General features: G+C 69.4%; 41 protein-coding genes and 1 pseudogene (2 of these 42 cut by a window edge). 25 read left to right on the forward strand and 17 right to left on the reverse strand.

The window, feature by feature from the left end:
- From OZ403_RS25745 to OZ403_RS25790, 10 genes and pseudogenes are all read right to left on the reverse strand, one after another.
- Window positions 1-398, reverse strand: the 5' portion of a protein-coding gene (locus tag OZ403_RS25745) for a hypothetical protein (protein ID WP_237077400.1). The gene continues 508 nt to the left of window position 1, outside the view; 398 of the gene's 906 nt are visible here — the first part of the coding sequence; its start codon is at window positions 396-398; its stop codon lies beyond the left edge, outside the window.
- A gap of 239 nt (window positions 399-637) precedes the next feature.
- Window positions 638-2,656 (reverse strand): adventurous gliding motility protein GltJ, encoded by a 2,019-nt coding sequence (gene gltJ, locus OZ403_RS25750; protein WP_140855946.1) that lies wholly within the window; start codon window positions 2,654-2,656, stop codon window positions 638-640.
- A gap of 134 nt (window positions 2,657-2,790) precedes the next feature.
- Window positions 2,791-15,071, reverse strand: a pseudogene (locus tag OZ403_RS25755) (tetratricopeptide repeat protein).
- A gap of 128 nt (window positions 15,072-15,199) precedes the next feature.
- Window positions 15,200-16,891: a DEAD/DEAH box helicase gene (locus tag OZ403_RS25760; protein WP_268782028.1), complete on the reverse strand. Its 1,692-nt coding sequence runs from the start codon at window positions 16,889-16,891 to the stop codon at window positions 15,200-15,202.
- Window positions 16,858-17,067 carry a hypothetical protein gene (locus OZ403_RS25765; RefSeq protein WP_174258885.1) on the reverse strand — a complete coding sequence of 70 codons (210 nt, stop codon included), beginning with the start codon at window positions 17,065-17,067 and terminating at the stop codon, window positions 16,858-16,860. Before OZ403_RS25765 ends, OZ403_RS25760 begins: the two co-directional genes overlap by 34 nt.
- Before the next feature lie 25 nt (window positions 17,068-17,092).
- Window positions 17,093-17,722, reverse strand: a complete 630-nt coding sequence (cglE, locus tag OZ403_RS25770; protein ID WP_268782029.1) for an adventurous gliding motility protein CglE — start codon at window positions 17,720-17,722, stop codon at window positions 17,093-17,095.
- Between the two features lie 106 nt (window positions 17,723-17,828).
- Window positions 17,829-19,751, reverse strand: coding sequence for an adventurous gliding motility protein GltG (gene gltG / locus OZ403_RS25775; RefSeq protein WP_140855952.1), 1,923 nt, complete (start codon window positions 19,749-19,751; stop codon window positions 17,829-17,831).
- Window positions 19,752-19,827: 76 nt separating this feature from the next.
- Window positions 19,828-20,097: an adventurous gliding motility protein CglF gene (gene cglF / locus OZ403_RS25780; RefSeq protein WP_140793883.1), complete on the reverse strand. Its 270-nt coding sequence runs from the start codon at window positions 20,095-20,097 to the stop codon at window positions 19,828-19,830.
- Window positions 20,098-20,224: 127 nt separating this feature from the next.
- Complete coding sequence (gene gltE / locus OZ403_RS25785; protein WP_268782030.1) at window positions 20,225-21,664, reverse strand: adventurous gliding motility TPR repeat lipoprotein GltE; 1,440 nt, start codon at window positions 21,662-21,664, stop codon at window positions 20,225-20,227.
- Window positions 21,664-25,242, reverse strand: a complete 3,579-nt coding sequence (locus OZ403_RS25790) for a tetratricopeptide repeat protein (RefSeq protein WP_174258886.1) — start codon at window positions 25,240-25,242, stop codon at window positions 21,664-21,666. The genes gltE and OZ403_RS25790 overlap by 1 nt, the downstream gene beginning before the upstream one ends.
- Before the next feature lie 283 nt (window positions 25,243-25,525).
- On the opposite strand from OZ403_RS25790, the gene OZ403_RS25795 reads away from it, so the two are divergent.
- The 4 genes from OZ403_RS25795 to OZ403_RS25810 all read left to right on the forward strand — a co-directional run bounded on the left by OZ403_RS25795 (window position 25,526) and on the right by OZ403_RS25810 (window position 29,517).
- Window positions 25,526-26,182, forward strand: coding sequence for a hypothetical protein (locus tag OZ403_RS25795; protein WP_268782031.1), 657 nt, complete (start codon window positions 25,526-25,528; stop codon window positions 26,180-26,182).
- A 58-nt stretch (window positions 26,183-26,240) separates the two neighbouring features.
- The gene (locus OZ403_RS25800; RefSeq protein ID WP_140793891.1) at window positions 26,241-27,203 is read left to right on the forward strand and encodes an ATP-binding protein; all 963 of its coding nucleotides are present in this window, start codon (window positions 26,241-26,243) and stop codon (window positions 27,201-27,203) included.
- Window positions 27,204-27,270: 67 nt separating this feature from the next.
- Window positions 27,271-27,597, forward strand: coding sequence for a divalent-cation tolerance protein CutA (gene cutA / locus OZ403_RS25805; protein WP_140793893.1), 327 nt, complete (start codon window positions 27,271-27,273; stop codon window positions 27,595-27,597).
- Between the two features lie 270 nt (window positions 27,598-27,867).
- Window positions 27,868-29,517 carry a right-handed parallel beta-helix repeat-containing protein gene (locus tag OZ403_RS25810; protein WP_268782032.1) on the forward strand — a complete coding sequence of 550 codons (1,650 nt, stop codon included), beginning with the start codon at window positions 27,868-27,870 and terminating at the stop codon, window positions 29,515-29,517.
- On the opposite strand, the gene OZ403_RS25815 is transcribed toward OZ403_RS25810, so the two are convergent.
- Both OZ403_RS25815 and OZ403_RS25820 read right to left on the reverse strand, forming a co-directional pair.
- Window positions 29,507-32,074 (reverse strand): N,N-dimethylformamidase beta subunit family domain-containing protein, encoded by a 2,568-nt coding sequence (locus OZ403_RS25815; protein ID WP_268782033.1) that lies wholly within the window; start codon window positions 32,072-32,074, stop codon window positions 29,507-29,509. The genes OZ403_RS25810 and OZ403_RS25815 overlap by 11 nt on opposite strands.
- A gap of 127 nt (window positions 32,075-32,201) precedes the next feature.
- The gene (locus OZ403_RS25820; RefSeq protein WP_140793899.1) at window positions 32,202-33,395 is read right to left on the reverse strand and encodes an aspartate kinase; all 1,194 of its coding nucleotides are present in this window, start codon (window positions 33,393-33,395) and stop codon (window positions 32,202-32,204) included.
- A 151-nt stretch (window positions 33,396-33,546) separates the two neighbouring features.
- Here OZ403_RS25820 and OZ403_RS25825 point away from each other — a divergent pair, with 151 nt between their 5' ends.
- From OZ403_RS25825 to OZ403_RS25840, 4 genes are read left to right on the forward strand one after another with little or no spacing between them, the layout of a single operon-like run.
- Window positions 33,547-34,269 (forward strand): ABC transporter ATP-binding protein, encoded by a 723-nt coding sequence (locus OZ403_RS25825; RefSeq protein WP_011554860.1) that lies wholly within the window; start codon window positions 33,547-33,549, stop codon window positions 34,267-34,269.
- 31 nt (window positions 34,270-34,300) lie between these two features.
- Window positions 34,301-35,104, forward strand: coding sequence for an ABC transporter permease (locus OZ403_RS25830; RefSeq protein ID WP_140799338.1), 804 nt, complete (start codon window positions 34,301-34,303; stop codon window positions 35,102-35,104).
- Window position 35,105: 1 nt separating this feature from the next.
- Window positions 35,106-36,677 carry a GldG family protein gene (locus OZ403_RS25835; RefSeq protein WP_140799339.1) on the forward strand — a complete coding sequence of 524 codons (1,572 nt, stop codon included), beginning with the start codon at window positions 35,106-35,108 and terminating at the stop codon, window positions 36,675-36,677.
- Window positions 36,674-38,212, forward strand: a complete 1,539-nt coding sequence (locus OZ403_RS25840) for a DUF4340 domain-containing protein (protein ID WP_268782034.1) — start codon at window positions 36,674-36,676, stop codon at window positions 38,210-38,212. Before OZ403_RS25835 ends, OZ403_RS25840 begins: the two co-directional genes overlap by 4 nt.
- Before the next feature lie 196 nt (window positions 38,213-38,408).
- Here OZ403_RS25840 and OZ403_RS25845 read toward each other — a convergent pair whose 3' ends face one another.
- Both OZ403_RS25845 and OZ403_RS25850 read right to left on the reverse strand, forming a co-directional pair.
- A complete protein-coding gene (locus OZ403_RS25845) occupies window positions 38,409-39,113 on the reverse strand; it encodes a metallophosphoesterase family protein (protein ID WP_140799341.1) in 705 nt (234 codons plus the stop codon).
- On the reverse strand, window positions 39,097-39,954 hold the full coding sequence (locus tag OZ403_RS25850; RefSeq protein ID WP_418763962.1) for a nucleotidyltransferase: 858 nt from the start codon (window positions 39,952-39,954) through the stop codon (window positions 39,097-39,099). Before OZ403_RS25850 ends, OZ403_RS25845 begins: the two co-directional genes overlap by 17 nt.
- 206 nt (window positions 39,955-40,160) lie before the next feature.
- Between OZ403_RS25850 and OZ403_RS25855 the strand changes: the two genes are divergently transcribed.
- The 10 genes from OZ403_RS25855 to rpoZ all read left to right on the forward strand — a co-directional run bounded on the left by OZ403_RS25855 (window position 40,161) and on the right by rpoZ (window position 49,709).
- Complete coding sequence (locus OZ403_RS25855; RefSeq protein WP_140855967.1) at window positions 40,161-41,141, forward strand: hypothetical protein; 981 nt, start codon at window positions 40,161-40,163, stop codon at window positions 41,139-41,141.
- Window positions 41,142-41,163: 22 nt separating this feature from the next.
- On the forward strand, window positions 41,164-41,706 hold the full coding sequence (locus OZ403_RS25860) for an RNA polymerase sigma factor (RefSeq protein ID WP_268782035.1): 543 nt from the start codon (window positions 41,164-41,166) through the stop codon (window positions 41,704-41,706).
- Window positions 41,703-42,482 (forward strand): DUF4384 domain-containing protein, encoded by a 780-nt coding sequence (locus OZ403_RS25865; protein ID WP_268782036.1) that lies wholly within the window; start codon window positions 41,703-41,705, stop codon window positions 42,480-42,482. Before OZ403_RS25860 ends, OZ403_RS25865 begins: the two co-directional genes overlap by 4 nt.
- A complete protein-coding gene (locus OZ403_RS25870; RefSeq protein ID WP_268782037.1) occupies window positions 42,479-44,074 on the forward strand; it encodes a caspase family protein in 1,596 nt (531 codons plus the stop codon). The genes OZ403_RS25865 and OZ403_RS25870 overlap by 4 nt, the downstream gene beginning before the upstream one ends.
- Before the next feature lie 11 nt (window positions 44,075-44,085).
- Window positions 44,086-45,045, forward strand: a complete 960-nt coding sequence (locus OZ403_RS25875) for a hypothetical protein (protein WP_268782038.1) — start codon at window positions 44,086-44,088, stop codon at window positions 45,043-45,045.
- Window positions 45,046-45,132: 87 nt separating this feature from the next.
- On the forward strand, window positions 45,133-46,407 hold the full coding sequence (locus tag OZ403_RS25880) for an AmpG family muropeptide MFS transporter (RefSeq protein WP_268782039.1): 1,275 nt from the start codon (window positions 45,133-45,135) through the stop codon (window positions 46,405-46,407).
- Window positions 46,408-46,778: 371 nt separating this feature from the next.
- Window positions 46,779-47,219 (forward strand): DUF1036 domain-containing protein, encoded by a 441-nt coding sequence (locus tag OZ403_RS25885; protein ID WP_237077402.1) that lies wholly within the window; start codon window positions 46,779-46,781, stop codon window positions 47,217-47,219.
- A 148-nt stretch (window positions 47,220-47,367) separates the two neighbouring features.
- Window positions 47,368-49,005 carry a phosphoglucomutase (alpha-D-glucose-1,6-bisphosphate-dependent) gene (gene pgm / locus OZ403_RS25890; protein ID WP_268782040.1) on the forward strand — a complete coding sequence of 546 codons (1,638 nt, stop codon included), beginning with the start codon at window positions 47,368-47,370 and terminating at the stop codon, window positions 49,003-49,005.
- A gap of 5 nt (window positions 49,006-49,010) precedes the next feature.
- Entirely contained in the window at window positions 49,011-49,361 is a 351-nt protein-coding gene (locus OZ403_RS25895; RefSeq protein WP_328285463.1) for a DoxX family protein, read from the forward strand.
- A gap of 111 nt (window positions 49,362-49,472) precedes the next feature.
- The gene (gene rpoZ, locus OZ403_RS25900; protein ID WP_011554872.1) at window positions 49,473-49,709 is read left to right on the forward strand and encodes a DNA-directed RNA polymerase subunit omega; all 237 of its coding nucleotides are present in this window, start codon (window positions 49,473-49,475) and stop codon (window positions 49,707-49,709) included.
- A gap of 15 nt (window positions 49,710-49,724) precedes the next feature.
- Here the strand turns inward: rpoZ and OZ403_RS25905 are convergent, their stop codons facing one another.
- Genes OZ403_RS25905 through OZ403_RS25915 form a run of 3 tightly spaced genes read right to left on the reverse strand, consistent with a single transcriptional unit; the run spans window position 49,725 to window position 51,494 of the window.
- Window positions 49,725-50,204 (reverse strand): NUDIX hydrolase, encoded by a 480-nt coding sequence (locus OZ403_RS25905; RefSeq protein WP_140793924.1) that lies wholly within the window; start codon window positions 50,202-50,204, stop codon window positions 49,725-49,727.
- Between the two features lie 36 nt (window positions 50,205-50,240).
- Window positions 50,241-50,882: a hypothetical protein gene (locus OZ403_RS25910; protein ID WP_140793926.1), complete on the reverse strand. Its 642-nt coding sequence runs from the start codon at window positions 50,880-50,882 to the stop codon at window positions 50,241-50,243.
- Window positions 50,883-50,894: 12 nt separating this feature from the next.
- Window positions 50,895-51,494: a hypothetical protein gene (locus OZ403_RS25915; protein ID WP_174258889.1), complete on the reverse strand. Its 600-nt coding sequence runs from the start codon at window positions 51,492-51,494 to the stop codon at window positions 50,895-50,897.
- Window positions 51,495-51,906: 412 nt separating this feature from the next.
- Between OZ403_RS25915 and groES the strand changes: the two genes are divergently transcribed.
- The 7 genes from groES to OZ403_RS25950 form a co-directional block, all read left to right on the forward strand.
- Complete coding sequence (gene groES, locus OZ403_RS25920; protein WP_013941457.1) at window positions 51,907-52,197, forward strand: co-chaperone GroES; 291 nt, start codon at window positions 51,907-51,909, stop codon at window positions 52,195-52,197.
- Window positions 52,198-52,235: 38 nt separating this feature from the next.
- Entirely contained in the window at window positions 52,236-53,885 is a 1,650-nt protein-coding gene (gene groL, locus OZ403_RS25925) for a chaperonin GroEL (RefSeq protein ID WP_140793930.1), read from the forward strand.
- Between the two features lie 151 nt (window positions 53,886-54,036).
- Window positions 54,037-54,294, forward strand: a complete 258-nt coding sequence (gene grxC / locus OZ403_RS25930) for a glutaredoxin 3 (RefSeq protein ID WP_140793932.1) — start codon at window positions 54,037-54,039, stop codon at window positions 54,292-54,294.
- 97 nt (window positions 54,295-54,391) lie between these two features.
- Window positions 54,392-54,796 carry a hypothetical protein gene (locus OZ403_RS25935; protein ID WP_174258890.1) on the forward strand — a complete coding sequence of 135 codons (405 nt, stop codon included), beginning with the start codon at window positions 54,392-54,394 and terminating at the stop codon, window positions 54,794-54,796.
- 87 nt (window positions 54,797-54,883) lie between these two features.
- Entirely contained in the window at window positions 54,884-55,933 is a 1,050-nt protein-coding gene (locus tag OZ403_RS25940) for a hypothetical protein (protein WP_237080596.1), read from the forward strand.
- A gap of 71 nt (window positions 55,934-56,004) precedes the next feature.
- Entirely contained in the window at window positions 56,005-57,384 is a 1,380-nt protein-coding gene (locus OZ403_RS25945) for a sigma 54-interacting transcriptional regulator (protein WP_140793938.1), read from the forward strand.
- A gap of 41 nt (window positions 57,385-57,425) precedes the next feature.
- A protein-coding gene (locus OZ403_RS25950; RefSeq protein ID WP_140876375.1) for a hypothetical protein crosses the window boundary here: on the forward strand, window positions 57,426-57,671 show its beginning. It continues 948 nt past the right edge of the window; 246 of the gene's 1,194 nt are visible here — the first part of the coding sequence; the start codon lies at window positions 57,426-57,428; its stop codon lies off the right edge, out of view.

Below are 57,671 nucleotides of genomic sequence, written 5' to 3' on the forward strand. Positions count from 1 at the left end.
TCGCACTGGCCGGTGCTCACGTTGCAGGTCCGGTCGCCGGTGCACTCGGCGTTGGACGTGCAGGCCGTCACGCAGACGTTGTCCAGGTCGGAGCAGACCAGGCCCGTGGACTCGGAGTCCGTGCCACCGTTGCAGAGCACGTCCGTGGAGCACTGGCAGATGCTCGTGGTCGACGTGCCGCCCAGCGGGGCGCAGGTCTTCGCCGTGGAGGGGCAGTCCGAACCAGAGTTACAGGTCTGCACGCAGACTTGGGCGGTCGGGTGACAGATCTCCGACTCTCCGCACTCGTCGTTGCTGGTGCACGCGCCCGGGGACGTCGAGTCGTCACCGCAACCAGCCATGAGACCGCTCATCGCGCCAAGCGCAGTGAGCACCAACATCATCTTGCGAAGCTGCATGTTGAGATTTCCTCTTGTTTGGAACGCCGCCCGGGGGGCCTCCGGCCACTGACTACAGGCCCCAACAACCATGCGAGCAAGTGAGGCTTAGTCCCCCCCGTCCGGACGTGTCAACGAGTGTCGACGCCACCTGGACGGCTGCTCGGCCACGAAATTCACCCTTCGCGCAAGCAGACAGCGGGAGCGGAGGCCATCGCGACGTTCATGTCGCGATAGCCTCAGTGGACGCTCCCCACCTTTCAGAAGGTGAACGGGAAGTCGATGGGCTCGCCCTGCCGCTTGTGACGCGGGAAGGACCAGCTCTTGATGAGCCCGGAGATGCAGCTCGCCATGTAGGTGGTGCGGAACTCATCCGTGCGGCACGACACCGCGCTCGTCTTGCCACTCGTCTGGATGGTCCAGCGCATCACCAGCTTGCCGCTCAACGACGGGTCCTTCTTCTTCTGCTCGTTGACGCATTTCACGATGGCCGGCTTGTTGGCCAGCACCACCGCCATGATGTCCGACTGCTGCAGCCGGTCCGGAACCCCGCCCCCCGGCTCGGGAGGGACGTAGGCCGTCGGACGCGCCGAGGACGGCTTCGCCTCCGGGGCCGACTTCTTCGTGCCGAAGAGCTCGTCAAAGTCATCATCCGAATCGTTCGACGAGGGCCGCTCCGTACGCGCCGGCGCGGACGCGCGCGGCTCTGGGTCCTCCCTGCGAGAGGACGACGACGAGGTGCGTCGATTGTTGGGGCGCTCCGCCTTCGCCACCGCCGTCTCCGCGGGCTTCGGCGTTTCAACCGGAGGCGGCGTCGGCGTGGCCGCGGGCGCCGCCGCGACGGCCGGGGGCGGCGTCTCCGGCGGAGGCGTATTCACCGGCGCCGCAGCCACCTCCGTCGGAGGGGTTGGAGGCGGCGTCGCGGGATTCACGGGCGGCTGGGCGGCCGCCACGGGGGCTGTGTTCGCCGGAGGGATGCTGGGAGGCGGCGTCGGTGTGGCCACGGGCGCCGCCGCGACGACCGGGGGATTCGCCGGTGCCGCGTCCGCGCCAGACCCGCCCTTCAGGAAGAGCGCCGCGGCGCCACCACCGACCAGGAGCAGCCCCGCGGCAATGCCAGCGAAGAGCCCCGTCTTGCCCTTGCCCCCACCCTGCGGAGGATAGGCGACCGGGTAGCTCGGCTGCGGCGGGTACGGTGCGGGCATGGGCTGCGCATACTGCGGCCCGGGCTGATGCCCATACGGCATGGGCGCCGGCTGCTGATACTGCTGCACGGGCTGCTGCCCATACGCCATGGGCGCGGCCATGGGCTGCGCCATCGGCATTTCCGCGCCCCGCAGGGACGGCGAGGACACCGGCTCCGGCGGCGGCATGGGCACGTCCAGCAGTCGCGACTGCGACACCGGCTCCCGGCCCAGGGCGGGCGCGGGCGTCGGAGGCGGCTTCGACAGCGCGTCGTTCTCTTCCTTCACCAGCGAGGCCAGCACGCTGGCCGCGGACGGCTTCCAGCCCACGGCTTCCTCGGAAGCGCCCGCGGGTCCGGAATCACCACGCGCCCCCTTGCCCGCGCTGAAGGCGGACTGCACGGGGCCTGAGGACACCGTGGGCGTCGAGCCGGACACGGGCTCGGGCGCGACGATGACGGGCTTGGAGGGCCGCGGCGCCAGCACTGACGCCAACTCCGCCGTCTCCGACAATGGAATCCAATCACTGAAGCCCGAGCGCCAGCAGAGGCTGTCCGGGCCCACCTCGCCGCGGTCCCACAGGTCCTTGACCTTCTCCACGTTGAAGGGGCCGACCTGCTTCTCGTCGATGGCCACGTACCACTCGTGCGCCGCCGCGTTGCCCTTGGCTTCTTCCTTGTCCGGCTCGGCCTCCGCTTCGGCCAGCTTGCGCACGTTCTCCGCGGACGCTTCGCGCGCGGCGGCTTCGTTCGCGGCCTCGGTGGGAATCTTCTGCGTGCCGGAGCTCAGCACCTGGTCGAAGACGGCGCCAATCTCGTCCTCTTCCACGTCGGTGAAGAGACCGCCTTCGGGCGGCGTGCCCAGCGTCGCCGGCATCGTGGCGGCGGACGCGTCACTCCCCTTGCCCGCGTCAGTCGAGGCGGAAGCCTCGGAGGTCGAAGACTCAGACGCGGAGTCCTTCGCGGCCGTCGCGCCAGCGGGACGCACGGTGATGGTGTGGCCGCACTTCTTGCAACGAACCTTGACCCCCTTGGGGCCAATCTTGTCGTCGCTGATCATGTACTGCGCGCGGCAGCTGTCGCAGACGAAACGCATCGTTCCCGTAAGCCTCGGAAATGACGGGAGAAATCCCGCCTGAATCGTAGAAGTGGCAGCCGGAGGGGTCAAGGTTCGGAGCCAAGTCCGCCCGCCTGCCTTTTAACGCACGAACCCCACGTCGGGGTCTGTCCCTACCTGCGCACCTGTACCTCCACGTGCGTACCCACGGCGACGCGCAGCTCATGCAGGTCCTCGGAGGTGGCGAACACCAACAGTTCCCGCAGCTTGTTGCGCACCGGGACGCGGAAGGCGGAGCCCGTCTCGCCCTGCACCATGCGGCGCACCGGCTCCATCTCTCCCGCAGCGAGCAGACCCGCCCGCGCCGCGGTGAGCTCCGCGCCCTCCAGATACTGCCGCACGGCCTGCGGCGTCGCGGTGGGCAACCAGGCACGCGCCGCCTTCGCCAGGGCCGCGCGGTCCGGCTCGTTGAGGCTCCGCTCCAGCAGCCGACGCTCCGGCTCCACCAGGTGCTGCGCTTCCGCGATGCGCACGTTGCCAACGACGAGGCTCAACGCCGCCTGGAGGATGGCCTCCAACCGCTCGGGGGCCACGCGCTGGCTGAAGGCCAGCTCGGAGCGCGCCAGCGCCAGGGTGCGGCCCAGGAGGTAGTAGACCTCCTTCTGGCCCTGCTCCGCGAAGTACTTGCCGCCCACGCGCAGCGAGGCCGGGTGCGTCTGGAGCAGCTCCACGTTGATGAGCGGCTCGGGCGCCGGCTCGTTGGAGCGCTTCGCCATCCGCTCGCGCGTCGCCACGAGGAAGGGCGAGTACAGCTCCACCGCCTCCATGCCCAACACGCGCGCCACGTACCGGTAGTGGTGGACGTGGTACTCCGGCGCACTGGCCACGTCGATGCGGTGGCGCTTGGGCACCAGTTGGTACTGCTGGGACGGCACCGCATACAGGTGCCCCACCTTCGCGAAGAGGAGGCCCAGCAGCTCCGCCAACGGGCCGCGCGCCTTCGGGTGGAACAGGTGGTTGTGCCACAGCTGGTCGTTCAGCGGCCGCGGCTCCACCTTCTCCTTGTTCTTCGCGTAGGGCCCCAGCTTGGTGAGGATCTCCTGCTCGTCCTCCCCTGCCTCGCCCAGCAGGCCGGACACCGCCTGCGCCGCGAGCCAGGCGCCATCGTAGTTCTTGCGCAGCGCGGACAGACGCACCAGCGCGCCCACCACCTTGCGCGGGTCCGTCGTGTTCGGCAGCGCGCGGCGCAGCGCGGCGATGGCCTCGTCCTCCCGGCCCGGCATCTGTCCGGCGAGGTCCGCGAAGGCCTCCTGCACCACCGCGTCGTCGGGCAGGCCCTTGGCGGCCACGCCGTAGGCGGCCACCGCGCCTTCCGGGTGCTTGAGCACCTGGAGATACAGGTCGCCGAGCGCGCGCCACAGCGCCATGCGCGCCACGTGCGTCTCCGGCGTCTTGGGCAGCCGGCCCAGCATCTTCGTGTAGTTCTCTTCCAGTTGCTTCCACTGGCGCGCCGCGCCGAGCATCGCCTCCAGCGCGCTGAAGGCCTCCACGAAGCGCGGGTCCAGGTCCAGGGCGGCGTTGAAGGCCTCGGTGGCGCCCTCCACGTCCTTCAGGTCATCGCGACGCAGCTCACCCAGCGCGAACCAGACGCGCTTGGCCTTGTGCGGCTCCAGCCCCAGCGCGGGAAGCGCCAGCATGCGCGCCAGCACGTCCGCCGCCTTCTGGCCCTGACGCGTCTCACGCAGCAGCACGTAGAGCTGGTCCATCACCTCCGGCGCGTCCGGCTGGGACTTGAGCGCGTTGGTGAAGGCGTCAATGGCCATGTACGGGTCGTGCAGCTCGTCACGCGCGATGCGGCCCAGCTCCAGGCACACCTTCGCGCGGGCCTCGCCCTCGAGGACACCGACCAGTTGCTGCCGCAGCTCCGCGGACTTCTCGTACTGGCCCTGCTTCTCCAGCAGCGCCACCAACGCGCGCAGCGTCGGCTCGTGGCCCGGATCGATGGCCAGCGCTTTCTCGAAGTGGTTCTGCGCGCGGTCCGTCTGGCTCAGCGCGGCGTGGATGTCGCCGAGCTGCCAGTACACCTCCACCACCTCCAGGTCCGTCAGCTCCTCGCGGTGGTGGATGAGGATGGTCTGGAAGACCTTCAGCGCGCCTTCATAGCGGCGCGTCTGCACCAGCAGGTTGCCGTAGCCCTCCAGCGCGGGCAGGTACGTGGCGTCCAGCTCGTAGGCCTTCTCGTAGCAGCCCAGCGCCTTGTCACGCTTGCCCAGCTTCTCCGCCACGTAGCCCAAGCGGTAGAGCTGACGGCAGAGGTCCGCGGCGGAGACGGAGTCCTTCTCCGCCATCGCCATCTCCGCCATCTTCCGCGTGACGATGTCCAACATCCGCTCGCCGGACGCCCAGTCCTCGTGCGCGATGTACACATCCGACAGCGGGCGCGCGGCCTCCAGGCTGTCCGGGATGTGCTTCAGCGCTTCCTTCCAGTAGCCGGTGGCGGTGTCCCGGTCCTCGCGCGTCTCCGCGTGGTAGCGCGCGACGTCCAGCAGCGCGCGGCCCTTGGCGGCCGGGTCCTCGGTCTGCTCCGCCTCCTGACGAAGGGTCTGCTCGTAGCCGCTCCAGTCCTTCTCCTGCTCCTGGATGCCCTTGAGGGCGCGGATGCTGGGCAGGTGCCCGGGGTCCACCGCGAGCGCCTGCTGATAGGCGGTCCGGGCGCTGCCCGTGTCCATCAGCATGTCCTCGTTGATCTTGCCCAGGCGGTAGTACAGCTCCACCGCGTCCTTCGACTGCCCGGCGAGCTCTGCCTCCTTCGACAGCATCTCCAGCGCGAAGGGCCAGTTGCCGCTGCGCTCGTACATCGTGCCCAGCGCGTGCAACGCCGGACGGCACTCGGCGTCCACCGCGAGCGCCGCGTGGTAGTTGTTCACCGCGCGGTCCAGCGCCTTGAGCTGCTGGTACTGGACATTGCCGATGTCCACGTAGAGCTCGGCCTGCTCCTGCGGGCTGACGGCCAGCGCGAGCTGCCGCTCGTACGCCGCGATGAGGTCCTCCCACCGCGCCTGCGCCCGGCGCAGCCGGATGAGCGTCTTGATGGCCTGGACGTTCTGCGGGTCGATGGCGAGCACGCTCTCCACGCAGACGTCCGCGTTCGCCGGGTTCTGGTACTTGTCCTCCCAGATGGTCGCGCTGCGGAAGAGGACGCGAATCTTCTCGCGCCAGTCCTCGCTCAGCTCCAGCATCCGCTCGTAGATGGCGAGCAGGTCCGCCGGGTGGTCCAACCGCGTGTGGAGCCGCTCCAGCGATTCCAGCGCCTCGCGGTTGACGGGGTCCAGCTCCAGCGCTTGCCGGTACGCGGCCACCGCCGACTCGTCGTCGCCGATGTCACGCTCGTAGACGCCCGCCACCTCCACCTGGATGCGCGCGCGTTCCTCGATGCTGTCCGCCAGGTCCCGGGCCCGAAGCAACGTGGACGCCACGTCCGGCCACGACCGCTGACGGCGGTACAGCGCGGTGAGCACGCCGAGCGTCTCCGCGTCGGGCTCGAGCTCCAACGCACGCAGCAGCGCGCTGGCGGACTCGACGGGGTCTTCCAGCTGTTCGTCCCAGACGCGGGCAATCTCGCGGAGGATGCCCTTGCGCTGCTCGATGGAGCCGGCTGCCTCCAGCTTCTGCTCCAGCGCCACCACGTACTCACGCTGACGGCCGCGCCGCTGGAACACCGCGGCGAGCCCATCCAGCGCGGTCGCGTTGGTCGGGTCGAACTCGAGAATCTTCCGGAACGCGGCTTCCGCCGCCTGCGGGTCATCCAGGTGCGTGTCGTGGACGCGCGCCAGCGTCGCGTACAGCCGCTCGGCCAGGGCGCCACGCGGCAGCTCGTCGGCGACCTCCTCGTAGACGGCGGCCAGCTCCTCGTGGCTGCCCGTCTCGTCAGCCAGCCGCTCCACTTCCTCGCGCAGCGTGTCGTCCGACGCGTCCAACTGGAGCGCGCGGCACAGCGCCAGGAAGGCCACGTCCTTCTGTCCCAGCCGCGATTCCTGCACCCGGGCCAGCTCGCGCAGCGCGGCCAGCTTCTCCTCGTCCGTGACGAGGTGGGGCATGTAGCGGTCCATCACCTGGGCGTACGCACGCCAGTCGTTGTGCGTCCGGTACAGGTCGCACGCGCGCTCGTAGGCGGTGCGGTTGGCGGGGTCCAGCTCGAGCACCTTCTCCAGCGCGCCCGAGGACAGCTCGGGCTTGCCGCCCTGCCCCACCCACAGGTCCGCCACCGCGAAGTAAGCAGCGACAGCCTGCTCGCGCTCCTCCGTCAGGAGGTGCACCTGCACCTTCAGCTCCAGCGCGCGCACCGCGTCGTTCCACGCACGCAGTGAGACGAAGAGCTCGTGCACGCGATCCAGCTCGGGAACCTGGTGAGGCTCAACCTCCAGTGCGCGGCGGGCGGCGTCCAGGGACTCCTCGCGGCGGCCCATGCCGGCCAGGACTTCCGCCAGGCGCAGACGCAGCGCCTTCACGCCGTCACTGCTCTCCTGAAGCGGAATCAGCCGGCGCAGCACGCCCACCAACTCCTCACGCTGGCCCGTCTCGTCGTACAGCTCGCGCAGCGTGTCGAGCACGCCGCGGTGACGTGCATCCCGGTCCAGCGCGGCCTTGAAGAACGGCACGGCCTGTTCCGGCTGCTTCAGCAGGCGGTACACGACGCGGCCCAGGCGCTCATTGAGGCGCACGACCTCGCGGGGGTCCAGCGTCACCGCCAGCCGGCCCTCCAGCAGCTCACGCAGGTCCTGCGGCCGGTCTGCGCGCTCGTAGAGGGACTCCAGCGCGGAGAAGGCCTGCTCGTTGCGCGCGTTCTTCGCCAGCAGCTCGCGGTACAGCTCGATGGACCCGCCCAGGTCCGCCAGTCCTTCGGCGGAGACCTGCGCCATCTTCGCCAGCACGCGGTCGCGCTCGGCGCCCGACACCTTCTCCGCCTGGAGCTTCAGGATGCCGTAGAGCTTCTCCGACGCACCCGCCGACTCGTAGATGCCCTCCAGCAGCCGCGCCGACGCGAGGTGCTCCGGGTCCAACGCCAGGATGCCTTCGTAGGCCCCCGCCGCGCGGTCCGGGCTGTCCAGTCGCTCCTGGTAGAGCTGGCCCAGGCGGAACAGGTAGCCCACGCGGTCCGCGGGCTCCATCACGCCAGCGACCAGGGCCTCCAAGATGCCCGCCAGCTCCGGCCAGGCCTCCAACTGGAGGTACAGCCTGTCCAACGCCACCAGCGATGGCTCCTGCACCGTGGGGTGCAGCGTGCGCGCGCGCTCGTAGTAGGAGACGGCGCGGTCCGAGTCGCGCAGCTTCGTCTCCAGCATCTGCCCCAACCGGAGGCAGACCTGCGCGGCATCCGCGGCCTCGGCCACGCGCGGCAGGGCTTCCTCGTACGCGGACAGCAGTTCGTCATAGCTGGCGGACGCATCCGCGGCGTTCTCCAGCCGGGCACGAATCGCGGCGTCGTTCGGGTCTTCCTTGAAGGCGCGGAAGAGCGCCAGGAAGGCCAGCTCCGACTCCTCTTGGGACTCCCGCAGCGTGGCCAGCTCGCCCAGGAGCGCCTTGCGCTCGAACGCGTCGCCCGACACGCCCACGCGCGTCTCGATGACCTGCGCCAGGCGCGTGATGTCGCCGCTGGCGCGAAGGGCGCGCAGCAACGTCTCCACCGCGAGCAGGTTCTGCGGCTCACGGGCCACCAGCGCCTCCATGCGGCCCACCGCGCCCGCATGGTTGGCCTGCACGGACAGCACCTCGCCGTACAGCGCCAGCGCGCCTGTGCGGTCCAGCAGCCGCGACTCCCGCACCGTGGCCAGACGGAACTTCAGCTCCAGGCCTTCCTCCGCGGGAATCAGCGCGATGCGGCGGGCCAGTGCGTCCGCCAGCTCCGGCCAACGCTCCTGCTTCTGGCAGAGCGCTTCCATGCGCTCCAGCGTGGGCAGGTCGTCCGGCTTCAGTTCCAGCAGGCGCCGGTAGGTGGCCAGCGCGCCCAGCCCGTCCTTGAGCTGCTCTTCCTGCAGCGTGCCCATCTGGAAGAGCACCGTGGCGCGACGCGCCGGGTCCTCCGCCACCGCGAGCTGCCGGCGCAGCACCTCCAACAGCTCCGTGGGCTTGCCCTGCGATGCCACCAGCCGCACCGTGCCATCCAGCGCTTCGGTGTCCGTGGGCCGCAGCTCCAGGACGCGCTTCCACGACGCCAGCGCCTCGGAGGGCTCGCCCAGGTCCGTCTGGATGCGGGCCAGCGCGCGGTACAGCTCGGCGCGGGACGCATCCCCCGCCTTGCCCACCACCTCCGTCAAGATGGCGGCCAGCTCCTCCGGGGCCTCCGCCTTGTCCACCAGCGCGACGCACAACTCCAACGAGCGCAGGTCATCCGGCAGCTCGCGTAGCGCGCGCGTGGCGGCCAGGAAGCCCATCTCCGCGTTCTCCAGCGAGCCGGCGTAGATTTCGGCGATGCGGCGCAGCAGCGCGGCCCGCTCCTGCGGCACGGCCTCCGCCGAGGCACGGGACTCCAGCATCTCCACCTGCTTCAGGTGGTTGCCCACCGAGGCGAAGATGGGCTCCAGCGCACTGGCCGCGGCGCCACGCAGCGGGCTCTCCGAGCGCGCCATCTCCTCCAGCGCCCCCACCGCACCGGCATGCCCCGCCCGGCGCGTCAGCACGGACTGGTACAGCTCCAATGCGCCGCGCGGGTCGTCCAGACGCGACACCTTCAGCCGGCCCAGACGCACGCGCAGGTCGGACGCCTCTTCCTGGGCGCCGCGCTCGTCGGCGAGCTGGATTTCCCGCTCGATGTGCTGCGCCAGCTCCGGCCAGCGCTCCATCTCCGCGAGCACCCGCCCCAGCAGCTTCAGCGCGTTGGCGTTCTCCGGCCGCAGGCCGAGGATTTCCCGGTACGACTGCGCCGCCAGCGACTTGTCCGCCAGCGTCTCCTCGGCCAGGTGCGCCAGTTCGAAGAGCAGGTTTACCTGCGAGGAGGCATTGGACTCGGCCGACACCTGACGGCGCATGACGAGCGCCAGCTCACGGTGCGCGCCCGTACGGCGGTGGACCCGGGCGATGGCGTCCAACACCGACTTGTTCTTCGGGTCCCTGCGAGACATCTCCTCCATCGCACGGACGGCCAGGTCATAACGCTTGAGGCGGTTGTCGTAGATGCCCGCCAACCGCCGCCACAAGTCACCGGCGAGCGGCTCTTGCGCGCCGCTTTCCAGTTGGTCCTCGTAGGCCGCCGCGACTTCCTCGAACGCACCGGAGTCGGCTGCGAGCCGTTCCAGTTCGTCACGCACCGTGGCTTCCTGCGGCGCCTCGTTGAAGGCGCGCAGGCGTGCGACGAAGGCGAGCGACGTCTGCCCCAGCGCCTCGCGCAGGGTGGCGATCTCCTGGATGTGCTCGAGCCGCCGCTCGGGCGCCACGCCCGGCAGCAGCACCTCGAGCACCTCCACCAGCTTCCGGGTGTCGTTGACGCCACGGTAGACGGGCTCCAGCAGGCGCGCCGCTTCGGCACGAGGCGCGTCGTGCGCCATCAGCCGCTCCAGGCCCGCCACCACCTGGCCGTCACCGGGCGCCAGCTCCAGCAGACGCCGGTACACCGGCAGCGACTCCGCCGGCCCCACTTCCTTCTCCAGGAGCTGGGCGCGCTTCAGCAGCCAGTTGCGCCGGGCGCCTTCATCCGCGGCGCCATCCGCGAGCTGGTCCAGCACGTCCGCCTGCTCCACGAAGCGCCGAGACTTCGCGTAGAGCTTCTCCAGCGCGAGCAGTCCCTCGGGCACCTTCCGGAGCGCCAGCGCGGAGCGATACGTCTCGATGGCCTTCGCGTCTTCACCCGCGTTCGCGTGAGCCTCGCCCGCCTTGAGGAGCAGCCCCACGCGCTCCTCCGGGTCGGCGGAGAGCTGCGCCTGACGCGTGTAGACCTCGGACAGACTCTTGGCGTTCTGCCCCTTCTCGTACAGGCGCGAGAGGGCCTCCAGCGCCTGCCGGTCCTGGGGCGCGTCCGCCAGCAGGCTCTTCCACAGCCGCGCGGCCTCTTCGGGCTGGTCCAGTGACTCGCGCAGCTCCGCCGAGCGCCGCAACAACTCCAGCGCCGCGGGGTCTCCCGCGTTCAGCTCCGTCGCCGCCGTCTCGTAGATTTCGGCCAGCACCTCGTGCGAGCCCGTCTCGCGCGCCAGCCGCTCCAGGTCCGGCTGCACGCCTTCCCGGTCCAGCCCCTGCGCGAAGGACTTCACCGCGGACATGAACGCCAGCGAGGGCTGGAGCATGTCGCGCTCGTAGATGCGGCGAATCTCTCCCGCGAGGAGGATCTTCTCCACGGTGAGCGCGGAGGTCATGCGCGCTTCACGCAGCGCCACACGGCGGGCGTGGTCGCCCACCTGCACCAGCACCGGGTCGAGCACCTCCAGCGCCGCGCCGCTCGCGGGCACCGCTGCCTTCACCCAGGCCTCGAGCGCCGCGCGCGCGCCGGGGTGGCCCGAGTCCTCGGCCAGGATTTTCCGGTAGAGGCCCAGCGCCGCGTTCGGGTCATCCAGGACCGTGCGCTGGAGCTCCGCCAGACGGAAGGAGACTTCACGCCCCTGCGGGCTCTGCCCTTCCTGGTTGCGGCGCAGCGCCAGCGCCCAGGCCAGGTCGGAGTGACGGCCACTCTCGGTGTAGAGCCGGTCCAGGGTCGCCGCGGCTTCACGGCTCGCCGGGTCGCGCTCCGCGATGACGCGCCAGGCGCCCGCGGCGCTCTCCTTGTCCATCAGCTTCGTCTCGTGCAGCAGCGCCGCCTCGCGCAGGAAGGCCAGCTGCTCGGCGGGCTCCGGCGATGCAGCGGCCAGCTTCTCCAGCACCTCGGCGAGCGCCGCCCACTCCTCACCCGCGCGATGCAGCCGCTGAAGGGCGCGCAGGCAGTCCAGGCTCCCCGGCTCGATGGCCAGCAGGTCGCGCAGCGCCTTTACCGCGCCCGCCTTGTCGTCCAGCTTCTTCTCCTGCACCTCGGCCAGCTCGCGCAGCAGCGCCAGTCGCGCGGAGCCGACGTCCCCTTCCTCCGCCAGCTCCGCGATGATCTCCGCGTAGCTGTCCAGCGAGTCCGCGTCCTCCGCCGCCTGCCGCGCCGACGAGCGCAGCCCCGCGTCACCGGGCGCCAGGCGCAGTGCGCGCGCCAGCGCCGCGAAGGCCAGCTCCGGCTGCCGCAGGTGCGTCAGGTGCACCTGCGCCGCGTGTCGCAGCGACTGCACACGCGCGGCGTCGTCCTTCGCCACTTCCGCCAGAACATCCAACGTGGCCACCAGCTTGCGGTGGTCCTTGGTGCGCTCGAAGGCCGGCACCAGCACACGCGCAGCCGCCTCGCGCGACGGGCCCGAGGCGAGCATGGCCTCCAGCGCCGCCAGCGCATCCGGGTCCGAGGGACGCTGGAGCAGGATGTCCGCGAAGCTCTGCACCGCCTCCGCGCTGCCGTCCTGCGACTCCTGCAGCAGGTGCGCACGACGCAGCTTCAGCCGCGCCACCTTGTCCGCGTCACCCGCGGACTCGGCCAGCGCAATCATCCTCGCCAGCGTGTCTCCCAACTCACGCGTCCGGCCCGCCTTCTCGTACAGCTCCGCCAGGCGCGGCAGATGCCGGCCTTCCTCGGCGCCGTGCGAGAGCGCGGACTGCAGCGCCTCGGCCGCCTGGGCATCGCGCCCCAGCTCCGTGTTGAGGTCCACCAGCTGAAGCAGCAGCTCCAGCCGCTCCTGCCCACGCGCGCCCTGGATGCGCTTACGCAGCAGCCCTTCCGCGTCCGCGGACCGGCCCGCGCGCCCGTACAGACGCACCAGCCGCTGCAGCACCGCGTTCGACTCGGGTGCACGGGTCACCGCCGCTTCCAGCGCCGCGATGGCCTCCGCGGCGAGCGCGCCCTCTTCCGCCAGGCTCGCGGCCTCGAGCAGCAGCGGCACGGCCACCGCGGGGTCCTCGGACTCGGAGGCCAGCGTGCGCAACACGCGCCCCAGCTCCGCGTGCGCGGACAAGTCCCTGGCCAGCCTCAGCGCCTCCGCGCGGAGCCCTCGTCCTTCGCGTCCTCGCGCAGCGCGCGCACCTGGACGTCAAAAGCCGCGCGGCTGTCCGCGAGCTGCTTCTCATGGATGCTGGCCAGCAACGAGAAGAGGCGCTTGCGGGCCGTGGGCTCCGTCGTCACCTCCAACTGATGCTGGAGCGCCGCCACCTGCCGCTGGTGGTCGCCGCTGCGCCCGTAGTGCGCCGCCAGCGCCTCCGTCACCTCCGCTGTGCGGATGCCCGCCGCCGCCAGCCGCTCCAGTCCGCCCACCACCACGCCGGTGGAGACGTTCTCGGACAGCAGGCCGAGGAACAGGTCCGTCGCGTCCTCCTGACGCCCCAGCCTCTCGGCGTACAGCTTCGCCTGGCGCGCAGTCCACTCGTTGCGCTCCAGCTGCGTCTCCGCCAGGCCCGCCAACCGCCCCGCGAGCGCCGCCGCCTCGTCGAACTTCGACTGGGCCACGCACAGCGCCTGCAGTCGCTGCACGCCCGCCGCATCCTCTGGCGCGAGCTGCACCAACTGGCGCGCCAACGGCTCCAGCTCCTCGGGCGCCGCGCCGGCCGCCTCGCGCCGGGACACGTCCGCCTCCAGCCGCGCCTTCGGGTCGTCCGCGAGCGCCGCGGCCGCCTGCAGCGACTTCACCGCCTCCGCTGCTGCGGCGTCACCCGGGACACGCGACAGCACCTCCCGCCATGCAGCCTCCGCGCGCGACGGGTCCGCCAGGGGGCCCTGGAGCAACTGGGCCAGCTGCCGCCAGATCGTGGCCGCGACCTCCGCCACCGGCGCCGCTTCCGCCGCGCGTTGCAGTGCCAGCGCCAGCGCGGGCTGCACCTGGGCCTTCTCCGCGTGCTCCACCACCGTGCCCAGCAGCAGCGGACGGCCCGGCTCCAGCTCCAGGGCGCGCGACAGCACCTCGAAGGCCCCGCGCGCGTCGTCCTTCTCCTCGAACATCAGCGCGAGCGCTTCGCAGAAGGCCACCCGCTCCGGGCGCGGACGCGGTGCCAGCAGGGCCAGGTCCAGCAGCGGCACCACGGCTTCCAGCTCGTCGTCCTCGGCCAACAGCCGCGCCAGCTGGAAGGCCGCCAACGCCTGCGTGGGGTCCAGCTTCAGCGCCGCTTCCAGGTGCTCACGCGCGGCGTCCGCGTCCTTGAGCTGCGTCAGGAACAGGTCCGCCAACCGCAGCCGCATGCCCGCCTGGGTGGAGCGGTCCTTCACCGTGCCCAGGTAGCGCTCCAGCACCGCGACGGCTTCCGGCGCCCGACCCTTCTCCAGGAGTTGCTCGGCTGTCAGGCTGGCCGCGTCCGCGCGGGACGGGTCCGCCGCCACGGCCTTCTCGAAGGCGGCCAGCGCGCCGTCCGCGTCGTTCATCCGGCCAAGGCGCAGCGTGCCCACGCGCAGCCACAGGTCCACCTGCGCGTTGCGGTCCTTCACCTCGCCCGCCATCGCCTCGATCTGCGCAATCGCCGGCGCGAAATCACCGCCCGAACGCAGCGTCAGCTTCTCGATGAGCGACAGGCCTTCGGGCATGCCCGGCCACAGCAGGAAGCAGCGGTCCAGCGCCTCCTTCACCTTCGCCGACGCAGCCGGGTCGTACCAGGCGAAGAGCTTCGCCACGAGCAGCGACAGGCGCGCCGCGCTCTTCCGGTCGCGCTCCTCCAGCGACATGCTGCGCAGCATCCGCACGCGGTCACGCCACGTCTGCTCGAAGCGCTGCAACGCGCGCGCGGCCTTCTCCAGCCGCGCGTTCTGCGGATCCAACGCATGGGCAACATCCACCACCCGCTGCGCCAGTTCATGCTCGGTGGGGTCGTCCACCAGTCGCTCGGCGAGCGCGGCGTACTCCTCCGCCATGTCCGCGTCACCCAACGCCGCGCGCTCGCGCTCCAAGGCCTCGAAGGCCGGCTGGAAGCGCTCCTCCGACAACAGCAACTGACGCACGCGCCGGAAGGTGGCGCGGTCCGGCTTCGCTCGCGCCGCACGCTGCAGGCACAGCACCGCGCGGTCGCGCCGGAACAGCTTCTGCTCGTAGACGTCCGCCGCCTTCAGGTAGTGGCCCGCGCACTCCTCGCCTTGCGTGACGCCGCCCAGCCGCTCCAGGACGTCCGCCAGCGCGGCGCCATCCTGCCGCGACTCGTGCAGGCGCTTGAGGCCTCGGAGCGCCGGGAGCGGATCCTTCGCCACCAGCAACGCGCGCTTGAGCAGTTCCTCCGCGCGCTGCGTGTTGCGCTGCCGATCATGCGCGAGCTCCGCGGCGCGGCACAGCAGGCGCACCGCTTCATCGGAGACGACATCGCGCGAGCGCCCCTCGTAGAGGCGAATCAATTCCTCGACACGGCCGGCCTTGTCGAGTGCCGCTTCGGTTTCGACGAAGGTGCGGTCATCGGACACGCGCAGCGTGGGACGCGACGAGAGCGTGGGCTGTTGCATGGAGGGGCGGGCCTTGGAATGGAAAGAAAAAGCAGCGAGGGCGCCAGTGACCGGAACTCTACCGGTCGCCAGCGCCCCCGAGCAATCCTGCAAAACCCGCCAAACGGCGGGAATCATTGGCCTTCTTGCTACCCGGCCGAGGGAGCGTCCGGCGGCGTCTCGCCACCTTCGCCACCCTCGCTTCCGTCCGCCGCATCCGCCGCGGGGGCCTGGGCAGTTGCGGTCGTCTCAGGAAGCGCCTTCGCACGCTCCACACCCGCGCTGTCGTTCAGCTGGGTGTAGAGGGCAATGGCCTTGTCACGCTGCTGCAGCTCCTCCGCGAGCTGAGCGGCGCGAGGCAGGTTGCCAAGCTTCTCATGGAGCGGGAGCGCCTTGTCCTTGCGGCCAGCGCCCTCCCATGCCTCGGCGGCGGCGGCGATGTCCCCGAGCAGCTCCAGCCACCGGGCGCGGCCGGCCGGCTTCTGCTCCTGCTCGGCCCGGGCCAGCTCCTTCTGCGCCAGCTCCTTCGCCTCGTCGTCCAGCTTCAGACGCTGCATGAAGTGGAAGGCCTTGGGCGGAGGCAGCGGGCTGAGAACCTCCACCGCCTCACGGCGCTGGCCCACGGCCGCCAGCAGGGTGGCGGCACCGAGCCGATCACCCCGCTCCACCAGGCTCTTCACCTCAAGCCCACGGATGCGGTTGGCGCTGGCGACATCCCGCGCGCGCTCGTACGACTTGCGCGCCAGGGTGAGCTTCCCGGAACGCTCGTAGGCGAGCGCCGCCTGGTCGAACTGACGGGCGCGCTCATAGAGGCGGGCCACGTTCTCGAAGTCACCCTTGCCGACGAAGTGCTCCATGAGGAGCTCGTAGGCGCCGGCCTTCTCCAGCGTGGGCGCGAGCTGATCCGGCGGCAGCGTACCCACCAGACGGCGGGCCATGTCGTTGTCGCTCCCGGCCAGAGCGTTGCGCAGGGCGCTCTTGAGGTCGCCCCCCGCCTCGAAGAGGCGAGCCGCCTCCGCGAAGGAGTTGTTGCGCTCGTGCAGCCGGCCCGCGTCGCGGGTACGGCCCATGGTCTCAAGCTGCTTCGCCTGCTCGTCCCAGGTGCCCGTCAGCTCCGGCAGCGGACGCTCGCCACGCTCCGGACGCTCGCCACGCTCCGGACGCTCCGGACGCTCACCCCGGGCGGGACGCTCGCGGCGCTCCGGACGCTCCCGGCGCTCACCCGAAGCGGCACGCTCACCGCGCTCGGGCCGAGGGCCCCGCTCACGGCGCTCGCCACGCTCGGGACGGTCGCCCCGCTCACGGCGATCCTCGGAACGAGGCGCCGCGACGGGCTCCTCGGCCTCGGGGCCGGGCTGACGGCCGCTGGCGGCGAAGGCCGCCTCCGCGCGCTCGGTATCACCCGCGGCACGCCAGGCCTGACCGACCAGGAAGATGACGTCCGTCCACGCATCGAACTTCTCGCGCGCCGAGTCCACCGCGGGAGCAGCAGCCTCGGCGGGCGCGGCGGCCTCACCCTCGGCGGCGGCTGCCTCGGTGGGCGCCTCCCCCTCGGCGGGCGCGGCTGCCTCCACGGGAGCCGGCGCCTCGGAGGGTGCAGCGGCCTCCTCGGCGACGGGCACCTCGGGCGCGGCCGGCTTCGGCTGACGCTGCACGCGCAGCAGCGTGGTGATGAGGCGGCCACGCGTGTTCAGGTCCAGGTCGTCCAGCGACTTCAGCCGCATGGGCCGAAGCGAGCGGACAATGGCCTGCAGCGGCGCCTTCTCCGCCCCGAAATCCGTCTTGGAGAGCGCCTTCTCCAGGATGCTCAGCTCGGAGATGACGCGCTGGCCAGGGCCCACGGGGCCCTCTTCACGATCGCGCCCGCGTCCACGGCCATCTCCACGCCCACGGCCGTCACCGCGTCCGGGCCCGCCACGGCCACCAAAACCACCGCCCGGTCCGTCACGGCGAGGACCCTGGCCCGGTGCACCCCCGTCACGACCGCGCCCACCCGGGCGCGGCCCACCGCTTCCATTCTCCTGAGGCACGTCTTTCTCCCGCTAGAACGCGTAGCGAATGTTCGGCGCCACCGCGAACCCGAATGAGCCCCCGGAGACGAGGTACTGCCCCGTCACCTCGAGCCCCACGGAAAAGTGGCGCAGCCGTGTGTAGTACTCCACTCCGGGCCCGGCAAACACAAGAATGTCGGAATCGGGGAGGAGCCGCTGCGGCGAGAACATCGCATAGCCAGCACCTGCACGGAGATAGAACCAGGTGCGCTTCACTTCCTGACTGTCAGCGAACCCCACCAGGCGAGCACGCAACACCGCGCCGGGGCTCAGGGTGGAGAAGTCACCCGACACCGCGCCGCCGGAGTTGCCCACGTACTGAGCGCTCGTCCGCACGCTCGAGCCCATGATGAACAGGCCGACGGACACGTGCTCGCCCAGGTCCACGCCCACCTCCACCTGCGCCATGGGCCCGGAGGAGAACGGACGCGGCGTGCCTTCGGCCGCCGGCGGGTTGGTGATGAACAGGGGCCCACCGAGCACCGCGAAGTAGATGCCCCGCTCGATTTCATCGAACGTGACAGCTGGGCGGTCTCCCTGAGCAGTAGTGGAATTCTGGGCGCTCGCGACCGTGGGGAGAACGAACGAGGCGCACAGGGCAAGTGAGGCGAGGGCTTTCATGCGGTCCTGACGTTGGCCCGGCCCCCTCGGGGGAGTGGGAGCCGGGGAAAGGCGCGGTGGGCAGACCTTCGTCAGGCCTGCCCACCCGGAGAAAGGCCACCCGGCGCTATTCGCCGGACTGCTTGAAGATGAACGGATACGTGACGACCACCACGCCGCCGCCCTTCGGCTCGGGGAACTTCCAGGTGCGAACGCGTCCGGCCACGCACGTCTCCAGCTCCGCGTTGCCCGCCGTGGTCTGCGCCACCGACGACGAGGCGACCGTGCCATTCCCCGCGATGACGAACTTCACCGCCACCTTGCCACCCAGCTTCGGGAAGCGGTTGAGGAGGCTCTCGAAGCAGTAGCGGATCTGTCCGCGGTTGCGATGGATGACCTGGCGGATGAGCTCCTTGTCCAGCGAGCCCATGACCTCCGGGTCGGACGAGGTGATGCCCACGTCGACGCTCTGCTTGCCGCCCAGCACGCCCACGCCGCTGCCGTAGGTGCCGGTGCCGCCGCCACGGCCCTTGGTGCCAATGCCGCCAATGCCGATGGTGTCACCCGTGCCGCCGCCGCCGCCGCTCGTGCCGCGCAGCCCCATGCCACCGAAGCCGCCGGAGTTGCCCGCCTTGGCGCCAAACATGTTGCCCATGGCGCTCTTCAGGTCGCCGCCCAGGCCGCTCTTGCCGAACACCGTGGAGATGCCGCCCTTGCCGCCGCCGAAGATCTTCGCCGTCAGCGCGCGCGCCTCGTCCTTCTTGTTCGGGTCGCCCTTGGGCGCGGTGCGGTTGTTGGTCTTGGGCGCCTCCTTCTTGCCCATCTGACCTTCGTCGCCGCGGTTCTTCGCCGCCATCTCCCCGCTCTTCTTCTGCTCCTTCTGCTGGTTGAGGCGCTCGAGGAACTTGTTCTTCTGCGTCTCCGGCGGCTTGATGATGAGCTTGGCGATACGGGCGTTGTCCGTCGACAGCTCGTCCGCGTACTCATCCCCCGCGCCCGTGCGGTTCATCGCGGTGATGACGAACGCCGTCGCGATGAAGAACAGCACCAGGAAGATGTTGAGCGCGGTGTAGTCCACCGCCTCGCCCAGCGGCACCACGACGCGCTTGGGCACCGGCTGGAAGGCCACCTCGAGCGTCACGCCGCCCAGGTCCACCCAGACGAAGTCATCCGCGTCCAGCGTGAGCGAGTACGCGTCGCCCTCATGCGAGGCCTTGCCGGACTCGATGACGGCCTTCAGGTCCAGCGTCTCGCCCTGGCGGGTGAGCTCGCCCTTCATCTTCGCGGTGAAGCGAACGGTGAAGGACTGGCCGTCCGAACGAACCGCGTCGAACGTCGGGGCGCCCAGGCGGGCGTCCCCCATGACGAAGTCCACGCCCGCGGCGCTGCCAACGACGAAGGCCCCCTTCCTGCCGGGAGCCAGGAAGAACTCGCCCACGCGCTGGTCACCCCACGCGAAGCGCAAGCCCACGCCCAACGGACCGCTGGACTTCGTGCGGCGAACCGTCCGCACGCGCGCCGCGGCTTCCTCCGGCGCTGCCACGACGGGGGCCGGCGCGGGCTCGGCAGGAGCGGCCACCGGGTTCTGCTGGGTGGCGGCGAAGGACGGGTCGATGGCACCCGCGGCTGGAGCGGCCACCGCGGCCTGCGCCAGGCCCTCGGCCGGCGCCGGCGCGGCGATGACCGGATTCTTCTCCGTCACCACCTCCGAGTTGGCCGCCGCGGCCGCCAGGTTCACCGCGGCCACCGCGGCCGGGTTCTCCAGACGGATGGTGGTGCCACCCACGCGGATTTCATCACCGAAGGACAGGAGCCCCTTGGTGACGCGCTTGCCGTTGACGTACGTGCCCTCGACGCTGCCCATGTCGATGATGGACATGGCGCCGTCGCTGGCGACCTCGATGACGGAGTGGATGCGGCTGACCTTCTCGTCCTCCAGGCACAGGTGCGCCGAGGAGAGACGGCCAATCTTGATGATGTCGCGCTCGTAGTCCTTGGAGGCGACCAGCGAGTCGCCCTTGAAGACCTTGAGTGTCAGAGGAACGGCCATGGGGGCTCCAACGTAAAGTGGGTACGGCGTCAGACAACGCGCGCGGCGGTGGGTTCCCGCCGCTTTGTGGCGCTGGCTACAGCTCGCCCACGGACTGCATCACCTTGTCCTCGAAGTCCTCGCGGATGCGGATGAGGTTCGAGTGCTTCACCCTCTCACGCGCATCGATGTACTCGCCATCCGGCTTCGTGAGGTCGCCCTCGATGGTGTCGTCCTCGAAGTCGATGTTGGTCGTCTTGGAATAGCGCACATTGCCCTCCCCTGAACCACCCGGGTTGGAGCCCTCGTCCTGGGCCAGGGCGGGCGTCACCGCGAGCGCCGCACACAGCATCAACGCCTTCCGCATCACTGCCTCCCGGAAGGGACCCGGGGGCCCCTTCGCACACCGAATCCCCGGATGAGGGGGAAACACAAGGTTCGCATCATCCCCCGCGCCCCCGCCACAGCGAAGGCACTCGGGGGCGTCCCATCTTTCACAGCAGGTCGTCTTCCGGCTCCCCGGGTTCCGCCGAGCCTGCATTCTTCTGGTCGGAGTTTCCGTTCGCGGGGGTCGGCGCCGGCGACGTGTTGCCGCTCCCGGGGGCGACCTGGGGCGCGGCGCCCGTTCCAGACGCCGGCGTCGCGGCGGTGGCGGGCGGGTTGGCCTTCCCGGCCGCCTTCTCCGCGGCCTGCATCTGGGCCTGCTGCTGCTTCTGCAGCTCCTCCATCTGCTTCGCCTGCTCCTCGGCGAACTTGGCCTCGCGCTTCGCGTTGACGACGACCTCCACCTCGCGCAGCAGGGCGTACACGGGGGCCTCGGCGGGCAGCGCCACCTCACCACCGGCCATGGCGATGTACTTGCGGTACAGCTCCGAGGCGCGCTCGGGTGCGTCCTTCACCTTGTGAAGGATGATGGCGCGGTTGAGGTGAACCGCCGCCAGCTCGGGGTCGAGCTTCTCCGCCTCGTCGTACTCCTGCATGGCCTTGTCGAACTGGCCCATGCCCTTGTAGGCGACGCCCAGGCCCAGGTGCGCCGCGGCGTTCTTCCCGTCCGCCTGGAGGATGCGGCGCAGGTGCTGCTCGGCCGCCGGGAAGTTCTCCGCGGACAGGGCCAGCTGCGCCAGCTCCACGTGCGACGGCACGTAGTCCTCGCGAACCTCCAGCGCCTTCTTGAAGGACAGGCGCGCGTCGTCCACGTCCCCTTCCTGCAGGAGGATGAGGCCCACGGCGTGGTGGAGCTCCGGATCCGCCGCGTCCAGCTTCACGCCGCGCAGGGCCACCAGCTTCGCCATGGCGAGCTGCTTGCGGTCCAGGTAGCTGCGGATCATCACCTTCAGCGCGGTGGTGGACTGCGGGTCGCGCATCAGCGCGGCGCGCGTCAGGTCCATGGCCTTGGTGTGGTCCCCCTGCTGCCGGTAGATCTCCGCCAGCCGCGCGCGGGACTGCGCGTCATCCGGGTAGCGCTGGAGCACCTCCTGGTACAGCGCAACCGCGCCAGCGACGTTGCCCGCGTTCTGCTCCATCACGGCCAGGTTCTCCGAGGCCTGCCGCAGCGAGGGCTTCTTCGTGAGCGCTGTCTTGTAGTGGTTGCGCGCCTCGGTCAGCTTGCCCTGACGCTCGGCGAGCACACCCAGGTTGTAGTCGGCCTCGGCGAGGTTGCCGTCCGCCTCCAGCGCGGACTGGAACTTCCGCTCCAGCGACGGGTAGTCGATGGCCTTGGCCTTCTTCTGCGTGTCGAACGCCTTCAGCGCGTCCTCGAAGCGGGCCTTGGCCGTGTTGGAGATGGGCTGCAGGGCCTCCGCCTTGCCGGCGTTCGGATCCGCCGTCTTGCCCGTGGCGGGGCCGGTGGCCTTGGAGGAAGTACAGCCGGCGGCGGCCAGCGAGACAGCCGCCAACAGGGGGAACAGGCGCATGGTGCGGGTCGTCCGGTTCATTAGAGGAAGTCCTCCGGCTCCTCGTCATTCCCGCCCTGCTTCGCGGGAGTGGCGCCGTTGGTGGTGGCCGCCGGTCGGGCGTCCACCTGGGTCTCGGTCTGCGAGCGCAGCTGCGCGGTGAGGTCCGTGAGGTCCTCCTGCAGCGTCTCCGCGCGGGCCTGCTGCGCGTCCGCCGCCTTGGGCGCCGGCGGCGGCACGTCCTGGATGTTGGCCAGCAGGTCGCCGCCAATGAGCTGCACGCGGCCCTTCAGCGCAACCTTCTCCTCGGGCATGTCGGGGTAGCGGTCCGGCTGGTACGTGGTGCGCAGCAGCTTCAGGCTCTCCGCGGCGCAGTCGTTGTAGACGTCCAGCTCGCGGCTCTTGGCCACCGTGGCGGAGAACGCCTCGGTCGCCTTGTCCTTGAGCGGCTGCGCCTGGTTGGTGAACTCGTCGCGCAGCGCCTGCTCCGACTCCTCATCCAGGCCGCGCGGCATGGGGGCGTTGATGAGGCGATCGGCGAAGTGGTCATACGCCAGGCCAATGCGGTGCAGCGCGCAGATGGCGGGCTCGGGCGCGCCCAGCGTCACCGTCTGCACGTACTTCTTCTCCACCACCTGGAGCGCGCGGCTCTTGTCCTGGATGCTCGCCTTGAAGCGGTCCGGCGACGGCGGAGCACCCCAGTACAGCTTCAGGCGCCGGTACTCGTTCCAGTCCAGGTCCACCGACAGGAACTGCGCCTGCGCGGCCGTTGCGAGCGCCGGCTTCTCCAGCGAACCCTGCACGCGGCGGGGCAGCTGGTCGAAGTGCTCGAAGATTCGCTTTTGCATGCGGGCCACGTCCCGCGTCTTGCCCATCTTCTTGTACAGGTCGACGATGCGGCCCTCGGCGGCCAGGAACCGGCTGGGGGAGCGCATGTTGTCGCGCTCGTATTCCTCCAGCATCTTGATGGCCTTGAACGCGGCGCCGCTCTTGGCCGTCAGGTCGATGATGGAGATGCGGATTTCGTCGGCGTCCTTCGCGCGCGGCCACAGCGTCAGGTAGTGCTCGCGGTTGCGCAGCGCCGCCTTCACCTGGCCCAGGCCCTCGCGGTAGGTGGCGGCGTTGAAGAGCGCCACCTGCGCCTTGGACTCGTCCCACTTCTGCACCACCGCGGGCTTGCTGTCGTCCGCCGCCGCGCCCTTCTTCTTCTTGCTGTTGCCACCGCGCGCCTTGGCGTTGCCCTTCTCACCCAGGCTGCGCTCGTAGCCGCGCACGTAGGCCTCGTACGTCGTCGCCGCATCCTCGAAGTCGCCAATGGCCTCCAGCGCCTCCGCGTTCGCGTAGATGGAGTCCGGCACGTGCTTGGAGCGCGGGTACTCGGCGAACAGGCGCTTGCGCACCTCGATGGCCTTATCCAGGCGCTTCGCCTTGTAGTAGTCGACGGACGCGTTGTAGAGCGCCAGGTCGGCGATCTCCGTCTGCGGGAAGTCCTTCACGAAGGCCAGGTACGCCTCGGCGGCCTTCTCGAACTCCTTCTTCTCCTCCAACTGGCTGACGAGCTTGAAGGACGACTGCTCGATGAGCTTCGCCAGGTCGTCGCGGAACTTGCCCACCGCCAGCTTGTCGTTGGCGTAGAAGCGCCGCGCCCACTCGTTCACCTTCGCGTAGTCCTGGAGCAGGTGGTACGAGTCGAGGATGAGGTTGGCGGAGATCTCCGCCGCGCGCTCGCCGTTCTCGAACTTGTACTCGGGGTAGCCCAGCGCGATCTCGCTGAAGCGCAGCACCGCCTCATCGAAGTGGTTGTGGCGGTAGTAGATGTTGGCCGCCTTGAAGGCGATCTCCACCCGCTTCTCACCCTTCGGCACGTACTTGAGGTAGCGCTCGCACGCGTCGAGCAGCGCCTTCTTCAGCGTGGGGATGGTGGCCTTCTTGGTGATGTCCGAGCCCACCGCCTCGCTCTTGCCCTCGCCCCGCGCCTCACCCGCCTTGACGACCTCGTCGTAGGCCAGCACCGCGTTGTAGGCGGCGTTCTGCAGCCACTTGCCCGGCTTGCCCGGCTTCGGCTTGCCCTTGTCGTCCTTGGCCTCCAGCACCTTGGCGTCCTGGAGCACGACGAGCGTGTAGTTGGCGGCGGCCTTGTCGTAGTTCTGCAGGCTGTCGTTGAGCAGCTCGGCCCAGAAGAAGCGCAGGTCGTACGCCTTGGGGTTCTCCGGGAAGAGCGTGAGGTAGTCGCTGTACACCGCGTCCGCGTAGCGGAACGTCTCCTCGTTGCGCGTCTTCTTGCCCTCGTTGTGCCAGGTGACGGCGAGGTTGGACAGCGTGCGCTCGGACAGCTCCTTCGCCTCCGCCAGCAGCTTCTTGTCCTTGTCCTCCTTGATGACGCCGGAGCCCTCCACCTCCTTCATGATCTTCACGAGCCGGCGCACCTGGACCACGGTGCGCTCCTTGTTGCCCATTCGGAGGATGCAGTCGACGATGCGGCCCTGGAAGCCAGGAGCCTCGGGGGACAGCGGCTTCTCCTTGATGAGGCTGTTGTAGGTGATGGCCGCCTCGCGGTCCTTGCCATCGCCGTAGTACAGGTTGGCGAGCTGCTTCAGCATCGTGAAGCGGTCTTCCGGGTTGGTGGCCACCTTGCCGAAGTCCGCCCGAGCCTGCGCCACGTCACCCTGGTGCGCGAACGCCCGCACGTAGTCGGTGCGCGCCTCGCGCAGCAGCGAGCCGCGGCCGCTCTTGCCGCCGTCCTTCTCCACGGCGTTGGCGCCGGCGAGCTCACCGTAGAGCACCACCGTCTTGAACTTGTCCTTGGCCGACTCGAAGTCGCCCATGTTGTAGTGGCACCAGCCCTGCTTGTAGAGGGCGAAGGCGTACACCTGGTTCTCGGGGAACTCGGAGGCCTTCTTGTACGCAACCAGCGCCTTCTCCAGCTCCGGGCGCTTCCCCTTGGAGTTGTTGAAGTAGTACTCGCCGAAGGCGAAGTAGGCGTCCGGGATGAACTTCGACTGCGGGTGCTTCTCCACCAGGCGCTTGAAGGCCACCAGCGCCTTGCGGTCCTGGCCGTCCTCCATGAGGTACTGGCCGAGGAAGAAGAGCACCTCGTCGGTGCGCTCGAAGTTCGGGTACTCCTGGACGATCTTCGTGTACTGCTCCACCGCGAGCTTGCCGTACTCCTTCTGCTTCGCGATGAACGCCGCCTTCTCCGACTTGGCCTGCTGCTGACCCGCGGCGTCGTTGCGGTTCATGGCCTGGATGAGGTCGTCATCCTTCCGGTTCGCCTCGAAGAAGAAGAACTTGGACTCCTCCCAGTAGAACTCGCCCAGGCGGAACAGGAGGCTGGGGGCCTCCTTCGGATCCGGCGACAGGGAGATGATCTTCTTCAGCGACTGGATCTGCTCGCGCCGCTTGGAGGCCACTTGCAGCTCAACGCCCAGCCGGAACTGGTCGTACTGGAGCGCGGGAGCGACCTCTTCTTTCTTCTTTTCACGGGTGATGTCGCCAGCCAGGGACTTGTCCACCGCTGTGGCGGACTTCCGGCCGAGATCGGCATCGCGCGGGGCTTTCTTCTCCTGGGCGGCGGAGGCCGTGGCCAGGAGGACGAGGCAGACGAGAAGCGAACGGCGCATGGTCTTCCTAGGAGAGGGGCACCGGCGTCCCCGGTTGCTTGCTTGGTAGGCAAGTGTCCGGGAATCTTCGGGAATTTCCATTCGGGGACCCTCACTATGCGCGGTTTCCGCGCGGCGGGTCAACACTGACTGGCCGCCTGCTTTCCTCGGGGAGCGTCGGTTCAAAATCTTCCAGATTCGCTGTGAAAATCGGCGCCCTGGAGTTGCCATGTCGGACCTGCCAGGTATGGGGGAACGGACGGTCGGTTGCCCGGCATCCCTGCACTGGAGTACGCGTCGGATCATGAGTCTCCTCCCCGAAAGCGCCAGCTTCGAAGAGCTGGTGCAGGACTACTTCCTCGCTGTGCGTGGCGCGGGGCTGATGCTCTCCGCGCTGGACACCGAGCTTTTGACGACCTGGGCCCGGGAAGGCGTTCCCTTCGAGGTGGTGGCGCGCGGCATCTCCCGCTCGGCGGAGAAGGCCCTCTGGGACGCGCGGCCCGGAGAGCCGGTGCTGCGCTCGCTGCGCGCGTGCCGGCGGCAGGTGGAGTCGGAGATCAAGAAGTACCGGGAGCTCGCGGCGGGCGCGGGTGAGGAACCCTCCTCCAATCCCAAGCGCAAGCGGGTCCGTTCCTGGGAGGAGACGCGGCACGCGCGGCTGTGCGCGGCACTCGAGGACCTGGCGGGGCGGAACGAAGCGCTGTCGCACCGTGTGCGCAACCTGCGCATCACCGTCCTGGCGCATGTTCCGGAAGAGCCGGCGGCCATGGACGCCCAGGAAGCGCTGGCATTCCTGCTGGTGCTGCGCGCCCTGCCCTTCCTGGACCGGTGCGCCGTGTGGCGTGAGGCCCTGACGGCGTCCGCGGAACAACAGGTGATGTCGCCGCGCGCCCGAAAGGTGTCCCGGCGCTTCCGGGTGCTGGCGACGGTGCGGCGGCGGCTGGGCGTGAAGGAGATGTAGGTGGGCAGAACGCCTGACCGCCCGTTCAGTAGACTGACGACCGAGGAGAGGCTCTGGTATGGCGGTGCGTGAGATGGCTCCAAAGGCGAATGGCGAGGCGTGTGGTGAGTGCGGCGGGCGGACCTATGTCATCGAGCGCCGCGGGGACCAGGCCCAGGCGCGCATCTGCGCGTGCTCCGAGCACTGCTCGGTGTGCGGCGGGCGCGGGCACGTGCTGGTCGAGCGCGAGGGCGAGTTCAGCCAGAAGATGGGCCCCCGGCGCTACGAGGTGATGGAGGCGTGCAGTTGCACCAAGCTGCGAAAGCGCATTGCTCGCTTCGATGCGCTGGGTCTGCCTGCCTCAGCAGCGCATGCAAACTTTGAAAACTACCGCGCATCCAAGGAGGAACAAGACAGGGGCCGCAATGTGGCCATGCAGTTCGCCTTCCAGTATGTGCCGGGTGGTTCGTCCAAGGGCTTCATCCTCAGCGGGCCCGTGGGCACCGGGAAGACACACCTCCTGGCGGCGACGCTGGCGCACCTGGCTCTGGAGTTGGGCGTGCGTGGGCGCTACGTCGAAATCTCCCTCCTCTACGCGACCATCCGGCGTGGCTTCCAGGAGGGCAAGAGCGGCGGCGAAATCATCGGGCCCCTGTCGGAGGTGGAGGTGCTGGCCATCGACGAGATGGGCAAGGGCCGCGGCAGCCCCTTCGAGATGGAAACGCTCGATGAGCTGATTGCCCGCCGCTACAACGCGGGCCGCACCACGCTGTTCGCGTCGAACTACTCCCTGGAGCCGGAGAAGCGCGCCATCCGAAGCGCGGCGCCGACAGGCTACCGCACCACCGAGGACTCACGCAGCGCGGCCCGCGACACGGAGCTGCTCCGAGAGCGCGTGGGTGAGCGCATCTACAGCCGGCTGTGCGAGCTGTGCACATTCGTCGAGTTTCCCAAGGACACGCCGGACCGGCGCCGCACCCGGCAGGAGATGGACGCGCCCATGCACCATGCGACGGGCGGTGGGCGCACGCTGGGACGGTAGTCACGCGGGACGCCTGTCTGCGCCATCCCGCTCGACGGCCGGCGGAAGCTTCACGCATCCTGTGCCCATGACTGACGCCATCATCGTCCTCGTCACCACCCCCACCGAGGACAAGGCCGCCGAGCTGGCCCGCGCGATGGTGGAAGCGCAGCTCGCCGCGTGCGGCAACATCGTTCCCGGCTTGCGCTCCATCTACCGGTGGGAGGGGAAGGTCCAGGACGAGCCCGAGGTCCTGCTCATCCTCAAGACGCGCGCGGCCCTATTCGAGCCGCTGCGCGCGCGCATCGTCGAACTGCATCCCTACGACGTCCCGGAGGTGCTGCGCGTGGACATCGCGGAGGGGCACGCGCCGTACCTTTCCTGGATTCTGGGCAGCACCCGCACGCCGGACTGAAGTCCCGCTCCCCTGCCCTACTGACTGGCGCAGCCAGCGCTCCGCCTGCGGCTGGAACAGGGAGGAAGCGGCTTTGGAGAAGGGCTCGTGCGCGGCCTCCGCCCCCTGTTTTCAGAGGGACAGTGCGGCCTGGCGGGCCCGCGCCGGGAGCCTGAGCGACCCGGCGGGCCGCCTGCTCCACGAGGGCACGGCCACGGGCTCCCGGCAGAATACGGCGCGGCGAAAGGAACGTTGTCGGCTCGCCCTCTTCCCCCCCAGGAGCCGACCCCCATGTCCCGACTGCGCAGCTTGTGCCTCCTCGGACTCGTGTCCGTGGGTGGCGTCGCCTGCTCCAACGGCGCGCAGGCGCCTGCTCCAGCGTCCGATTCGGACCGCCTTCCCAGCTATCCTGGCTCGCGGCAGCCCTCGGCCCCCAACGTGCCTCCGCCCGCGCCGCAGAACGACAACGACGACGTTTCTGGCCACGCCGGCGATGACGAAGACGACACGCCCGTGGTGGAGCAGCCGCCTCCCGTCCCCGAGCCGCAGGCACCGGAGCCGCCCGTCTACGCGAAGGAGTGGTACGTCAGCCCGTCCGGCAATGACTCGGCGAATGGCTCGCGTGCAAAGCCGCTGCGCACCATCTCCAAGGCCCTGACGCGGGTGGGCCCGGGGGAAATCATCCGCGTCCAGAAGGGCACCTACACAGAGAAGCTCATCATCGACGCCAGCGCCAAGGCTGGCACCGCGGATGCCCCCATCACCCTGCGTGGCGAGGACCTGCCCAAGCTCGTTCCCACCAACAGCGGCTGGTTCATGGCCCACGTACAGCGCCCCCACTGGCGCATCGAGGGCTTCGAGTTCGACGTCCGGGGTCAGCGCCAGGTCGCCGTGACGTTCTCTGGAAACACCACCGGCACCGTGCTCGCGGGCAACGAGCTGCACCACGGCGCGTTCGGCAGCGGCATCAGCACCGACGCGGGCGCCAACGGCATCACCATCGAGAACAACCACATCCACCACTTCGCTCGAGGCAACGACGACTCGCACGGCGTCGTCATCGCGCCCACGTCGGTGGACATCACCGTGCGGGGCAACGACATCCACGACAACTCGGGTGACTCGGTGCAGTGCCTGGGCCCCGAGGGCTTCAGCAACAACACCCCGGCGCGCGGCGTCCTCATCGAGGACAACGACATGTACGACAACCGGGAGAACGCGGTGGACCTCAAGACGTGCCACGACGTCGTCGTGCGCGGCAACCGCATGTACGGCTTCGACAAGTCCACCTCGTCCCGTGGCGAGGCTGTGGTGGTGCACTACTCCGCGCGCAACGTCGTCATCGAGGACAACGACATCTCGGATTCGTCGCTGGGCATCGCCGTGGGGGGCACCCGCGTGGGCGCGCCGCCCACCAACATCTCCATCCGCCGCAACCGCATCCACGACTTGAAGACGCCCGAGGGCTCCGGCATCCGCATCGAGAATGGCAGCGACGTGCGCGTGCTGCACAACACGGTGGTGGGAACGGACGGCTTCGCCTTCGTGGTGGGCCACGGCACCGGTGGGCCGTCCACCAACATCGCGGTGCGCAACAACCTGTTCGCCACGCGCAACGCCGTCAGCATGGGCCTGTCCGCCCCCGGCCTCAGCATGACGTCCAACCTCTACCTGGCCGACGCCGCGTTCAACACGGGCATCTTCGTCGCCCCGCAGAGCGGGTGGGTGGGCAGCACGCTCGCCCACTGGCTGTCGAACGGCGTGGAGCAGGACTCGGATGAGGGCGGCGAGCCGCTGGTGGACCTGGACACGCTGATGCCCGGCGAGCGCGCGGTGGACCGGGGCATGGACCTGGGGCTGCCCTACTGCGGCGCCGCGCCGGACATCGGCGCGGTGGAGTCGGACTGCCCCGAGGCCACCACCGCCGCGCTCATGGAGTAATCGCGCGCACCAGCGAATTGCCGGCGTCCGCCACGTAGAGGCGGCCATCCGGCCCCACCGTCAGACCGGCCGGGAGGACGAGGTCCGCCTTGTCTCCCGCCCCGTCCGAGTGGCCGTAACGCCCGCTGCCGGCCAGCGTCGTCACCTTGCGCGCGCTGCCGTCCGCGTTCAGGACGACGCGGCGCACGCGGTAGTTGCCCGGGTCCGACACCGCGAGCGAGCCATCCTTCAGCACCGCGATGCCCAGGTACGGCAGGAACTGGGACGACTCCGGCGCGCCGTCACGGAAGCCCGGCGTCGTGCCCGCCACCACCGACGTGAGGCCGTCGCGGATGCGCACCACCCGGGACATGCCGGACTCGACGACGAACAGCGTGTTCCCATCCGCGCTCACCGCCACGCCCGAGGGCCGGTAGAGCCAGTCACCCTGCAGCGTCGTCACCGGGTGGCCCTCCGCCACCAGGTCGATGCGGCGAATCACGCCGTTGTTCATGTCCGCCACCAGCAGCGCGGTGCCATCCGGCGTCACCGCCAGGCCCGTGGGCTGGTTGAAGGCCGCCTGCTTCGCGGGGCCGTCCATCAGGCCCGGCGTCCCGCCCGCGAATACCTCCACCTTCCCTTCCGGGTCGATGCGGCGGATGACGTAGTGGTCCGTGTCGGCCACGTACACGTTGCCCGCTGCGTCCGCGGCGATGCCCATGGGGCCATTAAGGCCGGAGGCCACCGTCTTCACCTCGCCCCCCGGCGTCACGCGCTTCACCGCGTTGCCCAGGCCGTCCGCCACCACGATGCCGCCATCCGGCAGCAGGGCCACCGCGGTGGGCGCCCCCAGCGAGTTGCCCGCCACGGGGACACCGGCGCGGACGCGCTTTCCGGGCACGCCCGCCACCGTGCGCACCTCGGCCGAGGAGGGCCCCTGGGCGCTCGACACGTTCTGCCGCTCGAAGCGCACCAGCGTGTCGGGTACCGGCCGGCCCAGCGCCTTGTAGAGCACGTTCGCGACGATGCGGGCCGCGCGCGGGTCCGCCATGTCCTCGGAGGCCAGCGTGCGCACGAAGTCGATGCCGCCCGAGGAGAAGATGTAGGCGCTGCCCTGCTTGCGCAGCACCATGTGGCCGAAGCCGAAGGCGCCCTGGAGCGACAGCAGCGGGGACTCGGCCAGCACCTCCAGGCCCTCCGGCGAGCTGCCGTTGCTCACCAACTGGTCCACTTCGTAGCCGTTGGCCATCCACAGCGTGTCACCGGCCTTCAGCCCCGAGCCCGCCAGTGCCCAGTGTCCCGGGTTGGTGATGACGGCGGGGAAGCCGAACTGGTGCCAGCGGGCGGAGAACTGCACGCCCAGGAGCGCGTTCTCCGGACGGCCCACGACGCGCTCGCGGAACTTCACCGTGCGCTGGGCGCCCGTGTACGGCTCACTCGCGTGGCCCTTGTAGCAGGCGATGATGCGTCGCGGCCGGCCGTCCTTGGACGGCTCCATCTGCACCTGCCAGTACGCATTGTTCGCGCCCAGGTTGAGCAGCGACCGGCCTTCCGCCACCGCCCGGTCCGCGTGCTCGCGGATGCGCGGGCTCCAGTACTCGTCGTGGCCCGACATGAAGAAGGCCTTGGCGCCGGCCAGGAAGTCGTAGCTGGCGTCCAGGTCCTCGTCGGTGAAGTAGCCCACGTCCAGGTCCTGCGACTCCAGCCACTGAACCAGGCTCAGGTCGTCCGTCAGCAGGTGGCCGCTGCCATGGCCCCGGTAGTTGGGCCGGTCATAGGACACCTGGAAGGCGCGGCTGACACCGTGCTCGCGCATCACCCGGTCGCGGTCGTCATAGAGGCTGGTGCCCCCCCAGGTGTTGTAGGCGGCCCAGGTGGCGGTGGGGATGAGGACGGCCACCTCGGCGCGCGGATTCGCGTCGCGCACGAAGAAGGGCACGTAGCGCTGGTGGTTGTCCTCACGCACCAGCTTCACCACGTACACGCCGCGCACCCAGTCTTCACCGACGGGAATCTCCAGCGTGGGCGCCCACCTACAGGCGACGACGCCCGTGGCGCGGTCCGCGGGACAGTCACCCTGGCGCACGCCGGGCACCGGGCCTCCGCGTGCCACCTCGCGGGCGCCCGTGCCGCCGTAGTGCCCCATCCGGTACACGTACCAGCGGAACGTCCGGGCCTCGGACACCGACACGGCGACTCGCAGCGTCTCGCCCTGCGTCAGCGTGGCCTTCAGCGCGTAGCCTTCGATTTCGCGGCCGTGGGCGTTGCGGGTGATGCGCCACGCCGTGGTCCCCGGGCGGCGGTTCTCCTCGCGCACGGCGTCCGCGTCTCGCGCGGGCAGCTCCACCGGGCCCGCGTCGGGAGGCGCGGGCTGTCCGGTGCCGGCGTCCGGCACACCCGCGTCAATGAGTCCCGGATGCGGCTCACCGTCGCCGCCGTCATAGCCGTCGTTCAGGGGAGGCGTGTCGTGTTTGTCACCCGGTAGCACCGGGCGCACGGCCGCCTCCTCACAGCCAATGCCACCGAACACGAGCGCAAGCCCGCACACCCAGCCCGCCCAACGGCCTGCCTGAGCCATTCCGATCCTCCAAGCCACGGCTATTGGAGCGGAGGGTAGGCACGAACCCCCAGGAGGGAAGCGGGTGCCCTCCTGGAGCAATCATTGGGATGGATCACCCGGACAAAAGCTCAGGGTGGGAAAAGGCCTACCCGCCCAGGAGCTCTCGGTGCAGCCGGGCCGTCAGCGCCTTCAGGTGTGCTTTGTCCACCAGCAGCGTCAGTTGCAAAGGCGACGTATGGGCCGCGTGAACGTGAGCCCCCAGCTCCTCGGCGGCGGCCAGCGCGCGGCGCAGCGGCGCCCAGTCCGCGTTCAACCCCACGCCCACACAGGTGACGGTGCCCAGGTCCTCGCGCCAGGACACGGCGTCACCGAAGCGCGTGGCCAGCTCCCGGCGCAGCGCGTCCGCGCCATGGATGTCCGCCAGAGGCACGGTGATGACCGTCCTGCGCGCCCCGCCCACCGAGCCCTCGAAGTCCAGCGTCCGCCCTCGCACGGCGCGCGCGTCCAGGAACTCCAGCAGCTCCGCCAGGCGGATGGGCTCCGCGGCGGACAGCACGGCCATCTCCGCGTCGGCGGTGACGCCCTTGAGCCGGTGGTCCGTGGGGACAGCCAGCTCCTGGACCGCCGTCCCCGTTCCCTGGCCGTGCGCGGTGCGCGCGAGGATGGTGATGCCCCGCGCCTTGGCCCACTCCACCGCCTGCGCGTTGAGCACCTTGGCGCCCGCGCTCGCCAGCTCCTGCATCTCGTCGTAGCTCAGCGACTCCAGCTTGCGCGCATCCGGCACCACCCGGGGGTCCGCGCTGAACACGCCGTCCACGTCCGAGTAGATTTCACACGCCTCCGCGTCCAGCGCCGCCGCCAACGCCACCGCCGTCGTGTCCGAGCCGCCGCGCCCCAGCGTCGTCACTTCCTTCTTGAAGGAGACGCCCTGATAGCCCGCGACGATGACGACCTTGCCGCGCGCCAGCTCGTCGTGGATGCGGTACGGACGCACCTCCACGATGCGGGCCTGCGCGTGCGCGTCCGTGGTGATGATGCCGCTCTGGCTGCCGGTGAAGCTGATGGCCGGCACGTCCATCTCCTGGAGCGCCATGGAGAGCAGCGCCATGGAGATGCGCTCGCCACACGTGAGCAGCATGTCCAGCTCGCGGCGCGGCGGGTCCGCCGAAACGCCCTTGGCCAGCGCCAGCAGCTCATCCGTGGTGTCGCCCATGGCGCTCACCACCACCACCACCTGATAGCCCGCCTCGCGCTTGTCCTTCACCCGCTGGGCGACCTTGCGGAGCTTCTCCACGCCGGCGACCGACGAGCCGCCGTACTTCTGGACCACGATTGGCATGATTCGACTCACTACCCCTGTTCGGCGTGTCCGGAAAACCACACTGGTAGGCCTCCCTGCAGAAGTCTGGCCAGCCGCTGAACGACGCCCACACCCGGAGTCGGTGTCGCCTTGACACGCCAATGTCGGGTTTAATACCGCGCCCATGCCGATGATCGAGGTCCAGCACCTCACCAAGCGATACCGCGACCGGGTGGCCGTGGACGACCTCACCTTCCAGGTCGAGGCCGGTGAGATTCTCGGGTTCCTGGGCCCCAACGGGGCGGGCAAGTCCACCACCATGAAAATCCTCACCGGCTTCCTCCCGCCGTCGGAGGGGGTGGTCCGCGTCGGGGGCTATGACGTCGAAGCGCAGCCGCTCGAGGTGAAGCGCCGCATCGGCTACCTGCCGGAGATGCCGCCGCTCTACGTGGAGATGACGGTGCGAGGCTACCTGCGCTTCGTCGCCTCACTGAAGGGACTGTCGGGGAGCGCCCTCAAGGCCGAGCTGGAGCGGGTGGCCGCCCTCATGGGTGTGACGCACGTCATGGACCGCGTCATCCAGAACCTGTCCAAGGGCTACAAGCAGCGTGTGGGAATCGCCCAGGCGCTGCTCGGCTCCCCGCCGGTGCTCATCCTGGACGAACCCACCGAAGGCCTGGACCCCGCACAGCGCGCCGAGCTGCGCGCCCTCATCAAGGGCCTGGCCGGCAAGCACACCGTCATCCTCTCCACGCACATCCTCCCGGAGGTCACGATGACGTGCCAGAAGGTGCTCATCATCCACCAGGGGAAGATGGCCGCGTACGACGACATCTCCCAGCTGGCCCGCATCCACGGCCAGGCGGAGAACGCGTCGCTGGAAGAAGTCTTCATCAAGCTGACCGCCGCCTGAGCGCGGCCCCCTTTTCGAGGACCCTGCCTCCATGCGCACCGCCCTGGCGATTGCCCGCAAGGAACTGTCCATCTACTTCACCACGCCGTGGGCCTACGCCGTCTTCACGGCGATGGCGGCGCTGACGGCCTTCTACTTCACGGACCTGCTTCAGGCGTTCAACGACGTCCAGGGCGTGGCGCGCCGGGTGGGCTGGGCGCAGATGTCCCCGGACTTCAACATGTACCGCAACCTCACGGACGGGGTGGTGGTGGAGCTGTGGGGCAGCGTCCTGGTCATCACCCTGGTCGTCACGCCGTTCCTGTCCATGCGGCTGTTCGCGGAGGAGAAGCGCAACCGCACCTTCGAGCTGCTGATGACGGCGCCGGTGCGGCCCATTGAAATCGTGCTGGGCAAGTACCTGGGCGGCCTGGGCGTCATCTCCGCCACGCTGGCGCTCACGCTCGTCTTCCCGCTGCTGCTGTCCGCACTGGGCAGCAGCGAGTCCGGGCTGGCGCTGGAGTGGTCCACCGTCCTGCTGGGCTACGGCGCGTTGCTGCTGTGGGGCGCCACCTGCATGGCCGTGGGACTGTTCATCTCCGCGCTGACGGAGAGCCAGATGCTGGCGGCCTTCCTCACCTTCTGTGTCCTGCTGGCGTGGATGCTGCTGGGCCAGGTGGCCCGCCGCGCGGAGGAGCCGCTGCGCTCCGCGCTGTCCTACGTCGCCTGCGACCTCCAGTTGCAGGGGATGATCAAAGGCGTGCTGGACGCGCAGTCGCTGGTGTTCTTCGCCTCCGTCATCGGCTTCTCCCTCTTCCTCACCCACCGCACGGTGGATGCCCAGCGGTGGGCCTGACATGCAGGCGGCCAACGTCGGCAAGGTCCTGGGCGCGTTCGGACTGCTGCTGCTGCTGTCGAGTCCGTTCACCCTGTTCGTCACCTCGGACAGCGCCGTCACCGCCGCCGTGAAGGCGGGCGCGGGACTGGTGCTGGTGGGCATCTACGGCGCGACGAACTACCGGCAGTTCGGCCAGTTCGCCACCCGCCGCTCCAGCAGCTTCTTCGCCACCACGGTGCTCACCACGCTGGGCGTGTTCGCCGGGCTGGTGGCGGTGAACTACCTGGCCTTCAAGCAGAACCGGCGCTGGGACTTGACGCAGGCGCGCATCCACACGCTGGCGCCACAGACGGTGTCCTCGCTGGCCGCGATTCCGGACCAGGTGCGCGCCATCGCGTTCATCACCCCGGCGCATGCCCAGTACGGCCAGTTGGAAGCGCTCCTCGCGCTCTACCATGCGGAAGCGCCGGGGAAGTTCGAGTACACCTTCAAGGACCCGCGCCGCAGCCCGGACCTGGCCGCGAAGTACCAGGTGCGTGAGGGCCAGACGGCGGTGGTGCTGGTACGCGGCGAGGGCGAGCACGCCACGCACACGCTGCTCGCCACCGTGTCCGAGCAGGAGCTGACGCACGCGGTCCTCAAGCTGAACTCGGTGGGCAGCCAGAAGGTCTATTTCGTCACCGGCCACGGGGAGTGGCCACTGGACAAGGAGCAGGCCCCGCCCAATGACCCGGGCGCCAGCCTGTCAGAATTCCGGAGGCAGTTGCTCCAGGAGGGCTACACCGCGGAACCGCTGAACCTCGCAGGTGTCCAAGATGTGCCACCGGACGCCGCGCTGGTCATCATCGCGGGGGCCCGGGTGTCCTACACCGCGCCGGAGAAGGAGGTGCTCCAGCGCTACCTCGCCTCCGGTGGACGCATGCTCTACTTCGCCGACGCCAATCTCCGTGACGGCCTGGACGGACTGCTGGCCGAGCACGGCGTGCAGGTGGACGAGGGCATCGTCGCGGACGCGCAATACAACAGCGGCAACCCCTTCGTGGTGCTGTCGCTCTTCTACAGCGACCACGAGATTGGCAAGCCGCTGCACCAGCGGGGGCTCAACGTGGAGTTCCCCACCCCGCGCAGCCTGACGCTGCTGCGCATGGGCATGGCGCCGGGCGTCCAGGTGGAGCCGGTGGTCCTCACGTCCCAGTACGGATGGGTGGAGAGCACGCCAGAAGAGAACGCGGTGCCTTCGGATGGCGAGAAGACGGGCCAACTGGTGCTGGTGGCCGCCGTGACGCGTGATACCCAGGCCGCGCAGGGCAAGCGCTTCGACGAGGCGCGCCTGGTGGTGATGGGAGACTCGGAGCTTCTCCTGGACCCGAACTGGGGCCATGAGCCCAACCGCAACCTGGTGATGAACGCGCTGGGCTGGGCGTCCACGCAGCTCACGAAAATCACCATCCGCCCGCCGGACCGCGAGGTGTCCACGCTGGAGCTGGACGCGGCGACGCTCAGCCGCATCCGCTTCTTCGCCACGGACCTCATGCCGCTGACGCTGCTGGGCGTGGGCCTGGCCATCTGGCTGTCGAGGCGCAACAAGTGACGCCGGCCCGCGGAAGGTGGCGGTGGAGCATCCTCACCGTCGTCACGGCGGGCCTGGGGCTCACCGCATGCACCGGTGAGAAGGCGTCCGAGGCGAGCGAGGCCCGGCGGAAAGCCGACACCCAGCAGCGCCTCTTCGTCACGGGGACGGAGGAGACGCGCAGACAGGACGACGGGGCACCCGCGAAGCCCGTCTTCACACACCTGACGGTGCGGGCCCGGGGCGCCACCACGGAGCTGGTTCGCGAGCAGGACGGTACGTGGAAGCTGACGGCGCCCGTGTCCGCTCGCGCGGAGGCAGCCGTGGTGGAGACCATCCTCGGCACGCTGGCGTCTTCGAGCTTCAGCGCCACCGTGAAGGAGGCGCCCACCGACGCCGACCTGGACGCGTACGGCCTGAAGCCGCCCCTCTTCACCGTCACGGCCCGGGCCTACCTGCCAGATGCTCAAGGCCAGGGGGCGCAGGACCCCGCCCGCCAGCGCACGGTGACACTGCACTGTGGCAAGGAGAACACCTACGACGGCTCCGTCTACGTACGCCGAGACGCGGAGCCGGCGGTCCACGCCGCCGCGGGGACGGTGCGCTGGGCCCTGGACCGGGACACCTTCGCCCTGCGCGCCAAGGACCTCCTGGCGCCCCTGGATGAGCGTGCGCTGAAGGGCATCGAGGTCAAGGCGCCGCAGGGGGCGTATCAACTGACGCGAGACGCGGACGGCACGGGCTGGCGGCTGGTCGCGCCGGTGGCCGCCAACGCGAACGCGACGCGTGTCGCGGACCTGCTGAAGGTCCTGGGGGACCAGCGGGCACTGTCCTTCCCCGAAGACACGCCGGAGTCCCGGAAGCGGTTGGGCCTGGAGGCCCCGGTGGTGGACGCCCGCTTCACCGGCGGCCCGGGCGAACCGGTTCGGGTGCGGATGTCCCGGGTGACGGAAGACGGCGCCGTGCGCGCCTATGCGTTGCGCGAGCAGGGGACGCAAGCCGTGCTGGGCGAGGTGCCCGAGGACGCCCTCGGCGTGCTGGACGTGAGCGTCCGGGAGCTGAAGGACCGGCGCGTGCTGGAGTTCCGGCGCCAGGACGTCCGCCGCATCGTGTTCCACCCGGGCGGTGGCGCGCCCACCATCACCGTGGTGAATACGTCGGAAGCCAACGAAGGCGCCGGACACTGGGACATGGAGTCCCCGCAGCGGGGCAAGGCACAACACTTCAAGCTCGCTTCGCTGCTGCGCGCGCTGGAAGGTCTGAAGGCCACGGGCTACGGCGAGACGAACCCAAGGAATTGGGCCCGGTATGGCGTGACGGCGGACTCCCCCGGCGCCGTGCTGCTGGGCGCGGACGGACGCGAACTGGCGCGGCTCTGGCTGGGCACTGAAGTCCCCGACGAGCCCGGCACGCTCTACGCCCGCGGCTCCGGCCCTGATGTCCTCAAGGTGCCCGAGTCACGCCTCACGTTGCCCACCAGGCCCGAGGACTTGCTGGAAGCAGCGAAGGTCCCCGACGCGCCGAAGCCGCCCGCGAAGACGGAGCAGGCGCCCTGAGCGCCCCTCCCCGCCCCACCGACAAGCAGCGCCAAGCGTCAGCGTGAAGGCGCTGCGCTGAGCCCCCTCCCCTGCCCCTCCGTCAGCGTGTGCTCGAACTGGAGCATGCACAGACCGCGCTGGGTCCTCAGGCGCCCACCCGCCAGACATGTCTCACGATATCGGCTACGCGACACTGTGCTGCCCCGCGGGGTGACTACACCTCCAGCAACACATACCGCTGGTCCGGGGTGTGCTTCGCCAACAGGGGCATGGCCACGTTGTAGACGGGGATGCCGCTCTTCGTCTTTCCGTTGCGAGCGCCGTGGTGCGCGTGCCCGTGGAACACCACCTCCGCGCCGTAGTGGTCAATGGGCATGGACAGGCGGCTGGTGCCCAGGAAGGGGCGAATCTCGATGTTCTCCCCCTCCAGCGTGTCCGGCACCGGGGCGTAGTGCATGATGACCACCTTCTTCTCCACGTCGAGGTGGCTCAGCGCGGCCTCCAGCTTGAGCGACTCCGTGACGGCCTCCTGCACGAAGGCCTTCGTCTGGCCCTCGCCAAAGGCCTGGAGCGTCGCGTTGCCGAAGCCGCCGCCAAAGCCCTTCACTCCCGCCACGCCCAGCACCTTCTCGAAGATGAAGTGGTCCCCGTCCAACACGTGGACGCCGACCTTGGCCAGCTCGCCGCAAATCTCCTTCACCTGGTTGTGCTCATAGTCGTGGTTGCCGAGCACCGCGGCGCAGGGAACGCGGAGCGCGGACAGCTCCTCCGCCAGCACCTTGCCCTCTTCAATCATTCCGCGGTCGGTGAGGTCGCCGCACAACACGAGCAGGTCCGCCGTGGCGTTCACCTGCTTGACCAGTTGCCGGAAGCGACCGTGGTGGTCCTCCCGGCAGTGCAGGTCACCGACCGCCGCCAACCGAATTTTCGAGCCCGGATCGCGCGCCACTCTCGTCCCCTCGCTGTCGTTCGTTCTCGTCCCAGGACCTCCCGTCACTGAAGCCCCAGTGGTGGATGTCCACGTGATAGTTCACGCGGGAAATCAGGTTGCCGCGGCACAGCTTCTCTTCCCAGCGCCCCTCGCGCAGGGTGTGCAGCGTGCGGCTCATCAGCTCCGCCATCACCCATTCGGGAATGGCGTCCCGCTCGGACGGATAGGCGAAGCGGAACATCATCAGGTGGCTGAGCAGGACCTCCCAGTACCGGTCGAAGCGGCGCATCATCCGCTCCCAGTCCATGCTCCGGCCCGCCTTCAGCAGCAGGTGGTTCACGTCCGCGCCGTCATAACGCTCGCGCTCGTTCACGAACGCCTTGGACCAGATCATCTCCTCGGCGGGGGCCACCAGACACTCGTGCCCGAAGATGGTGGCGCGCGGGGCGTGTTCGAACCACTCGTCGTCCACCACCGCCACGCCGTTGCCGGAGGAGAAGATGAAGTCGACGAAGTAGTCGCCCTTGAAGGCCTTGTAGAGCCATACCTCGTCCGCGCGCTCGGTGCGCCAGCCGTCCTTCTCCAGGACTTGCAGCGCCCGGAGCGCGTCCGCCTTGCGGGGGAAGAGGTCCAGGTCCTTCGTGTCGCGGTAGATGCCGGTATACGTCGCATAGGCGTAGGCACCGCCCACGACGAAGGGCACCCCGGCGTCGATAAGCAACCCGACGGCCCTGGCCCGGGCGTTGATTTCGTCCGGGGCCCGCTCACGCTCTGCCAGCTGCGCGTCCGTACCCATCTCGCCGGGATGGTTGGGGTGTCTCTTTTCCATGGCCGAAAGGTAGGACTGAGAATTTCGGCCGTCCGCCGGTGCGGAATAGATGCCTGGGGAGCGGGCAGCCAACCTGCAAGTATTGTGATTCCGGACGTTTCGCGCACCCTGCGGGCGCCTTTTCCGTTTTCCGGCCGAGCTGTGTCCATGAAGGCAGACACGCTGCTGCACGGCCCGCCGGGGGCCGTTCGAAGGGAACGTGGACCATGCTACGCAAGAGCCTGCTGTGTGCCGCCCTGCTGGTGACGGGTTGTGACAACGCGACGAGCGACGAAGACGCCTTCCGGGAAGGACTGCCCTCCAAGGAGATGGTGGAGATGCGCTCGCCCTCCAGGAACAACGGGCAGGGGCTGACGGCCTTCTACGGTGAAGGCCAACAGGCCGAGTACTACCGCGCGACGGTGGCGGCGGCGGCCACCGTCAACTTCGGCACGGTGAGCGTGCTCAACCTCATCGAGGACATCGTCCGGCACGTCCCCACCTCCATCGAAGGGAACGTGGCCGTGTGGGGCCCGCACACCGGCGCGCTCGACGCGGTGACGTGGAAGCTGACCGTCACCCGCACGGGCGACCACAGCTACACCTGGGTCCTGGAGGGCAAGGGCAAGAACGAAGCGGACAGCGCCTTCGTGGCCTTCCTCTCCGGCACGCACACCGCCTCGGTGAACGCCGACGGTGAGCGCGTCCAGGGCCACGGCTCCGGCGGGTTCCTCATCGACTGGGACCAGGCGAACACGCTGCCCGGCGTCACGGGCGACGACGTGGGCACGGCGGAGATTCGCTACGCGCGCGTCGCAGGAGCGGCGGAGTCCTCCGTGGAGGCGGACTTCCACCAGGTGCGTGACGAGGAGCGCCCGGACTCCCGCGTGGACGCCGTCTATCGCTTCAAGCAGGGCGTCGGCGCGGGCGGCGAGCTGGACTTCGTCATCCGCAAGGACATCGACACGGACCCGCGCCGCGCGGCGCTGGAGAACCTGGCCATCAAGAGCCGCTGGGAGGCGACGGGCGCTGGCCGCTCGGACATCAAGCTGTCGGGCGGGGACCTGTTCGGTGAAGCCACACTGAGTGAATGCTGGGACAGCAACTTCCTGAGCGCCTACTTCGCCATCAGCGTCAATCCGGTCCTGGGTTATGGCGAGCTGAGCGCCTGCGGAAACTTCAGCACCGCCGTCTACTCCACGCTGTGACGCGCGCGGTAGTCTGCGCCGTGTGACGGGAACGAGCCGGCCACTCCTCCAGGTGATTCCAGGCGGTCCTCGACAGGACCGGCGGGCCTTCCTGCGAGAGTTGTATACGAAACACGGCGGCAGCGTGTTGGGGCGCTGCCGCTACCTGTTGAAGGACGCGACGAAGGCGGAGGATGCGATGCACGACGTGTTCGCCCGCGCCCTCACGCACGGCGACGACTTCCGCGCGGAGTCCTCGCCGCTGACATGGCTGATGAAGATTGCCACCCACCACTGTCTCAACCAGTTGCGCGGCGAGCGCGCCGGCTGGCGTCAGTGGTTCGAACGGGACGCCGCCGCCCATCCTGAAGGCCATGGCGGGCAGGAGGCCATGGAGACGCGAGACCTGGTGCGCCGGTTGCTGGCGCGCGTGGACGTGGAGACACAGGCGGCCGCCATCCACTACCACGTCGATGGAATGACGCTGGAGGAAGTGGCCGCGCTGCTGGGCCGCTCGGTGCCCACCATCCGCAAGCGGCTGGAGCACTTCGCGGCGCTGGGCGGAGAGGAGCTGAAGGTCCCATGAGCGCGCACGAATCGGAATGGACACTGCGCCGCCTGAGCGCCGGGGAGTTGGCCACCACCGAGGCCGCCCGCGTCCAGGCCCATGCGGCCTCGTGCGAGGCCTGCGCCCAGGCCCTGCGCGGCATCCAGGAAGCCCAGACACGGTTCGAAGCGGAAGTCCCCTTCGAGCGCTTCGAGGCCGGCGTGGAGCAGGCCCTGCGGCGGCAGCAGGACTCCGCCCGGCCGCCGCCGCGCCGCTGGGTGGCGACGACGGTGGCCATCGCCGCGTCTCTGCTCGTGGTGGTGCTGGTGCGCCCGCTGCTGGGCTCCAGCGCGGAGTCCAGCGCCATCGTGGGACTCAACCGCCTCAAGGGCGGCGCGACGGCGGAGCTGCGCATCGGAGGGGGGCTGGGGCCGCAGCGGGAGGCCATTCCGGGCAGGCCCGAGGCGCTCGACCCGGGTGAGCGGGTGATGGTGGGCTACAATGCGGGGACGCACCGCTACGTGGCGGCGCTGTCGGTGGACGCCATTGGCGAGGTGACGCCGCTGTATCCGGAGGCGGGAGCCAGCGCCTCCGTGGCACCCGGCAGCGGACAGCACTGGCTGCCCGGAGGCTGGGAGTTCACCGGCTCTGGAGATGAGCGCGTCATCGTGGTGCTGAGTGACGAGCCCCTGCCCCAGGAGACGCTGGTGGAAGCCGCCCGGCGCGCCTTTGCCCAGGCGGATGGCGACGTCGGCCGGATGGCCGACCTGGAAGTCCCCGGAGCGCAGACGCACTGGGTGCTGCAGAAGCCATGAGCCGTCTGCCCTGCCTCACGCGCGCCCTGGCGCTGGTGCTCGCCCTGGCGGCGTCCGCCGCGGACGCGGACACGCTGCGCCGCTTCGCGCTGGTGGCCGGCAACGACCAGGGCGGCGCCGACACGCGCCCGCTGCGCTTCGCCCGGGACGACGCCCGGAAGATGCATGCGCTCCTGCTCCGCCTGGGCGGCGTGTCGCCCGTGGACGCGAAGCTGCTGCTGAACGAAGACGCGCGGGACTTCCTGGCCGCCCTCGCTGAGCTGGAGCAGCGCGCCCGCGCGGCCCGGGCGCGAGGCGAGCGCACCGCGCTGTTCGTCTACTACTCCGGCCACGCCAAGGACGGCGCGCTACGGCTGGGCGACACGCGGCTGGGGTTCGACGACCTCAAGCGCCGGCTCGCGGAAGCCTCCTCGGACATCCGCATCGCCATCCTGGATTCATGCCGCTCCGGCGCGATGACACGCACCAAGGGCGCGCGACGTGCCCCGGCGTTCGACATCGAGTCGGGAGCGAGCCGCGACGCGCGCGGGCTGGTCATCCTCACCTCCAGCGCGGCGGACGAGGACTCACAGGAGTCGGACGCGCTGGCGGGCAGCTACTTCTCACACCACCTGGCCAGCGGGCTGCTGGGGGACGCGGACCGCAGCGGCGACGGCCGGGTGACGCTCTTCGAGGCGTACTCCCACGCGTATGCCCGCACGGTGGCGGACACGGCGGCCAGCAGCGCGGGGCCGCAACATCCGACGTTCAGCTACGACCTGGCGGGCAACGGCGACCTGGTCCTCACGGACCTGCGCGCCAGCGGCGGAGGGCTCATCGTCCCGGGCGCGGCGCCGGTGGGCACCTACTACTTCGTGGACCCGGGTGGCCTCGTCGTGGCGGAGCTGGACAAGGCGGCGGACGTGGAGCGGCGCGTGGCGCTGGCACCGGGCACCTACCGCGTGAAACGACGGCTTGCGGACCGGCTGCGCATCGGCGAGGTGGAGGTGCGGCGAGGCCATCAGGCGGTGCTGCACGAAGCGCGGCTCCAGGACGCCCCCTTCTCCGACGACCCGGTGAAGGGCGGCCTGCGCGCGGATGGCGCCTGGTGGACGCTGGGGCTGGCGGGCGGCGTGCAGTCCTACTTCGACGCACCCACGCGCGACTCACTGTTCCTGTCGGTGGGGATGGTGGGCGCGGAGGCCCAGCTCCACGACTACTTCCGCCGCGACTGGGTCTGGGGGCTGGACGTGGCCCTGGGCAGCCGGCGGGCGGTGCTGATGCTCCCGACGCTGACGGGCCCGGGGTACCGCTACTCGATGACGAGCGTGGGCACGTCCCTGTCGTCCGAGTGGCCCATGGGCCCCGTGGCGCCCTTCCTGGGCGCGCGGATGGCGTGGCTCATCATGCGCCGCGACTTCGCGGACGAAGCCCTCCCGGACCAGAAGTTCGCCATGTTCTCTCCCGGCCTGGTGGCGGGCATCCGCTGGAATCCCCTGTCCCGGCTGCACCTCACGGCGCGGGCCCGGACCCACTACCTGCTCTACAACGTCGATGCGCAACGCTCGCTGGGCTTCTGGGAGCTGGGCGCGCTGGTGACGTACCAGCCATGAAGGAGCACGCGATGCGACACCTCCCGGTGGCCTGTCTGTGCATGGCGCTGGCCGCGTGCGGCGGCGACTTCTCCAACGACGACCTGGAGTTCCTCAACGCGCTGCCGCGGCGCGAGGACCTGGCCGCGAAGCTGCCCGCGAAGAACTCGGGGCGCTCGGCCGGTGGGCTGGCGACGCGCTCCTCCGCGCTGATGGTACGCCTGGGTGAGTCCTCCAAGTTGATGGGCGACACGGAGGAGACAGGGCGCGCCTTCAACGCGAGCGTGGACGCCCTCCTCTCACGGCTGGAGGACATCCGGAGCCTGCCCCCGACGACGCGCGAGCCGGACCGGCGGGTGTGGGGGCCCTACCGGGACCAGAACCACGCGGGCTACGACGTCCGCTTCGTGATGACGCGCGAGGCGCTGAGCTTCGACTACCAGCTCGAGTACCGGAAGACGGGCACGGGCGAGGCCGGGTGGTGGGCCTTCCTGCGTGGCACCTTCGAGGCGGACGCGGGCATCCGCAAGGGCGTGGGCGGCCTCCATCTGGACGTGGAGCGGGCGGAGCAGGAGGGCCTTCCCGCCACCGATGTGACGGCGCTACGGCGGCTGGACATCCACTACCAGACGAAGGCGCTGCCCACGCGAGTGGAGCTGACCTTCACGCCCAAGAACGGCGCCTTCCCCGTGGCGCGATACACCTACCGAGAGGCCCAGGGCAGCCTGGGTGAGATGCAGTTCCTCATGCCGGGGCAGGACCTGGTGCCGGGCGGGCTGCTGGAGGACCTGAGCCTGACGACGCGCTGGTCCCCGGACGGCCGGGGCATGGCGGTGCTGGACGTGCTGAGCGGCGACATCCGGGGCGCGAAGTACACCGAGTGCTGGGACGTCCGGGGCCGCGTCACCTTCACGGCGCGGAGCTGGGACTTCTTCAATCCCACGGAGGGTGAGCGCGCCACCTGCCCGGACTTCTCCTCGCTGGACGGCTAGGAAGGCAGCCGAGCGTACATTCCCGTGCATGAATGGTGACGCGCGGGGTGGATTCTCTATGCTGGCCGCTGTTCTCCCGCGCCCTCCATGTCCAAGCCCTCCATCCTCGAAGTGCTCAAGAGCCCGCGCATCTGGCTGCTCGTGGCCGTTGGTTTCGCCTCGGGCCTGCCCCTGTGGCTGACGGGCGTCACGCTGTCGGCGTGGATGAAGGACGAAGGCGTCAACTTGAAGACGATTGGCGTCTTCGGCCTCGTGAGCATGCCGTACACCTTCAAGGTGCTCTGGGCGCCGTTGATGGACCGCTACACCCTGCCCTTCCTGGGCCGGCGGCGCGGGTGGATGCTGGTGACGCAGGTGCTGCTCATGGGGGCCATTGCCGCCATGGGCCTGGTGAATCCCAAGGACGCGCCGGTGACCATGGCCGCCATGGCGGTGCTGGTGACGTTCCTGTCCGCCAGTCAGGACATCGTCGCGGACGCGTGGCGCACGGACATCCTCACCGTGGAGGAGCGCGGGCTCGGCAACTCCACGTACATCACTGGCTACCGCCTGGGTATGCTCACCGCGGGCGCCCTGGCCCTGACGCTGTCGGACATCGCCGGCTGGTCCCAGACGTACTTCATCATGGGCCTGCTGATGGCCGTGGGTGTGGTGGCCACGCTCCTGGCCCCGGAGCCCCAGGGCTCGAAGCCGCCGCGCAACCTGACGGACGCGGTGGTGAAGCCCTTCGTGGAGTACTTCACGCGCAAGGGCGCCGTCGCCGTCATCCTCTTCCTAGTGCTCTACAAGCTGGGAGACGCCATCGCCGCCGGAATGGTGACGCCCTTCTACAAAGAGCTGGGCTTCTCCAACACGGAGATTGGCGCGCTCAGCAAGGGCCTGGGCATGGTGTCCACCATCGCGGGTGGCCTGCTGGCTGGCGTGCTGATGGTGAAGCTGGGCACGCGGCGCAGCCTCTTCGTCTTCGGCGCGGCGCAGGCCCTCACCAACCTGATGTTCATGGGGCTGGCGCTGGTGGGAAAGAACGACCTGATGCTGGCGGCCACCATCACCGTGGACAACCTCTGCGGCGGTCTGGCGGTGACGGCCTTCGCCGCCTACCTGATGTCGCTGTGCCACAAGAGCTTCAGCGCCACGCAGTACGCGCTCCTGTCCGCGCTGGGCACGGTGGCCAACCGTCTCATCTCCGCCTCCTCCGGCTACATGGCCGAGTGGCTGGGCTGGCCCACCTTCTTCGCCGGAACCGTGCTGCTCGCCGTGCCCGCGCTGGTGCTGCTCGCGTTCCTCCCGGAGGACGCGGCCGCTCCGTCCAACGAGCCTCCGGAAACCGCCCCAGCATCACCAAGTGCGTCTACCGCCTGAGTGGCGGCAATGACGCGCAGTCCCCACGCCAACGCCAGACAAAAACAGACACACCCAGAGCAGTCCGCCCTGTGCACTAGTTCACAGACTGGCGCCACGTACCCTCTCCCAAGGGATACGCAGTCATAGGATGCCAATCGCTGTCATCCCAAGGGAGGACTGGTGTGAAACCATCCGAACACATCCTGATGAACAGGCGTTGGCTGCTTCGAGCAGGCACACTGATGGGCCTGGGTGCTGGCACCCTCGCCACCGCGCGAGCCTCCGGGCCCGGTGCGGCGCCGTATGGCGACCTTTTGGAGCCCCATCCATTCGGTGCATGGGGCGATGCCCCCTCCCGTGAAGTCGTCCTGAGCTCCCGACCATGGGATGTGCTCTCCGAACGCCCGGTCGTCAACGCCTCCCCCGGCCTCGTCCGGACGCCCTACGACAACGAGCCGTCCGAGCTGGAACCCAGCCTCCAGAGTTCCTTCCAGCTGCACTTCCGGAACTCCTACGGCCTTCGAATCTGGGTCTGCATTTCGTTCTACGACCCGGTCAACTGCGGCGCCCTGGGCCAGTGGGGAACGCGGGGGTGGTGGACCATCGACCACGGGCAGTCGGCATACGTTCTCAACACGACGCACCGACAAGCCTACTACTACGCGGAGGCCTCCAACGGCGCGTTCTGGGCGGGAAGCACCCACGCCATCTACGCGCCACAGACGGCTTTCAATTCCTGCTTGTGGAACCAGAGAATTGGCGACCGCTACTTGGGGATGCGTCCCGTGAACATCAGCTCGGACGTCTACACGGTGAACCTCACGCCCTGAGCGACAGGCGCCGCGTCACTCGCGCATGCCGTGGCGGCTGGCGCGGGCCTCGGCCCAGGGATGGCGCATCCCAGGAGGATGTAACGCGGTGCACGCTCGCCAGAATCGTTGAGCCTTCCTCCGCGTGGCATGGCTATGTTCCGCGGCCATGGCACACCCGCTCGCTGGCAAGCCCCCACCGGAAGACTTCCTCATCGACCCCGAGAAGCTGCGCGCCGCATACTTCTCCGGCCGGCCCGACGTGGGCGTGCCGGAGCAGCGCGTCGCCTTCGGTACGTCCGGGCACCGCGGCTCCTCCGCGCGCAACAGTTTCAACGAAGGCCACATCCTCGCGGTGACGCAGGCCATCTGCGAGTACCGCCAGCAGCAGGGCATCGACGGGCCGCTCTTCCTGGGCATGGACACCCACGCCCTCTCCGCCCCCGCGCAGCAGACAGCGCTGGAGGTGCTGGCGGCGAACGGCGTGCAGGTGCGCTTCACGGATGGCGCCACGCCCACGCCCGTCATCTCCCACGCCATCCTCACGTACAACCGCGGCCGCACGGCGGGGCTCGCGGACGGCATCGTCATCACCCCGTCCCACAACCCGCCGGAAGATGGTGGCATCAAGTACAACCCGCCCAACGGCGGCCCCGCGGACACGAACGTCACCTCCGTCATCGAGAAGCGCGCCAACGCGCTGCTGGGCGCAGGCAACGCGGGCGTGCAGCGCATCCCCTACGAGCGCGCGCGCACCGCGCCCGCGGTGAAGCCGTACGACTTCATCACTCCGTACGTGGAGGACCTGGGCACCGTCATCGACATGGAGGCCCTGCGCGGAGCGAAGCTGCGCATCGGCGCGGACCCACTCGGCGGCTCCAACGTCGCGTACTGGGAGCCCATCGCCACGCGCTACGGGCTGAACCTGCACGTGGTGAACCCCACGGTGGACCCGACGTTCCGGTTCATGCCGCTGGACCACGACGGGAAGATTCGCATGGACTGCTCGTCCCCGCATGCCATGGCGAACCTGGTGCGCCTGAAGGACGCGTATGACATCGCGTTCGGCAACGACGCGGATTCGGACCGGCACGGCATCGTCACCCGCAGCATGGGGCTGATGAACCCGAACCACTACCTGGCGGTCGCCATCGACTACCTCTATCGCAACCGGCCCGGCTGGAAGCCTGGCACCGCGGTGGGCAAGACGCTGGTGAGCAGCAGCCTCATCGACCGCGTGGCGAAGGATTTGGGCCGCCGTGTCGTCGAGGTGCCGGTGGGCTTCAAGTGGTTCGTGGATGGGCTGCTGGATGGCTCGCTGGGCTTCGGCGGCGAGGAGAGCGCCGGCGCGTCCTTCCTCCGCAAGGACGGCACCGTGTGGACCACGGACAAGGACGGCATCATCCTGGACCTGCTGTCGGTGGAGATCCTCGCGCGCACCGGGAAGGACCCCGGCGAGCACTACCAGGCCCTGGCGGCGAAGTTCGGCGCGCCGCTCTACACGCGCATCGACCAGCCAGCCACCGCCGCGCAGAAGGCCGCGCTGAAGAAGCTGTCCCCGGAGGCGGTGAAGGCCACCACGCTGGCCGGTGAGCCCATCCTCCAGCGCCTCACCCGCGCGCCCGGAAACAACGCGGACATCGGCGGGCTCAAGGTGGTGGCGGAGAACGGCTGGTTCGCCGCGCGTCCCTCCGGCACCGAGGACGTCTACAAAATCTACGCGGAGAGCTTCCGCGACGAAGCCCACCTCCAAGCCATCCTCCAAGAGGCGCGCGCCATCGTCAGCGAGGCGTTCGCGTCCACTTGAGCGGCGTGAAGCTCGTCCTTCAGTACGTGCTCGCCCTGCTGATGGTGGGCGCGGGGCTGAACCACTTCCGCAACCCGCGCATGTACCAGCGCATCATGCCCCCGTACCTGCCGTTCCACGGGCCGTTGGTGTTCTGGAGCGGCGTGGCGGAGGTGCTGCTGGGCGTGGGCCTGGTCATCCCCCAGACGAGCCGGCTGGCCGCCTGGGGCCTCGTCGCCCTGTTCATCGCCGTCTTTCCGGCCAACCTCTACATGGTGCAGCACCCGGAGCGGTTCCGGAAAATCCCCCCGGCCCTGCTCTGGCTGCGGCTGCCCCTGCAGGCGGTCCTGATCCTCTGGGCCTGGTGGTACACCTGAGCCGGGCCGCCCGCCCGGCTGCCCTCCGGTGCGTCCTTCCTTGACTCGCCGGGGGGTGCTCTTTAGTTTCAGAGGCTTCCAGTAGCCCCACCGAAATCCGAAGGACGTTCCATGGCTCGCGTTACCGTCGAAGACTGCCTCCCCCTCGTCGACAACCGGTTCGCGCTGGTGCTGCTCGGCGCCAAGCGCGCGCGGCAGCTGATGGCGGGTGCCCGCCCCATCCTCGAGCAGTCCAAGAACAAGCCCCCCGTGCTGTCCCTGCGCGAGGTGGCCACCGGCCGCGTGAAGTTCGACCGTGACGTGCGCGAGGCGCTGTCCGGCAAGTACACGGGCGACGAGCCCAAGTAGTCCCCGCGGTTCTCTTCAGCCCCCTTCCTTCCCGGCAATGCTCGCCGGGGAGGAGGCTTCGGGGAGCAGGCCCTGGGAGCGCAACCAGCGCACCGCCCGCGAGGCAACGGCCTTCTCTCCTTTGTAGCCCAGCAGCGGCACCAGTTGGACCACCGGCACCCAGCGCACCTCGTCCACTTCGATGCGCGGCCCCGGCAGCGGCCCCAGCTCTCCCTCCTGATAGCGGAACAGGAAGAAGTGGACGCGCTTGAAGATGCGCTGTCCGCGGAACTGGTACACGTAGCGAATCTCGCCCAACGGGGCCATGAGCGACACGGACAGCCCCGTCTCCTCACGCACCTCGCGGCTCGCCGTCTGCTCCGGTGACTCACCCGGGTCCACGTGCCCCTTGGGGAGCGCCCATAAGGTGCGGCCATGGGGACGGATGACGGCCACCTCCCAGTGACCGGCACTCTCCCGGATGACGACACCGCCTGCGGACGCCTCGCGTGGCATACCCGCCCACCCTACCCGATGCGGAAGGAAAGGTGCTCACCCGCCATGCGCGAAATGGCGAAGCTTGGCCTCCGCCCCCAGCCGGTAGGCGTAGCGCAGGTCCCCCAGGAGCCGGTCCAACCGCCGGGCGACGACGTGCCCCATCAGCCGCGCGCAGAAGCGGCGTGACAGCCGGTTCGCCTCCTCGTAGCGCCACCGCTCCTGGACGGAGAGCTGCTTGCGGTAGGACACCCGCTCGAAGAGACGATGGAGCAGCTCCCGCGCCCAGGCCCCCACGCCTTCGCCCCACCGGTGCAGCAGGCACACCGCGAACTTGTCCACCTCCGCCTGCGCCTCCAGTTCCAGCAGCGACACCGTCCGGCCGTGGGCCGCCGTGTGGGCCACGTAGAGAAAGTGGCTCACGCCTTCGGCCAGCTGGCAGTAACCGGCCAGGTCGCTGTCCAGCACGTACCCCAGCGGACCGGATTCGTAGGGCTTGAGCCTGTCGAGCAGCGCCGGTGACAAGTAGAGGGCCAGCTCCAGCGCGTCGCCCGCCTCGTGCACCAGCAGCTCCTCGTCGGCGCGGCCGGTGCCTCCCAATTGGGCGGCGGCCTCCGTGTCCACCACGAAGACCTCCGCCCTTGCCTCGCACGTGAAGCCGTAGATGGCCTCCAGGTGGTCCTGAACGCGGCCAATCATCCCCACCTCCGGCTAGTTGACGAGCTGTCCCTTGGGCCGCGGCATCATCCCCGCGTCGAGCAGCACGCGCTCCAGCCTGTCACTCCCGGTGCGGACCCACGCCTCATAGACTTTCAGCGCGCCGCTGGGGCCGGCCTGCACCATGCCCCGCGCGGAGATCTCCTCCAGCACCTCCACCACCTTGCGGAACTTCTCGCACAACTCCCGGTACACCTGCGCGAAGCCCGCCGCCGGCGTCAGCTCCGCCACGTGGCCATACGCCGTGCCGCCCATCTGGATGTAGTAGTCCGGCCCCACCACGCCGCTCTGCAGCGCGCCGGAGAAGAAGCCGGCGGTGTACAGCGACACGTCGCCCAGCCGGCGCAGGGTGCGGATGCGCTCGGCGCGCTCCTGCTGCAAGGCCTGGTGGTAGAGGATGGCCAGGGGCTCGTGGTCCTTGCGCCCGTCCTCCTCGCGGGTGAACAGCTTGTCGGTGACGGCGAACTCGGACAGCAGGTTCACCAGGTAGAACTCCGTCACCTCCGCCAGTTCTACCCGCTGCCGCCCCGTGACCTCGCCCAGAAGAGACTTGAAGAACTCCTTCAGAGACAGGGACGCCACCAGTCCACTCATTGACACCTCCCGTCATTCCCCGGGCGGACGTCGCCCGGAGGAGACCTGGGAAGGGTAGCAATCAGGTGCGGGCACGGCAAAGCCACTCCCAGTGATTCCGGGCACTTGCGTTAGCACTCTGGTATCGCGAGTGCCAATCCAGGGCCCTGAGGCAGGCCGCCGGGCATGGCGCCAGGGGTAGAGGATGTCACTGGAAAACCCCAGCAATGCCGCGCAGTTGGCACGTTCAGGAGCGGTCAGCCAGCGTCGCTTGACGGGTCGACTTCGCTGGTTATTATCCGCCGCGCCTGGGCGTTAGCACTCATGAGGTGCGAGTGCTAACCCCATGGGTCGCGAGGCCCTTTTTCAACCCCCAAGCAGCTTTCGGTCGCCACCGGAAACGGCGCCGGAAGCGACATGTAAGGAGCAGGCCATGAAGATTCGTCCCCTGCAGGATCGGCTCATCGTCAAGCGCGTCGCCGAGGAGAACAAGACCAAGGGCGGCCTCTTCATCCCCGACACGGCGAAGGAGAAGCCCCTGGAGGGCAAGGTCGTCGCCGTGGGTAACGGCAAGGTGCAGGAGGACGGCAAGGTCCGTCCGCTGGACATCAAGGCCGGCGACACCATCCTGTTCAGCAAGTACGCGGGCACCGAGATCAAGCTCGACGGCGAGGAGCACCTCATCCTCCGTGAAGAGGATGTGCTCGGCGTCATCGAGAAGTAATCCGGTCTCCCACACTCTTCCTTCAAGGAACCATCCAAATGGCGAAGGACATTCTTTTCGACGTGCGCGCGCGTGAGGCCATCCTCCGCGGCGTCAACATCCTGGCCGATGCGGTCAAGGTCACCCTGGGCCCCAAGGGCCGCAACGTCGTCATCGAGAAGAGCTTTGGCTCCCCGACCATCACCAAGGACGGTGTGACGGTCGCCAAGGAGATCGAGCTCGAGAACAAGTTCGAGAACATGGGCGCGCAGATGGTCAAGGAGGTTGCCTCCAAGACGTCTGACGTCGCCGGTGACGGCACCACCACGGCCACCGTGCTGGCGCAGGCCATCTTCCGCGAGGGCGCGAAGCTGGTCGCCGCGGGCCACAACCCGATGGAGATCAAGCGCGGCATCGACAAGGCCGTGGCCACCATCGTCGCCGAGCTGAAGAAGCTGGCCAAGCCGACCAAGGACAAGAAGGAGATTGCCCAGGTCGGTACCATCTCCGCCAACGGTGACGAGACGATCGGCACCATCATCGCGGACGCGATGGAGAAGGTGGGCAAGGAAGGCGTCATCACCGTCGAAGAGGCCAAGGGCCTGGAGACGACGCTGGACGTGGTCGAGGGCATGCAGTTCGACCGCGGCTACCTGTCCCCGTACTTCGTGACGGACCCGGAGCGCATGGAGGCGGCGCTCAACGACGCGCTCATCCTCATCAACGAGAAGAAGATCTCCTCGATGAAGGACCTCCTGCCCATCCTGGAGCAGGTCGCCCGCGCCGGTAAGCCCCTGCTCATCATCGCCGAGGACATCGAGGGCGAGGCCCTGGCCACCCTGGTGGTCAACAAGATCCGCGGCGTGCTGAACGTGTGCGCGGTGAAGGCGCCGGGCTTCGGTGACCGCCGCAAGGCCATGCTCGAGGACATCGCCACCCTGACGGGCGGCAAGATGATCGCCGAGGACCTGGGCATCAAGCTGGACACCATCACCCTCCAGGACCTGGGCCGCGCGAAGCGCCTCACGGTGGACAAGGACAACACCACCATCGTGGACGGTGCCGGCAGCCAGCAGGAGATCGAGGCGCGCGTGAAGCAGATCCGCGCCCAGATTGAAGAGACCTCCAGCGACTACGACCGCGAGAAGCTCCAGGAGCGCCTGGCGAAGCTCGTGGGCGGCGTGGCCGTCATCAACGTCGGCGCGGCCACCGAGACGGAGATGAAGGAGAAGAAGGCCCGCGTCGAGGACGCGCTCAACGCGACCCGCGCGGCCGTGGAAGAGGGCGTCGTCCCTGGCGGCGGCGTGGCCTACATCCGCTGCCTCAAGGCGCTGGAAGGCCTGCAGCTGACCGGTGGTGAGAAGTTCGGCGTGGACATCATCCGCCGCGCGGTCGAGGAGCCCCTCCGCCAGATCGTCGGCAACGGCGGCCTGGAGGGCAGCGTGGTGGTGAACAAGGTCAAGGAGTCCTCCGGTCCGTTCGGCTTCAACGCCGCCACGGGCACCTACGAGGACCTGCTGGCCGCCGGCGTCATCGACCCGGCCAAGGTCAGCCGCACCGCGCTGCAGAACGCGGCGTCCGTGTCCTCGCTGATGCTCACCACCGAGGCCATGGTGGCGGAGCGTCCGAAGGAGGAGAAGGACCTCCCCGCCGGCGGTGGCATGGGCGGGATGGGTGGCATGGGCGGCATGGGCGGCATGGGCATGTAGTCCGCCCCTCACCCCGGCATCCGTCCGGGGTGACGTCCTGAACGCGGCCTCCGGCTCCCTCATGGGGACCCGGAGGCCGTCGTCTTTGCGGGCTGGGTGGCGACGCGCCTTCTCGGCCCTTACTTTGGTGAATACGAAGGAGGAGACACCCGTGAAGCCCGTGAAGATTTTTACGACCACCTACTGTGGCTACTGCGTCCGCGCCAAGGACCTGCTCAAGCGCAAGGGCGTGGATTACGAAGAGGTGGATGTCACCGGAGACGACGACCTGCGCGCGAAGCTCGTGGAGATGAGCGGTGGTCAGCGCACCGTGCCGCAAATCTTCATCGGCGACACGCACGTCGGCGGCTACTCCGACTTGTCCCGCCTGGACACCGAGGGCCGCCTGGAGCCGATGCTCCAGGCCTGAGCACCCCAGGCAGGCGGCCAGGCGCCCCCGCCAAGGCTCCCGGCCTGCGGTGCATAGGTTTCTCCCCGTGGCACTTCACTCATCCACGGGAGGCGGCATGGCAGGCGAAGAGCGGCAGACGGGGACCCGGGACGAGCAGTACAACCTCATCAGCGTCCTGTATCACCTGCTCAAGGGTGCCTCGACCAGTGAGGCGTACATCCGGGATGCCGAGGAAAACGGCGACCCGGAGCTCGCCCAGTTCTTCCGCGATTGGCAGGAGGAGCAGCGAAACCTCGCCGAGCGGGCCAAGAATCTGCTCGGCGCCCGCATGGCGGGCGTCACCAGGGCGGGCACCGGCCGCAAGCGCTCGGCCCAAGGAGGCAGGCGCGGCGCGGACTCGGTGGAGAAGCAACCCACCAACGCGAGCGTTGCCTCGGGCGGCAATGACACGACGCGTGACGCCGTGGACGAGGAGCTGATGGAGACCTTCCCCGCCAGCGACCCGCCGGCCCGCTACTGAGGCCCCATCCGGCTTCCTGCGTCCTTCCGCGAGGGAGTGACGCAGGATTCTGGATTCTGGCCGAACGTTCGTCTTGTATGGGGGGTCGTGAAACACACCGTCCCCTTCCACTGCCCGCGCCTGATGCTGCTCATGGTGGCCATCCTGGCCGCGGCCTGCCGGAGCACGCCCTTCCAGGTGCGTGGCGCCGTGCCCGAATCGCTGGGCGCGTCCGCGGTGGTCGTCCAGCCCTTCGGCTTCCAGTGGGCGGAGCCTGACTGGCGCGCCGTGGAGTTGTCACAGCGACTGGTGAATGTGGCCCTGGCGCAGACGGGTGACGCGGCCCTCTTCTTCGGCCCCACCGAGCTGCAGGTGGCGCGGCCCGGCGAGGAAGGCGGTAACGGGCTGACGCGCGCTGTGGTGGCGGCATTGGCCTCCTACGGCGTCCGGCCTGACGGGTTGATGGTCCTCCGCCCCTCGGCGGAGCAACGCATCCAGTCCGGTGAACGTGAACTGATTGACACCGAGGGCTACACGGTGGGCCAGAGCGCCACCGAGGTGGTGATGTACGTGGGCCGTGTCGAGGTCCTCCACCCCGCCACGCAAGAGGTGGTGCTGGAGGTCTTCGGGGAGGCCACCGTGAATCCCTACGCAGACATCCTTGATGAGGGCGCGGACCCGGCTCCGGAGCTGACGCGCCTCATGGAGGAGCTCACGCGCGAAGCACTCCGCGGCCTGTCGAGCCACCTGAAGCCACCCCGCGCGCCCGCCCCCGCGCTGGCCTCCTCCCTGGCGTGGGCGCCGTGGGACGTGCTCGACATGGCGGCGTGGATGCCCAAGGACAGCACAGACCTGGAATTGCCGCCGGGTCTGCAAGAAGCCGGGCAGGACCCGCGAAGCCTGCGCGTCCAGCGCCTGCGCTTCGCCAACCCGGACGCGGACACCGCGCTGCTGGAAACGCTGGCGTTGCGCCCCGGCGGCCTCTATGTGCGCGCCGCACCCGAGGGCGCGAAGCTCTCCGCGGGGGACCTGGTGCTCACGCTCGACGGCCGCCCCGCACTTCCCCAGACACTTGCCCGCGCACGGCTGGCGCTCGTGCCAGTCGAAGCGCGCGTTCAACAACCCTCAGGCAGGATTGTTCCACTCGTACTGCCTTGAGTTTTCCCGATGTGAAGAGGCTCGCGTCGGGCTTGCCCGCCCATGCGACTCGCACCTAAAGAGGACCCGATATGGATAGGCCCGAGGTCACCCAGACCACTCAGACGGAGCAGGAAGGCCGCACCACCCGAATCCCCATCCCCGAATGGACGGTGGAGGTGGTTGCCGGACCTGACAAGGGCAAGAAGGTGAAGACGCAGGACGGACTGGTCCGCGTGGGCTCCGACAGCGCCTGCGACCTGGTCCTCACCGACGCCACGGTGAGCCGCCGCCACCTGGAGGTGGAGCGCACCTCGCGCGGGCTGATGCTGCGCGACACCGGCAGCCGCAACGGCACCTTCCTGGACGGCCGGCAGGTGGTGCAGGCCTACCTGACCAGCGGCGACAAGGTGGAGCTGGGTAAGACGAAGCTCTCCGTGAAGGTCGCCCCGCGTCCCACCGAGGTGGAGGTGGCGGGGGCGGAGTCCTTCGGCGCGCTGGTGGGCGCCTCGGAGAAGATGCGCTGGGTCTTCACGGAGCTGCGCCGCATCGCCCGCGAGGACATGAGCCTGCTCGTGGAGGGTGAGACGGGCACCGGCAAGGAGCTGGCGGCGCGCGCGGTGCACCAGCACTCGGCGCGGCGCCACGGCCCCTTCAAGGTCGTGGACTGCAACCTCATCTCCGAGGAGAAGGCCGAGCGCGAGCTCTTCGGCGGCCTGCGCGCGGGTGACGGCGAGGACCGCGAGGCGCGGGGCGTCTTCGAAGCGGCCCGGGGCGGCACCCTCTTCATGGACGAGGTGGGCGAGCTGCCGCTGCCCGTGCAGGGAAAGCTGCTGCGCGTGCTGGAGACGCGCGAGGTGCCGTCGCTGGACGGCCAGCCGGTGGCGGTGGACGTGCGCGTCATCGCCTCCACCCACCGGAACCTGGAAGAGGACGTGCGCCAGGGCCGCTTCCGCGCGGACCTGTACTTCCGGCTCGCGGTGGCGCGCGTGCGCCTGCCACCCCTGCGCACCCGGCGGGACGATTTGCCCGCGCTGGCCCAGGCCCTGGCCCAGACGCTGCGCGCCAGCATCACCCTCACGCCCCAGACGCTGGCCCTCTTCGAGGGCTATGAGTGGCCGGGCAACGTGCGCGAGCTGCGCAACGTGCTGGAGCGCGGCGCCCTCATGGAGGAGACAGGCAACAGCAGCTGGCTGGACTTCCTCGCCCAGCCCTCGCGACGCGCGGAGGGACAGGCCCCCACCACCCAGGTGGCCACGCTGGTGGGCACCCTGCCCTACCACGAGGCCAAGGACAGGGTGCTGGCCGACTTCGAGCGCCTGTATTTCGCCGAGGTCATGAAAACCGTGGGCTTCGACATGAAGGCCGCGGAGCAGCGCACCGGCCTGTCCATGCAGAGCCTTTATCGCCTTTTGAAAAAGAACGGGCTTCGGCTCAAGGACCTCAAGAACGCCGAGGGCCTGGAGAAGTAAAGAAGTCCGCACGCAGGTCCACCTCTAGGGAGAACAACCGCATGTTGCGTCGTGTTGCCGTAGCCTCCGTCGTCTTCACTGCCGCTTGCGCCGGCCAGCAGAAGCCCGCAGCCCAGGCCGGACAGCCCACGTCGACCGAGGAGCGTGTCCGCATCACCAACCAGCCCCCGTTCGACCTGGTGAATTGCTTCCCGCGCGAGCTCCAGCTTCCGGAGCAGGCGAGCCAGGGCGTCGTGCTGGGCGCGCTGCTCACCACGCGTCCCCAGGTGATGGAGTGCCTGGTGGAC

The sequence above is a fragment of the Myxococcus sp. NMCA1 genome (genome assembly GCF_026810205.1).
Lineage (GTDB): Bacteria > Myxococcota > Myxococcia > Myxococcales > Myxococcaceae > Myxococcus > Myxococcus xanthus_A.

Excerpts from the sequence above, each read along its gene's own strand:
- gltJ (WP_140855946.1), bottom strand. The coding sequence starts at position 2,656 with ATGCGTTTCGTCTGCGACAGCTGCCGCGCGCAGTACATGATCAGCGAC.
- OZ403_RS25765 (WP_174258885.1), bottom strand. The coding sequence starts at position 17,067 with ATGGAAGCGGTGGGCCGCGCCCGGGTGGGCGCGGTCGTGACGGGGGTG.
- cglE (WP_268782029.1), bottom strand. The coding sequence starts at position 17,722 with ATGAAAGCCCTCGCCTCACTTGCCCTGTGCGCCTCGTTCGTTCTCCCC.
- gltG (WP_140855952.1), bottom strand. The coding sequence starts at position 19,751 with ATGGCCGTTCCTCTGACACTCAAGGTCTTCAAGGGCGACTCGCTGGTC.
- cglF (WP_140793883.1), bottom strand. The coding sequence starts at position 20,097 with ATGCGGAAGGCGTTGATGCTGTGTGCGGCGCTCGCGGTGACGCCCGCC.
- gltE (WP_268782030.1), bottom strand. The coding sequence starts at position 21,664 with ATGAACCGGACGACCCGCACCATGCGCCTGTTCCCCCTGTTGGCGGCT.
- OZ403_RS25790 (WP_174258886.1), bottom strand. The coding sequence starts at position 25,242 with ATGCGCCGTTCGCTTCTCGTCTGCCTCGTCCTCCTGGCCACGGCCTCC.
- OZ403_RS25795 (WP_268782031.1), top strand. The coding sequence starts at position 25,526 with ATGAGTCTCCTCCCCGAAAGCGCCAGCTTCGAAGAGCTGGTGCAGGAC.
- OZ403_RS25800 (WP_140793891.1), top strand. The coding sequence starts at position 26,241 with ATGGCGGTGCGTGAGATGGCTCCAAAGGCGAATGGCGAGGCGTGTGGT.
- cutA (WP_140793893.1), top strand. The coding sequence starts at position 27,271 with ATGACTGACGCCATCATCGTCCTCGTCACCACCCCCACCGAGGACAAG.
- OZ403_RS25810 (WP_268782032.1), top strand. The coding sequence starts at position 27,868 with ATGTCCCGACTGCGCAGCTTGTGCCTCCTCGGACTCGTGTCCGTGGGT.
- OZ403_RS25815 (WP_268782033.1), bottom strand. The coding sequence starts at position 32,074 with ATGGCTCAGGCAGGCCGTTGGGCGGGCTGGGTGTGCGGGCTTGCGCTC.
- OZ403_RS25820 (WP_140793899.1), bottom strand. The coding sequence starts at position 33,395 with ATGCCAATCGTGGTCCAGAAGTACGGCGGCTCGTCGGTCGCCGGCGTG.
- OZ403_RS25825 (WP_011554860.1), top strand. The coding sequence starts at position 33,547 with ATGATCGAGGTCCAGCACCTCACCAAGCGATACCGCGACCGGGTGGCC.
- OZ403_RS25830 (WP_140799338.1), top strand. The coding sequence starts at position 34,301 with ATGCGCACCGCCCTGGCGATTGCCCGCAAGGAACTGTCCATCTACTTC.
- OZ403_RS25835 (WP_140799339.1), top strand. The coding sequence starts at position 35,106 with ATGCAGGCGGCCAACGTCGGCAAGGTCCTGGGCGCGTTCGGACTGCTG.
- OZ403_RS25850 (WP_418763962.1), bottom strand. The coding sequence starts at position 39,954 with ATGGAAAAGAGACACCCCAACCATCCCGGCGAGATGGGTACGGACGCG.
- OZ403_RS25855 (WP_140855967.1), top strand. The coding sequence starts at position 40,161 with ATGCTACGCAAGAGCCTGCTGTGTGCCGCCCTGCTGGTGACGGGTTGT.
- OZ403_RS25865 (WP_268782036.1), top strand. The coding sequence starts at position 41,703 with ATGAGCGCGCACGAATCGGAATGGACACTGCGCCGCCTGAGCGCCGGG.
- OZ403_RS25870 (WP_268782037.1), top strand. The coding sequence starts at position 42,479 with ATGAGCCGTCTGCCCTGCCTCACGCGCGCCCTGGCGCTGGTGCTCGCC.
- OZ403_RS25875 (WP_268782038.1), top strand. The coding sequence starts at position 44,086 with ATGCGACACCTCCCGGTGGCCTGTCTGTGCATGGCGCTGGCCGCGTGC.
- OZ403_RS25880 (WP_268782039.1), top strand. The coding sequence starts at position 45,133 with ATGTCCAAGCCCTCCATCCTCGAAGTGCTCAAGAGCCCGCGCATCTGG.
- pgm (WP_268782040.1), top strand. The coding sequence starts at position 47,368 with ATGGCACACCCGCTCGCTGGCAAGCCCCCACCGGAAGACTTCCTCATC.
- rpoZ (WP_011554872.1), top strand. The coding sequence starts at position 49,473 with ATGGCTCGCGTTACCGTCGAAGACTGCCTCCCCCTCGTCGACAACCGG.
- OZ403_RS25905 (WP_140793924.1), bottom strand. The coding sequence starts at position 50,204 with ATGCCACGCGAGGCGTCCGCAGGCGGTGTCGTCATCCGGGAGAGTGCC.
- OZ403_RS25910 (WP_140793926.1), bottom strand. The coding sequence starts at position 50,882 with ATGATTGGCCGCGTTCAGGACCACCTGGAGGCCATCTACGGCTTCACG.
- OZ403_RS25915 (WP_174258889.1), bottom strand. The coding sequence starts at position 51,494 with ATGAGTGGACTGGTGGCGTCCCTGTCTCTGAAGGAGTTCTTCAAGTCT.
- groES (WP_013941457.1), top strand. The coding sequence starts at position 51,907 with ATGAAGATTCGTCCCCTGCAGGATCGGCTCATCGTCAAGCGCGTCGCC.
- groL (WP_140793930.1), top strand. The coding sequence starts at position 52,236 with ATGGCGAAGGACATTCTTTTCGACGTGCGCGCGCGTGAGGCCATCCTC.
- OZ403_RS25935 (WP_174258890.1), top strand. The coding sequence starts at position 54,392 with ATGGCAGGCGAAGAGCGGCAGACGGGGACCCGGGACGAGCAGTACAAC.
- OZ403_RS25945 (WP_140793938.1), top strand. The coding sequence starts at position 56,005 with ATGGATAGGCCCGAGGTCACCCAGACCACTCAGACGGAGCAGGAAGGC.